This window comes from Enterobacter sp. EC_64, assembly GCF_019584165.1.
GTDB classification, from domain to species: Bacteria; Pseudomonadota; Gammaproteobacteria; order Enterobacterales; family Enterobacteriaceae; genus Enterobacter; species Enterobacter roggenkampii.
Genome location: NZ_VDAS01000005.1, coordinates 57,672 through 114,437 on the forward strand (window position 1 = coordinate 57,672; position 56,766 = coordinate 114,437).

General features: G+C 51.9%; 56 protein-coding genes, 2 tRNA genes and 1 other annotated feature (2 of these 59 running past the window's edge). Of the genes, 43 read left to right on the forward strand and 15 right to left on the reverse strand.

The window, feature by feature from the left end:
* The 32 genes from wcaA to ugd all read left to right on the forward strand — a co-directional run.
* Window positions 1–261 carry the 3' portion of a colanic acid biosynthesis glycosyltransferase WcaA gene (gene wcaA / locus FHC52_RS05390; protein WP_021241458.1) on the forward strand. The gene continues 582 nt to the left of window position 1, outside the view, so 261 of the gene's 843 nt are visible here — the last part of the coding sequence; the start codon falls outside the window, past its left edge; the stop codon is at window positions 259–261.
* Window positions 261–752 (forward strand): colanic acid biosynthesis acetyltransferase WcaB, encoded by a 492-nt coding sequence (wcaB, locus tag FHC52_RS05395; protein WP_008499417.1) that lies wholly within the window; start codon window positions 261–263, stop codon window positions 750–752. The genes wcaA and wcaB overlap by 1 nt, the downstream gene beginning before the upstream one ends.
* Window positions 749–1,966: a colanic acid biosynthesis glycosyltransferase WcaC gene (gene wcaC / locus FHC52_RS05400; RefSeq protein ID WP_008499418.1), complete on the forward strand. Its 1,218-nt coding sequence runs from the start codon at window positions 749–751 to the stop codon at window positions 1,964–1,966. The genes wcaB and wcaC overlap by 4 nt, the downstream gene beginning before the upstream one ends.
* Window positions 1,941–3,161, forward strand: coding sequence for a colanic acid polymerase WcaD (gene wcaD, locus FHC52_RS05405; RefSeq protein WP_008499419.1), 1,221 nt, complete (start codon window positions 1,941–1,943; stop codon window positions 3,159–3,161). Before wcaC ends, wcaD begins: the two co-directional genes overlap by 26 nt.
* A gap of 16 nt (window positions 3,162–3,177) precedes the next feature.
* Entirely contained in the window at window positions 3,178–3,924 is a 747-nt protein-coding gene (gene wcaE / locus FHC52_RS05410; protein WP_008499420.1) for a colanic acid biosynthesis glycosyltransferase WcaE, read from the forward strand.
* 15 nt (window positions 3,925–3,939) lie between these two features.
* Window positions 3,940–4,488: a colanic acid biosynthesis acetyltransferase WcaF gene (gene wcaF, locus FHC52_RS05415; protein WP_008499422.1), complete on the forward strand. Its 549-nt coding sequence runs from the start codon at window positions 3,940–3,942 to the stop codon at window positions 4,486–4,488.
* A gap of 24 nt (window positions 4,489–4,512) precedes the next feature.
* Window positions 4,513–5,634: a GDP-mannose 4,6-dehydratase gene (gene gmd / locus FHC52_RS05420; protein ID WP_003863514.1), complete on the forward strand. Its 1,122-nt coding sequence runs from the start codon at window positions 4,513–4,515 to the stop codon at window positions 5,632–5,634.
* 2 nt (window positions 5,635–5,636) lie between these two features.
* The gene (locus tag FHC52_RS05425; RefSeq protein WP_013097874.1) at window positions 5,637–6,602 is read left to right on the forward strand and encodes a GDP-L-fucose synthase; all 966 of its coding nucleotides are present in this window, start codon (window positions 5,637–5,639) and stop codon (window positions 6,600–6,602) included.
* Window positions 6,603–6,604: 2 nt separating this feature from the next.
* Window positions 6,605–7,084: a GDP-mannose mannosyl hydrolase gene (locus FHC52_RS05430; RefSeq protein ID WP_008499425.1), complete on the forward strand. Its 480-nt coding sequence runs from the start codon at window positions 6,605–6,607 to the stop codon at window positions 7,082–7,084.
* Window positions 7,081–8,304, forward strand: a complete 1,224-nt coding sequence (gene wcaI / locus FHC52_RS05435; protein WP_220419957.1) for a colanic acid biosynthesis glycosyltransferase WcaI — start codon at window positions 7,081–7,083, stop codon at window positions 8,302–8,304. The genes FHC52_RS05430 and wcaI overlap by 4 nt, the downstream gene beginning before the upstream one ends.
* A 3-nt stretch (window positions 8,305–8,307) precedes the next feature.
* Window positions 8,308–9,744: a mannose-1-phosphate guanyltransferase gene (gene cpsB, locus FHC52_RS05440; protein WP_021241455.1), complete on the forward strand. Its 1,437-nt coding sequence runs from the start codon at window positions 8,308–8,310 to the stop codon at window positions 9,742–9,744.
* Between the two features lie 111 nt (window positions 9,745–9,855).
* Window positions 9,856–11,226: a phosphomannomutase/phosphoglucomutase gene (gene cpsG / locus FHC52_RS05445; protein ID WP_220419958.1), complete on the forward strand. Its 1,371-nt coding sequence runs from the start codon at window positions 9,856–9,858 to the stop codon at window positions 11,224–11,226.
* Between the two features lie 46 nt (window positions 11,227–11,272).
* Window positions 11,273–12,667: an undecaprenyl-phosphate glucose phosphotransferase gene (gene wcaJ / locus FHC52_RS05450; protein WP_008499429.1), complete on the forward strand. Its 1,395-nt coding sequence runs from the start codon at window positions 11,273–11,275 to the stop codon at window positions 12,665–12,667.
* A 1-nt stretch (window position 12,668) separates the two neighbouring features.
* Window positions 12,669–14,147, forward strand: a complete 1,479-nt coding sequence (wzxC, locus tag FHC52_RS05455) for a colanic acid undecaprenyl disphosphate flippase WzxC (protein ID WP_039025004.1) — start codon at window positions 12,669–12,671, stop codon at window positions 14,145–14,147.
* 17 nt (window positions 14,148–14,164) lie between these two features.
* Entirely contained in the window at window positions 14,165–15,445 is a 1,281-nt protein-coding gene (gene wcaK, locus FHC52_RS05460) for a colanic acid biosynthesis pyruvyl transferase WcaK (protein WP_220419959.1), read from the forward strand.
* Window positions 15,442–16,662 carry a colanic acid biosynthesis glycosyltransferase WcaL gene (gene wcaL / locus FHC52_RS05465; protein ID WP_008499432.1) on the forward strand — a complete coding sequence of 407 codons (1,221 nt, stop codon included), beginning with the start codon at window positions 15,442–15,444 and terminating at the stop codon, window positions 16,660–16,662. Before wcaK ends, wcaL begins: the two co-directional genes overlap by 4 nt.
* A gap of 12 nt (window positions 16,663–16,674) precedes the next feature.
* Window positions 16,675–18,066 (forward strand): colanic acid biosynthesis protein WcaM, encoded by a 1,392-nt coding sequence (gene wcaM / locus FHC52_RS05470; RefSeq protein ID WP_044596700.1) that lies wholly within the window; start codon window positions 16,675–16,677, stop codon window positions 18,064–18,066.
* 176 nt (window positions 18,067–18,242) lie between these two features.
* Window positions 18,243–19,139: a GalU regulator GalF gene (galF, locus tag FHC52_RS05475; RefSeq protein WP_220419960.1), complete on the forward strand. Its 897-nt coding sequence runs from the start codon at window positions 18,243–18,245 to the stop codon at window positions 19,137–19,139.
* A 354-nt stretch (window positions 19,140–19,493) separates the two neighbouring features.
* Window positions 19,494–20,579 carry a dTDP-glucose 4,6-dehydratase gene (gene rfbB / locus FHC52_RS05480; RefSeq protein ID WP_220419961.1) on the forward strand — a complete coding sequence of 362 codons (1,086 nt, stop codon included), beginning with the start codon at window positions 19,494–19,496 and terminating at the stop codon, window positions 20,577–20,579.
* A complete protein-coding gene (rfbD, locus tag FHC52_RS05485; protein WP_063922181.1) occupies window positions 20,579–21,478 on the forward strand; it encodes a dTDP-4-dehydrorhamnose reductase in 900 nt (299 codons plus the stop codon). The genes rfbB and rfbD overlap by 1 nt, the downstream gene beginning before the upstream one ends.
* A gap of 49 nt (window positions 21,479–21,527) precedes the next feature.
* The gene (gene rfbA, locus FHC52_RS05490; RefSeq protein WP_024908090.1) at window positions 21,528–22,406 is read left to right on the forward strand and encodes a glucose-1-phosphate thymidylyltransferase RfbA; all 879 of its coding nucleotides are present in this window, start codon (window positions 21,528–21,530) and stop codon (window positions 22,404–22,406) included.
* Between the two features lie 3 nt (window positions 22,407–22,409).
* Window positions 22,410–22,952, forward strand: coding sequence for a dTDP-4-dehydrorhamnose 3,5-epimerase (gene rfbC / locus FHC52_RS05495; RefSeq protein WP_063922182.1), 543 nt, complete (start codon window positions 22,410–22,412; stop codon window positions 22,950–22,952).
* Between the two features lie 8 nt (window positions 22,953–22,960).
* A complete protein-coding gene (locus FHC52_RS05500; protein WP_024908089.1) occupies window positions 22,961–23,356 on the forward strand; it encodes an FdtA/QdtA family cupin domain-containing protein in 396 nt (131 codons plus the stop codon).
* A gap of 60 nt (window positions 23,357–23,416) precedes the next feature.
* Entirely contained in the window at window positions 23,417–24,526 is a 1,110-nt protein-coding gene (locus FHC52_RS05505; RefSeq protein WP_032645285.1) for a DegT/DnrJ/EryC1/StrS aminotransferase family protein, read from the forward strand.
* The gene (locus FHC52_RS05510; protein WP_024908087.1) at window positions 24,523–25,785 is read left to right on the forward strand and encodes an O-antigen translocase; all 1,263 of its coding nucleotides are present in this window, start codon (window positions 24,523–24,525) and stop codon (window positions 25,783–25,785) included. The genes FHC52_RS05505 and FHC52_RS05510 overlap by 4 nt, the downstream gene beginning before the upstream one ends.
* Window positions 25,782–26,873, forward strand: a complete 1,092-nt coding sequence (locus tag FHC52_RS05515; protein WP_063922183.1) for a glycosyltransferase — start codon at window positions 25,782–25,784, stop codon at window positions 26,871–26,873. Before FHC52_RS05510 ends, FHC52_RS05515 begins: the two co-directional genes overlap by 4 nt.
* The gene (locus FHC52_RS05520; RefSeq protein ID WP_074168274.1) at window positions 26,858–27,904 is read left to right on the forward strand and encodes an EpsG family protein; all 1,047 of its coding nucleotides are present in this window, start codon (window positions 26,858–26,860) and stop codon (window positions 27,902–27,904) included. The genes FHC52_RS05515 and FHC52_RS05520 overlap by 16 nt, the downstream gene beginning before the upstream one ends.
* Window positions 27,894–28,706, forward strand: coding sequence for a glycosyltransferase (locus tag FHC52_RS05525; protein WP_074168275.1), 813 nt, complete (start codon window positions 27,894–27,896; stop codon window positions 28,704–28,706). The genes FHC52_RS05520 and FHC52_RS05525 overlap by 11 nt, the downstream gene beginning before the upstream one ends.
* Window positions 28,707–28,711: 5 nt before the next feature.
* On the forward strand, window positions 28,712–29,617 hold the full coding sequence (locus tag FHC52_RS05530; protein ID WP_063922185.1) for a glycosyltransferase: 906 nt from the start codon (window positions 28,712–28,714) through the stop codon (window positions 29,615–29,617).
* Between the two features lie 69 nt (window positions 29,618–29,686).
* Window positions 29,687–30,145: an acyltransferase gene (locus FHC52_RS05535; protein WP_071994486.1), complete on the forward strand. Its 459-nt coding sequence runs from the start codon at window positions 29,687–29,689 to the stop codon at window positions 30,143–30,145.
* 161 nt (window positions 30,146–30,306) lie between these two features.
* Window positions 30,307–31,713 carry an NADP-dependent phosphogluconate dehydrogenase gene (gene gndA, locus FHC52_RS05540; RefSeq protein WP_063922186.1) on the forward strand — a complete coding sequence of 469 codons (1,407 nt, stop codon included), beginning with the start codon at window positions 30,307–30,309 and terminating at the stop codon, window positions 31,711–31,713.
* A 226-nt stretch (window positions 31,714–31,939) separates the two neighbouring features.
* Entirely contained in the window at window positions 31,940–33,106 is a 1,167-nt protein-coding gene (gene ugd / locus FHC52_RS05545) for a UDP-glucose 6-dehydrogenase (protein ID WP_044596690.1), read from the forward strand.
* Between the two features lie 52 nt (window positions 33,107–33,158).
* Here ugd and FHC52_RS05550 read toward each other — a convergent pair whose 3' ends face one another.
* On the reverse strand, window positions 33,159–34,163 hold the full coding sequence (locus FHC52_RS05550; RefSeq protein WP_063922187.1) for an NAD-dependent epimerase: 1,005 nt from the start codon (window positions 34,161–34,163) through the stop codon (window positions 33,159–33,161).
* Window positions 34,164–34,354: 191 nt separating this feature from the next.
* Between FHC52_RS05550 and wzzB the strand changes: the two genes are divergently transcribed.
* On the forward strand, window positions 34,355–35,335 hold the full coding sequence (gene wzzB, locus FHC52_RS05555; RefSeq protein ID WP_063922188.1) for an LPS O-antigen chain length determinant protein WzzB: 981 nt from the start codon (window positions 34,355–34,357) through the stop codon (window positions 35,333–35,335).
* A 40-nt stretch (window positions 35,336–35,375) separates the two neighbouring features.
* Here wzzB and hisIE read toward each other — a convergent pair whose 3' ends face one another.
* From hisIE to hisL, 9 genes are all read right to left on the reverse strand, one after another.
* Window positions 35,376–35,987 carry a bifunctional phosphoribosyl-AMP cyclohydrolase/phosphoribosyl-ATP diphosphatase HisIE gene (gene hisIE / locus FHC52_RS05560; RefSeq protein WP_220419962.1) on the reverse strand — a complete coding sequence of 204 codons (612 nt, stop codon included), beginning with the start codon at window positions 35,985–35,987 and terminating at the stop codon, window positions 35,376–35,378.
* Window positions 35,981–36,757, reverse strand: a complete 777-nt coding sequence (gene hisF, locus FHC52_RS05565) for an imidazole glycerol phosphate synthase subunit HisF (protein WP_021241435.1) — start codon at window positions 36,755–36,757, stop codon at window positions 35,981–35,983. Before hisF ends, hisIE begins: the two co-directional genes overlap by 7 nt.
* Window positions 36,739–37,476: a 1-(5-phosphoribosyl)-5-[(5-phosphoribosylamino)methylideneamino]imidazole-4-carboxamide isomerase gene (hisA, locus tag FHC52_RS05570; protein ID WP_032652636.1), complete on the reverse strand. Its 738-nt coding sequence runs from the start codon at window positions 37,474–37,476 to the stop codon at window positions 36,739–36,741. Before hisA ends, hisF begins: the two co-directional genes overlap by 19 nt.
* Window positions 37,476–38,066 (reverse strand): imidazole glycerol phosphate synthase subunit HisH, encoded by a 591-nt coding sequence (gene hisH, locus FHC52_RS05575; protein ID WP_021241433.1) that lies wholly within the window; start codon window positions 38,064–38,066, stop codon window positions 37,476–37,478. The genes hisA and hisH overlap by 1 nt, the downstream gene beginning before the upstream one ends.
* Window positions 38,066–39,133 carry a bifunctional histidinol-phosphatase/imidazoleglycerol-phosphate dehydratase HisB gene (gene hisB, locus FHC52_RS05580; RefSeq protein WP_021241432.1) on the reverse strand — a complete coding sequence of 356 codons (1,068 nt, stop codon included), beginning with the start codon at window positions 39,131–39,133 and terminating at the stop codon, window positions 38,066–38,068. Before hisB ends, hisH begins: the two co-directional genes overlap by 1 nt.
* On the reverse strand, window positions 39,130–40,191 hold the full coding sequence (gene hisC, locus FHC52_RS05585; RefSeq protein WP_021241431.1) for a histidinol-phosphate transaminase: 1,062 nt from the start codon (window positions 40,189–40,191) through the stop codon (window positions 39,130–39,132). Before hisC ends, hisB begins: the two co-directional genes overlap by 4 nt.
* On the reverse strand, window positions 40,188–41,492 hold the full coding sequence (gene hisD, locus FHC52_RS05590; RefSeq protein WP_220419963.1) for a histidinol dehydrogenase: 1,305 nt from the start codon (window positions 41,490–41,492) through the stop codon (window positions 40,188–40,190). Before hisD ends, hisC begins: the two co-directional genes overlap by 4 nt.
* Before the next feature lie 5 nt (window positions 41,493–41,497).
* Entirely contained in the window at window positions 41,498–42,397 is a 900-nt protein-coding gene (gene hisG, locus FHC52_RS05595; protein WP_000886595.1) for an ATP phosphoribosyltransferase, read from the reverse strand.
* A gap of 45 nt (window positions 42,398–42,442) precedes the next feature.
* Window positions 42,443–42,566 (reverse strand) — a sequence feature (His leader region).
* Window positions 42,542–42,592 (reverse strand): his operon leader peptide, encoded by a 51-nt coding sequence (hisL, locus tag FHC52_RS05600; RefSeq protein WP_001364200.1) that lies wholly within the window; start codon window positions 42,590–42,592, stop codon window positions 42,542–42,544. Its footprint overlaps the feature before it by 25 nt.
* Window positions 42,593–42,767: 175 nt before the next feature.
* On the opposite strand from hisL, the gene FHC52_RS05605 reads away from it, so the two are divergent.
* The 4 genes from FHC52_RS05605 (at window position 42,768) to plaP (ending at window position 46,193) form a co-directional block, all read left to right on the forward strand.
* Window positions 42,768–43,592 carry an SDR family oxidoreductase gene (locus FHC52_RS05605; RefSeq protein ID WP_023344481.1) on the forward strand — a complete coding sequence of 275 codons (825 nt, stop codon included), beginning with the start codon at window positions 42,768–42,770 and terminating at the stop codon, window positions 43,590–43,592.
* Between the two features lie 41 nt (window positions 43,593–43,633).
* Window positions 43,634–44,563, forward strand: coding sequence for a LysR substrate-binding domain-containing protein (locus FHC52_RS05610; RefSeq protein ID WP_021241428.1), 930 nt, complete (start codon window positions 43,634–43,636; stop codon window positions 44,561–44,563).
* A gap of 219 nt (window positions 44,564–44,782) precedes the next feature.
* On the forward strand, window positions 44,783–44,845 hold the full coding sequence (yoeI, locus tag FHC52_RS05615; protein WP_099458931.1) for a membrane protein YoeI: 63 nt from the start codon (window positions 44,783–44,785) through the stop codon (window positions 44,843–44,845).
* Window positions 44,835–46,193 carry a putrescine/proton symporter PlaP gene (gene plaP / locus FHC52_RS05620; RefSeq protein WP_008499462.1) on the forward strand — a complete coding sequence of 453 codons (1,359 nt, stop codon included), beginning with the start codon at window positions 44,835–44,837 and terminating at the stop codon, window positions 46,191–46,193. The genes yoeI and plaP overlap by 11 nt, the downstream gene beginning before the upstream one ends.
* A gap of 122 nt (window positions 46,194–46,315) precedes the next feature.
* On the opposite strand, the gene sbcB is transcribed toward plaP, so the two are convergent.
* Window positions 46,316–47,752 (reverse strand): exodeoxyribonuclease I, encoded by a 1,437-nt coding sequence (gene sbcB, locus FHC52_RS05625; protein ID WP_370989653.1) that lies wholly within the window; start codon window positions 47,750–47,752, stop codon window positions 46,316–46,318.
* Between the two features lie 198 nt (window positions 47,753–47,950).
* On the opposite strand from sbcB, the gene dacD reads away from it, so the two are divergent.
* The 4 genes from dacD (at window position 47,951) to FHC52_RS05645 (ending at window position 51,355) form a co-directional block, all read left to right on the forward strand.
* Entirely contained in the window at window positions 47,951–49,117 is a 1,167-nt protein-coding gene (gene dacD / locus FHC52_RS05630) for a serine-type D-Ala-D-Ala carboxypeptidase DacD (protein WP_008499464.1), read from the forward strand.
* A 119-nt stretch (window positions 49,118–49,236) separates the two neighbouring features.
* The gene (gene sbmC / locus FHC52_RS05635; RefSeq protein ID WP_023293783.1) at window positions 49,237–49,710 is read left to right on the forward strand and encodes a DNA gyrase inhibitor SbmC; all 474 of its coding nucleotides are present in this window, start codon (window positions 49,237–49,239) and stop codon (window positions 49,708–49,710) included.
* 92 nt (window positions 49,711–49,802) lie between these two features.
* Window positions 49,803–50,861, forward strand: coding sequence for an FUSC family protein (locus FHC52_RS05640; protein WP_008499466.1), 1,059 nt, complete (start codon window positions 49,803–49,805; stop codon window positions 50,859–50,861).
* A 158-nt stretch (window positions 50,862–51,019) separates the two neighbouring features.
* A complete protein-coding gene (locus FHC52_RS05645) occupies window positions 51,020–51,355 on the forward strand; it encodes a DUF496 family protein (RefSeq protein ID WP_008499467.1) in 336 nt (111 codons plus the stop codon).
* Between the two features lie 47 nt (window positions 51,356–51,402).
* Here the strand turns inward: FHC52_RS05645 and FHC52_RS05650 are convergent, their stop codons facing one another.
* Both FHC52_RS05650 and FHC52_RS05655 read right to left on the reverse strand, forming a co-directional pair.
* Window positions 51,403–51,738: a gamma-glutamylcyclotransferase family protein gene (locus tag FHC52_RS05650; protein ID WP_025913311.1), complete on the reverse strand. Its 336-nt coding sequence runs from the start codon at window positions 51,736–51,738 to the stop codon at window positions 51,403–51,405.
* A gap of 53 nt (window positions 51,739–51,791) precedes the next feature.
* Window positions 51,792–51,867 (reverse strand) — tRNA-Asn (locus FHC52_RS05655).
* Between the two features lie 162 nt (window positions 51,868–52,029).
* Between FHC52_RS05655 and emmdR the strand changes: the two genes are divergently transcribed.
* Together emmdR and FHC52_RS05665 are read left to right on the forward strand one after the other, a co-directional pair.
* Window positions 52,030–53,484 (forward strand): multidrug efflux MATE transporter EmmdR, encoded by a 1,455-nt coding sequence (emmdR, locus tag FHC52_RS05660; RefSeq protein WP_021241423.1) that lies wholly within the window; start codon window positions 52,030–52,032, stop codon window positions 53,482–53,484.
* 103 nt (window positions 53,485–53,587) lie between these two features.
* Window positions 53,588–53,663 (forward strand) — tRNA-Asn (locus FHC52_RS05665).
* A 145-nt stretch (window positions 53,664–53,808) separates the two neighbouring features.
* Here FHC52_RS05665 and FHC52_RS05670 read toward each other — a convergent pair.
* Together FHC52_RS05670 and FHC52_RS05675 are read right to left on the reverse strand one after the other, a co-directional pair.
* Window positions 53,809–55,581, reverse strand: coding sequence for an aminopeptidase P family protein (locus FHC52_RS05670; RefSeq protein WP_126289744.1), 1,773 nt, complete (start codon window positions 55,579–55,581; stop codon window positions 53,809–53,811).
* Between the two features lie 18 nt (window positions 55,582–55,599).
* Window positions 55,600–56,766, reverse strand: partial view of an AMP nucleosidase gene (locus tag FHC52_RS05675; RefSeq protein WP_044596678.1) — the 3' portion only. 288 nt of this gene lie beyond the right edge of the window; only the last 1,167 of its 1,455 coding nucleotides appear in the window; the start codon falls outside the window, past its right edge; its stop codon occupies window positions 55,600–55,602.

Genomic DNA, 56,766 nt, shown 5'->3' on the forward strand with positions numbered 1-56,766 from the left:
GAGCCGTGGAAAGTGGAAGAGGCCACGCAGATCCTGCACATCAACCACGGGGAGATGCAGATCACCTCGTCGCCGAAGAAGTTCTCGGGCTACTTCCATTTTTACCGCAAGCACAAGGACAAGTTTGACCGTGCCAGCCGTAAATATCAGCTCTTTACCCTCTATCAGATCCGCAATAAGCGCATGAACTGGCGCACGCTGCTGACGCTGTTGTCCATACGTAACGGCAAGCGCCTGGCTGATGGACTTCGGGGGAAATAATGTTTCTGGAAGATTGCCGCGCTAACAGCTGGAGCCTGCGTCCTTGCTGCATGGTTCTGGCGTACCGCATCGCGCATTTTTGCTCGGTGTGGCGTAAGAAAAATATCCTGAACAACATCTGGGCGGCCCCCGTGCTGGTGCTGTACCGCATCATTACCGAATGCTTTTTTGGCTATGAAATTCAGGCCGCTGCCACCATTGGCCGTCGCTTTACCATCCATCACGGCTATGCGGTGGTGATCAACAAGTTCGTGGTCGCCGGGGATGATTTCACCATCCGCCATGGGGTGACCATTGGCAACCGTGGGCCAGACAGCCTGGCCTGCCCGGTCATTGGCAATAACGTCGAGCTGGGCGCGAACGTGGTGATCATTGGCGACATTACGATTGGTAACAACGTCACGATTGGTGCGGGCAGCGTGGTGCTGGACACCATTCCGGATAACGCGCTGGTGGTGGGAGAAAAAGCCCGCGTGAAGGTGATTAAATGAATATTCTGCAATTTAACGTACGCCTCGCAGAAGGCGGAGCGGCAGGGGTGGCGCTGGATCTGCACCAGCGCGCGCTGCAAAAAGGACTTCAGTCTCGATTTATTTATGGCTATGGCAAGGGCGGCAAGAAAAGCGTCAGTCACGATAACTTCCCGCAGGTGCATAAGCACACGCCGCGCCTGACCTCGATTGCCAACATTGCGTTGTTCCGTCTGTTTAACCGCGATCTGTTTGGCAACCTGAATACGCTTTATCGCACGGTGACCCGCACCACCGGCCCGGTTGTGCTGCATTTTCACGTGCTGCACAGCTACTGGCTGAATCTGGAAGAGGTGGTGGCGTTTTGTCAGAAGGTGCAGGCCCACAAGCCCGACACCCGCTTCGTCTGGACGCTGCACGATCACTGGAGCGTAACCGGCCGTTGCGCGTTTACCGACGGCTGCGAAGGCTGGAAAAACAACTGCCAGAAATGCCCGACGCTGAGCAACTATCCGCCGGTGAAGGTGGATCGCGCGCACAAGCTGGTGGCCGGAAAGCGTCAGCTTTTCCGCGACATGCTCTCGCTCGGGTGTACGTTTATCTCCCCGAGCCAGCACGTGGCAGATGCCTTCAACAGTCTGTACGGGGCAGGGCGCTGCCAGATTATTAACAACGGCATCGACGTGGCGACGGAAGCCATTCTCGCCGACCTGACGCCGGTGGCGCAAACCACGGGCAAACCGAAAATCGCTATCGTTGCGCATGACCTGCGTTACGACGGGAAAACCAACCAGCAGCTGGTGCGCGACATGATGGCGCTGGGTGACAAAATTGAGCTTCACACCTTCGGCAAATTTTCACCGTTTGAAGGGACTAACGTGGTCAACCACGGGTTTGAAACCGATAAGCGCAAGCTGATGAGCGCGCTGAATGAAATGGATGCGCTGGTGTTCAGCTCCCGCGTGGATAACTACCCGCTGATCCTCTGTGAAGCGCTCTCCATCGGCGTGCCGGTGATTGCCACCCACAGCGATGCGGCACGTGAGGTGCTGGAAAAATCCGGCGGGAAAACTTTTGCGGAGCAGGAGGTTCTGCCGCTGGTGCAATTGCCGAAGGCGCAGATCGCTCAGGCCGTTTTTGGCACCGACCTGGAATCGTTCCGCAACCGCAGCCGCAAGGCCTACAGTGGACAACAGATGCTGGAGGAGTATGTCTCGTTCTATCAGAATCTGTAGTTATCTGCTGCTGCCGCTGATTTACCTGCTGGTCAACGTTAAGATTGCCCAGCTCGGCGAAAGCTTCCCGATAACCATCGTCACCTTCTTGCCCGTTCTGCTTCTGCTGTATGTCGATAAAATCAACCTGAAGAAGCTGATGATTGCCTTAGGGTTGGGTACGGGCCTGACGCTTTTTAACTATATCTTCGGCCAGTCGCTGGATGCCAGTAAATACGTCACCTCGACCATGCTGTTTGTTTATATTGTCATTATTATCGGCATGGTCTGGAGTATTCGCTTTAAAACGATTTCTCCGCACAATTATCGGAAAATCCTCAGGTTCTTTTATATTGCTGTTGCGTTAATTGTTATGCTTGCTGCTATGGAGATGGCGCAAATTATCCTCACCGGCGGCAGCAGCCTGATGGAGATAATTTCGAAATATCTCATTTACAGCAACAGCTATGTATTGAACTTCATCAAGTTCGGCGGGAAGCGTACCACGGCCCTCTATTTTGAACCGGCGTTTTTCGCTTTGGCGTTAATCTCAATTTGGCTCAGCATCAAACAGTTTGGTATCAAAACGCCTAAGACCGATGCTATGATTCTTGCAGGAATCGTTCTGTCTGGATCGTTCTCAGGGGTAATGACATTTATCCTGTTTTACCTGCTGGAATGGGCGTTTCAGTACCTGAACAAAGATGCGATTAAGAAAAAACTGCCGCTGGCGATTATCTCCCTGACGGTATTTATGGTGGGCGTGATATTTGCCTTCCCCTACATCTCAGAACGTCTGGGTGATTTGGGAACGGAAGGGTCCTCGTCCTATTATCGCATCATTGGACCACTGGTGATGGTGGGTTATTCCTTAACCCATATTGATGGTGTAGTAAGATTCGGCTCACTTTACGAATATGTTGCATCATTCGGAATCTTTAACGGTGCGGATGTCGGTAAAACCATAGACAATGGTCTGTATCTGTTAATTATTTATTTTTCGTGGTTCGCCGTACTGTTGACGCTGTGGTATCTGTTTAAAGTTTTCAAAATGATGATTAACGCGTTTGGTGATAACCAGAACTTTCGCGTGCAACTTTATCTGTTTACGCCGGTGTCGCTGTTTTTTACCGGGTCAATATTTAGCCCGGAATATGCTTTCTTGATTGTCTGTCCGTTTATTCTGCGCAAAGCGCTTAATATTACGCACGTATGACGAAATGAGGTGATTTATGTTTCTTAGCGTCATTACTGTCGCTTTTCGTAATTACGAAGGGGTGGTAAAAACCTGGCGCTCGCTGCGCAACCTGGCGCGCGATCCAAGCCTCACCTTTGAGTGGATTGTGGTCGACGGCGGCTCGAACGATGGCACGGCAGAGTTTCTGGAAAAACTCAACGGTGAGTTCAACTTACGCTACATCAGCGAGAAAGATAAAGGCATCTACGATGCAATGAACAAGGGCATTAACATGGCGCAAGGCCGTTATGCCATCTTCCTGAATTCGGGTGATATCTTCCATGACGACGTGGCGCTGTTTGCCCGTCAGCTGGCGCGGCAGAAAGAGGACGCCATGTATATTGGCGATGCGCTGCTTGATTTTGGCGACGGACATAAAGTGTGCCGCAGCGCGAAGCCGGGCTGGTATATCTACCACAGCTTACCGGCCAGCCATCAGGCCATTTTCTTCCCGGTAAAAGGTCTGAAAAAACAGCCTTACGATTTGCAGTATAAAGTGTCTTCCGATTATGCGCTGGCCGCCAGTCTGTATAAGTCAGGTTACCCGTTCCGCCGAATTAAAGGGCTGGTATCTGAGTTTTCAATGGGGGGTGTGTCAACCTCGAATAATCTGGAGTTGTGCCAGGATGCCAAAAACGTGCAGCGTAAAATATTACGCGTGCCGGGGTTCTGGGCGGAATTATCTTATTTTTTACGCGTGCGCACCACGAGTAAAACGAAAGCCTTATATAACAAAGCCTGAATATAAGGAAACGTAATGCAGGATCTGAACGGTTTCTCCGTACCGAAAGGTTTTCGGGGGGCGGGCGGTATTAAAGTGCAGCTATGGTGGGCCGTTCAGGCCACCTTATTTGCCTGGTCACCACAAATACTGTACCGCTGGCGAGCATTTTTATTGCGTCTGTTTGGCGCAAAAATAGGAAAAAACGTAGTCATTCGGCCTTCGGTGAAAATTACCTACCCCTGGAAATTAACGCTTGGGGATTACGCCTGGGTAGGGGATGACGCGGTGTTATATACCCTGGGCGAGATTACGATTGGCGCAAATTCGGTGGTTTCACAGAAATGTTATTTGTGCACCGGCAGCCACGACTTTATGAGTCAGCATTTTGATATTACCGCTTCGCCTATTGTGATTGGCGAAAAATGCTGGCTGGCAACGGATGTTTTTGTTGCACCGGGTGTTTCTGTTGGCGATGGCACGGTAGTCGGTGCCCGCAGCAGCGTTTTTAAATCGCTACCGGCAAATAAAATTTGTCGTGGCAACCCCGCAGTGGTGATACGCGAACGCGTTGAAACTGATTAAATTCATAAGTAGAGGAATATAAACATGTCTAAAGTCGCTCTCATCACCGGCGTTACCGGGCAGGATGGTTCTTACCTGGCAGAGTTACTGCTGGAAAAAGGTTATGAAGTACACGGTATTAAACGTCGTGCGTCTTCATTTAACACCGAACGTGTCGATCATATTTATCAGGATCCTCACGCGGCGAACCCGAAATTCCATCTGCACTACGGCGACCTGACCGATACCTCCAACCTGACCCGTATCCTGCAGGAAGTACAGCCGGATGAAGTGTACAACCTGGGGGCGATGAGCCACGTAGCGGTCTCCTTCGAGTCCCCGGAATACACCGCTGACGTGGACGCCATGGGTACCCTGCGTCTGCTGGAAGCGATTCGCTTCCTGGGTCTTGAGAAGAAAACCCGTTTCTACCAGGCATCCACCTCTGAGCTGTACGGCCTGGTGCAGGAAATCCCACAGAAAGAGACCACGCCGTTCTACCCACGTTCTCCGTATGCGGTAGCGAAACTGTACGCCTACTGGATCACCGTGAACTACCGTGAATCCTACGGCATGTACGCCTGTAACGGCATTCTGTTCAACCACGAATCTCCACGTCGCGGCGAAACCTTCGTGACCCGCAAAATCACCCGCGCTATCGCCAACATTGCGCAGGGTCTGGAATCGTGCCTGCACCTTGGCAACATGGATTCCCTGCGTGACTGGGGCCATGCCAAAGACTACGTGAAAATGCAGTGGATGATGCTGCAGCAGGAACAGCCAGAAGACTTCGTGATTGCGACCGGCGTGCAGTACTCCGTTCGTCAGTTCGTTGAAATGGCTGCCGCTCAATTGGGCATCAAGCTGCGCTTCGAAGGCACCGGCGTAGAAGAGAAGGGCATCGTGGTTTCCGTGACCGGCCATGACGCACCGGGCGTGAAGCCAGGCGACGTGATTGTGCAGGTTGACCCACGCTACTTCCGTCCTGCTGAAGTGGAAACCCTGCTGGGCGACCCAACCAAAGCGCACGAGAAGCTGGGCTGGAAACCAGAAACCACTCTGCAGGAGATGGTTTCCGAGATGGTAGCCAAAGATCTTGAAGCAGCGAAAAAACACTCCCTGCTCAAATCTCATGGCTACGAGGTTGCCATCGCGCTGGAGTCCTGAGAATGACAAAACAACGTATTTTTGTCGCCGGTCATCGCGGGATGGTGGGGTCCGCGATTGTTCGCCAGCTCGAACAGCGCGGTGACGTCGAAGTGGTTGTCCGCACGCGCGACGAGCTGAACCTGCTCGACAGCCGTGCGGTACAGGACTTCTTTGCGAACGAACGTATTGACCAGGTGTATCTGGCGGCGGCGAAGGTGGGCGGCATTGTTGCCAACAACACCTACCCGGCGGATTTCATCTACGAAAACATGATGATTGAGAGCAACATCATTCACGCGGCGCATCTGCACAACGTGAACAAGCTGCTGTTCCTCGGCTCATCCTGTATTTACCCGAAAATGGCAAAACAGCCGATCGCTGAAAGCGAGCTGCTGCAGGGCACGCTTGAAGCCACCAACGAGCCGTACGCGATTGCCAAAATTGCCGGGATCAAGCTGTGCGAGTCCTACAACCGTCAGTACAACCGAGACTATCGCTCGGTGATGCCGACCAACCTGTACGGACCGCACGACAACTTCCACCCGAGCAATTCGCACGTGATCCCGGCGCTGCTGCGCCGCTTCCACGAGGCGACCGCCGAGAACGCGCCGGATGTGGTGGTGTGGGGCAGCGGTACGCCGATGCGCGAATTCCTGCACGTGGACGACATGGCTGCGGCCAGCATTCACGTGATGGAGCTGGATCGCGAGGTGTGGCAGGAGAACACCGAGCCGATGCTGTCGCACATCAACGTGGGCACCGGCGTGGACTGCACCATTCGCGAGCTGGCGCAGACCATCGCGCAGGTGGTGGGCTACAAAGGCCGCGTGGTGTTTGACGCCACGAAACCGGACGGCACGCCGCGCAAACTGCTGGACGTGACCCGTCTGCATCAGCTGGGCTGGTATCACGAGGTGTCACTGGAGCAGGGGCTGGCCAGCACCTATCAGTGGTTCCTGGAAAACCAGCACCGCTTCCGGGGGTAACGATGTTTTTAAGTCAGGAAGATTTTGCCACGGTAGTGCGTTCCACTCCGCTCATCTCAATTGATTTGATCGTGGAGAACGAACGCGGCGAGTTCTTGCTGGGGAAACGAACCAACCGTCCTGCACAGGGCTTCTGGTTCGTGCCCGGCGGGCGCGTGCAAAAGGATGAGACGCTGACCGATGCGTTTGAGCGTCTCACTCTGGCGGAACTGGGCCTGCAGTTGCCGATGGCAGCGGGCCAGTTTTACGGGGTCTGGCAGCACTTCTATGACGATAACTTTTCGGGTACCGGGTTCTCCACGCACTACATCGTGCTGGGGTTCCGCCTGAAGGTGAGTGAGGCAGACCTGCGTCTGCCTGATTCTCAGCATGACGACTACCGCTGGCAGACGCCAGAGGCGCTGCTGGCGAGCGACAATGTGCATGACAACAGCCGTGCCTATTTCCTCGCTGAACGTCAGTCCGGGGTGCCGGGCTTATGAAGATCCTCGTATACGGAATCAACTACTCGCCGGAATTAACCGGCATCGGGAAATACACCGGCGAGATGGTCGAGTGGATGGCGAGCCAGGGACATGACGTGCGGGTCATTACCGCGCCGCCGTACTACCCGGAGTGGAAAGTGGGGGAGCGCTACTCAAGCTGGCGCTACCGTCGCGAAGAGGGTGCAGCGACCGTCTGGCGCTGCCCGCTGTATGTGCCTAAGCAGCCCTCGACGCTGAAGCGCTTGATTCATCTCGGCAGCTTTGCCCTGAGCAGCTTCTTCCCGCTGATGGCGCAGCGTCGCTGGAAGCCGGATCGCATTATCGGCGTGGTGCCGACGCTGTTTTGCACGCCGGGCATGCGCCTGCTGGGCAAACTCTCCGGCGCGCGCACCCTGCTGCACATTCAGGATTATGAAGTGGACGCCATGCTGGGCCTGGGGATGGCAGGCAAAAGCAAAGGCGGCAAGGTGGCGAAGCTCGCCAGCGCGTTTGAGCGCAGTGGCCTACACAACGTGGACTACGTCTCAACGATCTCGCGCTCCATGATGAACAAAGCGCAGGAGAAAGGCGTCCCGGCGGAGAAGGTGATCTTCTTCCCGAACTGGTCCGAAGTGGCGCGTTTTCGCGACGTGACTGAGCAAGACGCTCAGGCGCTGCGCGCGCAGCTCGGTTTGCCTGAAGATCAAAAAATCATTCTTTACTCAGGCAATATCGGCGAAAAGCAGGGGCTGGAGAGCGTGATCGAGGCGGCTCAACTGCTGAACGAACATCCATGGATGTTTGTGATTGTCGGGCAGGGCGGTGGAAAAGCGCGGCTGGAAAAAATGGTAAGCGTTCGCGGCCTGACCAACGTGAAATTCTTCCCGCTTCAGCCTTACGAGGCATTGCCTGCGCTGCTGAAGATGGGCGACTGCCATCTGGTGGTGCAAAAGCGCGGCGCGGCGGACGCGGTGCTGCCGTCCAAGCTGACCAACATTCTGGCCGTGGGCGGTAACGCGGTGATTACGGCCGAAGCCGAAACTGAATTAGGCCAGCTGTGTGACAGCTATCCGGGGATTGCGGTGTGCGTAGAGCCGGAATCGGTTCCGGCGCTGGTCACCGGCATTGAACAGGCACTTGCCATGCCAAAAGTGAACACGGTGGCACGTGAATATGCCGAACGCACGCTCGAGAAAGAGAACGTGCTGAGCCAATTTATTGCAGATATACGGGGATAAATCATGAGTCAAACCACTTTGTATCCGGTTGTGATGGCTGGTGGCTCTGGTAGCCGGTTGTGGCCGCTGTCCCGCGTGCTCTATCCAAAACAGTTCCTCTGCCTGAAAGGGGATCTCACCATGCTGCAGACGACGGTAAACCGTCTCCACGGCGTGGAGTGTGAAAGCCCGGTGGTGATCTGTAACGAACAGCACCGCTTTATTGTTGCCGAGCAGCTGCGCCAGCTGAACAAACTCACAGAAAATATCATCCTGGAGCCTGCCGGACGCAATACCGCACCGGCTATCGCCCTGGCGGCGCTGGCGGCAAAACGCAGCAGCCCGGACTGTGACCCGCTGATGCTGGTGCTGGCGGCAGACCACGTGATCCAGCAGGAAGAGGCCTTCCGCGACGCGGTGCGTGCGGCCATTCCTTACGCTGAGAGCGGCAAGCTGGTGACCTTTGGCATCGTGCCGGATCTGCCGGAAACCGGCTACGGCTACATCCGTCGCGGCAACGTCACGCCGGGTGAAGGCGACAGCGTGGCGTTTGACGTGGCGCAGTTCGTTGAAAAACCGAATCTGGAAACCGCGCAGGCGTATGTCGCCAGCGGGGAATATTACTGGAACAGCGGGATGTTCCTGTTCCGCGCCGGACGCTATCTGGAAGAGCTGCGCAAATATCGCCCGGATATTCTGAGCGCCTGCGAGAAAGCGATGGCGGTGGTGGATCCGGATCTCGACTTCATCCGCGTGGATGAAGAGGCCTTCCTCGCCTGTCCGGAAGAGTCCATTGACTATGCGGTAATGGAACGCACGGCTGACGCCGTCGTGGTACCGATGGATGCGGGCTGGAGCGATGTTGGATCCTGGTCCTCCCTGTGGGAGATCAGCGCCCATACCCCGGAGGGTAACGTCCATCACGGCGATGTCATTAGCCACAAAACGGAAAACAGCTACGTCTACGCCGAGTCCGGCCTGGTCACCACGGTTGGGGTAAAAGATCTTGTTGTGGTCCAGACCAAAGACGCCGTGCTGATTGCCGACCGTAACGCCGTGCAGGACGTTAAAAAAGTGGTGGAGAAGATCAAGGCGGATGGTCGTCACGAGCACCATATTCATCGCGAAGTCTACCGTCCGTGGGGCAAATATGACTCCATTGACGCCGGTGACCGCTATCAGGTGAAACGCATCACCGTGAAGCCGGGCGAGGGGCTGTCGGTGCAGATGCACCATCACCGCGCCGAGCACTGGGTGGTGGTCGCGGGAACCGCCAAAGTCACCATTGACGGTGAAGTGAAACTGCTGGGCGAAAACGAGTCCATCTATATTCCGCTGGGGGCGACGCACTGTCTGGAGAACCCGGGGAAAATTCCTCTCGACTTAATTGAGGTGCGCTCCGGCTCGTATCTGGAAGAGGACGATATCGTGCGCTTCCAGGACCGCTACGGGCGAGTGTAGCTCTCTGCATCATGCCCGGTGGCGCTGCGCTTACCGGGCCTACGAATGACAAAAAAATTAATTCGGCCATTTAGTGGTCAGGACCGACTGTTGCCTGAAAAAGGGGTCATCATGGATAAATTAACCTGTTTTAAAGCCTACGACATTCGCGGCAAGCTGGGCGAAGAGCTGAATGAAGACATTGCGTGGCGCATTGGCCGCGCGTACGGCGAATACTTAAAACCGCAGACCATCGTGCTGGGCGGCGACGTGCGTCTGACCAGTGAATCCCTCAAGCTGGCGCTGGCGAAAGGGCTGCAGGACGCGGGCGTAGACGTGCTGGACATCGGTCTTTCCGGAACCGAAGAGATTTACTTTGCCACCTTCCACCTGGGCGTGGACGGCGGTATTGAAGTGACGGCCAGCCACAATCCGATGGATTACAACGGCATGAAGCTGGTGCGCAAGGGCGCCCGTCCTATCAGCGGCGACACCGGCCTGCGCGACGTGCAGCGTCTGGCGGAAGCCAACGATTTCCCGCCGGTGAACGAGGCGAAGCGCGGCAGCTACAAAAAAATCAACCTGCAGAAAGAGTACATCGACCACCTGCTGGGCTACATCAACGTGGCAAACCTGAAGCCGCTGAAGCTGGTGATTAACTCCGGCAACGGCGCGGCTGGCCCGGTTGTCGATGCCCTAGAAGTGCGCTTTAAAGCACTGAACGTGCCGGTGACCTTCGTCAAAGTGCACAACACCCCGGACGGCAACTTCCCGAACGGCATTCCTAACCCGCTGCTGCCGGAGTGCCGTGACGACACCCGCAACGCGGTGATTGAACACGGCGCGGACATGGGTATCGCCTTTGACGGCGATTTTGACCGCTGCTTCCTGTTCGACGAGAAAGGGCAGTTCATCGAGGGCTACTACATTGTCGGCCTGCTGGCGGAAGCGTTCCTCGAGAAAAACCCTGGCGCGAAGATCATTCATGACCCGCGCCTCTCCTGGAACACCGTCGACGTGGTTTCTGCCGCAGGCGGCACGCCGGTGATGTCCAAAACCGGTCACGCCTTCATCAAAGAGCGCATGCGCGAAGAAGACGCCATCTACGGCGGCGAGATGAGCGCCCATCACTACTTCCGTGACTTTGCCTACTGCGACAGCGGGATGATCCCGTGGCTGCTGGTGACTGAACTGCTGTGCCTGAAGGGGAAAACCCTGGGCGAGCTGGTGCGCGACCGTATGGCGGCGTTCCCGGCGAGCGGAGAGATCAACAGCAAGCTGGCACAGCCTGCCGAGGCGATTGCCCGCGTGGAGCAGCACTTTGCCATCCACGCGCTGGAAATTGACCGTACCGACGGCATCAGCATGGCGTTCCCGCAGTGGCGCTTTAACCTGCGCTCGTCCAATACCGAGCCGGTGGTGCGCCTGAACGTGGAGTCCCGCGCTGACACCGCGCTGATGGAAGCCCGAACGAAGGACATTCTGGCGCTGTTGAATCAGTAATAACTGCCCCTCCCGGTGGGAGGGGGAACCGAATACAGGAACAACGATGACGAATCTAAAAAAACGCGAACGAGCGAGAACGAATGCATCGTTAATCTCTATGGTGCAGCGTTTTTCTGATATCACCATCATGGTCGGTGGATTGTGGGCGGTGTGTCGGATCAGCGGGCTGCCGTTCTTATATATGCATCTGCTGATGGCCCTGATTGCGCTGGTCGTGTTTCAAATGATCGGCGGTATGACCGATTTCTACCGCTCGTGGCGCGGCGTCAAAATGACCACTGAACTGATGCTGCTGCTGCAGAACTGGACCCTGAGCCTGATCTTCAGCGCAGGCCTGGTGGCATTTAGCCATGATTTTGATAATCGCCTCGTGACCTATCTGAGCTGGTATCTGTTGACCAGCGTCGGCATGGTGGTGTGCCGTTCCCTGATCCGCTTTGGCGCGGGTTGGCTGCGCAACCGGGGCTATAACCGTCGCTTCGTGGCGGTGGCAGGCGATCTGCCGGTTGGGAAAGTGCTGCTCGACAGCTTCCGCAAAGAGCCGTGGTTAGGCTTTGAAGTGGTCGGGATTTATCACGACGCAAAGCCTGGCGGCGTGCCTGCCGACTGGGCGGGCAACTACGATCAGCTGATTGACGATGCCAAAGCCGGCAAAATTCACAACGTCTACATCGCCATGCAGATGAAAGACGAATCCCGCATTAAGCAGCTGATGCGCGAGCTGGCGGATACCACCTGTTCAGTGATCCTGATCCCGGATGTGTTTACCTTCAACATTCTTCACTCCCGTATTGAAGAGGTGAACGGGGTGCCGGTCGTACCGCTGTACGACACGCCGCTGTCCGGTATTAACCGCGTGCTGAAGCGTCTGGAAGATATCGTGCTCTCTTCGCTGATTTTGCTGCTCATCTCCCCGGTGCTGTGCTGCATTGCTCTCGCGGTGAAGCTGAGCTCGCCAGGACCGGTTATCTTCCGTCAGACCCGCTACGGCATGGACGGTAAGCCGATTATGGTGTGGAAATTCCGCTCCATGAAGGTGATGGAGAACGACAAGGTCGTGACCCAGGCCACGCAGAACGATCCGCGCGTCACCCGCGTGGGGAACTTCTTGCGCCGCACCTCGCTGGACGAGCTGCCGCAGTTTATCAACGTCTTTACCGGCGGGATGTCGATTGTTGGCCCGCGTCCGCACGCGGTGGCGCATAACGAGCAGTACCGCTCGCTGATTGAAGGCTACATGCTGCGCCATAAGGTGAAGCCGGGCATCACCGGCTGGGCGCAAATCAACGGCTGGCGCGGCGAAACCGACACGCTGGAAAAAATGGAAAAACGCATCGAGTTCGATCTGGAGTACATCCGCGAGTGGAGCCTCTGGTTCGATATCAAGATTGTTTTTCTGACCATTTTCAAAGGTTTCGTGAACAAAGCGGCGTACTAAGATGAGCTTACGTGAAAAAACCATCAGCGGCGCCAAGTGGTCAGCGATGGCGACCATCGTCATCATTGGCCTCGGCCTGGTGCAGATGACGGTGCTGGCGCGCATTATCGATAATCACCAGTTCGGCCTGCTGACCGTCTCGCTGGTGATCATTGCGCTGGCCGATACGCTGTCTGACTTTGGTATCGCCAACTCGATTATCCAGCGCAAAGAGATCAGCCATCTTGAGCTGACCACGCTCTACTGGCTGAACGTGGGGCTGGGGATTTTCGTGTTTGTGCTGGTGTTCCTGCTGAGCGATACCATCGCCAGCGTGCTGCACAACCCGGATCTCGCCCCGCTGATGCGTACGCTGTCGTTTGCGTTCGTGGTGATCCCCCACGGGCAACAGTTCCGCGCGCTGATGCAGAAAGAGCTGGAGTTCAACAAGATCGGCATGATCGAGACCAGCGCCGTGCTGGCGGGCTTTACCTTTACCGTCGTGAGCGCCCATTTCTGGCCGCTGGCGATGACCGCCATCCTCGGTTACCTGGTGAACTCTGCCGTGCGCACGCTGCTGTTTGGCTACTTTGGGCGTAAAATTTACCGCCCGGGACTGCATTTCTCTCTTGCGTCCGTCTCGTCCAACCTGCGCTTTGGCGCGTGGCTGACGGCGGACAGCATTATCAACTACGTGAACACCAACCTCTCGACGCTGGTGCTGGCACGTATTCTCGGCGCGAGCGTGGCGGGGGGCTACAACCTGGCCTACAACGTCGCGGTGGTGCCGCCGATGAAGCTGAACCCGATAATCACCCGCGTGCTGTTCCCGGCGTTTGCCAAGATTCAGGACGACACCGAAAAGCTGCGCATTAACTTTTACAAGCTGCTTTCGGTGGTGGGGATCATCAACTTCCCGGTGCTGCTGGGGTTGATGGTGGTGTCCAGCAACTTCGTGCCGCTGGTGTTTGGCGATAAGTGGAACGGCATCATCCCGATCCTGCAGCTGCTGTGCGTGGTGGGGCTGCTGCGCTCCGTGGGAAACCCGATTGGGTCCCTGCTGATGGCAAAAGCGCGCGTGGACATCAGCTTTAAGTTCAACGTATTCAAAACCTTCCTGTTTATTCCGGCAATTATCGTCGGCGGGCACATGGCGGGCGCTATTGGCGTGACGCTGGGCTTCCTGCTGGTGCAGATCGTCAATACCGTCCTGAGCTACTTCATCATGATTAAACCGGTGCTGGGCTCCAGCTACCGTCAGTACATCCTGAGCCTGTGGCTGCCGTTCTATCTCTCATTGCCGACCCTGGCGGTGAGCTACGGCCTGGGCATTATCCTCAGCGGGCATCTGCCGCTGGCCGCGCTGCTGGCGGTGCAGGTTGCCGCGGGGGCGCTGGCCTTCGTCGTGATGATCGTGCTGTCGCGCAATGCGCTGGTCGTTGAGATGAAGCGCCAGTTTTGCCGTAACGAAAAAATGAAAACGCTGCTTCGCGCAGGCTAGTTATTTAAGAGGCCATTATGAAATTATTAATTCTTGGCAACCATACCTGCGGCAACCGTGGCGACAGCGCCATCCTGCGCGGTTTACTGGATGCAATTAACACCCTTAAGCCTGAGACCGAAGTTGACGTGATGAGCCGTTATCCTGTCAGCTCATCCTGGTTACTGAACCGCCCGGTGATGGGCGATCCGCTTTACAGCCAGATGAAACAGCATAACAACGCCGCGGGCGTGATGGGCCGCGTGAAGAAAGTGCTGCGTCGTCGCTACCAGCATCAGGTGCTGCTTTCCCGCGTGACCGATACCGGCAAGCTGCGCAACATCGCCATCGCGCAGGGCTTTACCGACTTTGTTCGTCTGCTGTCCGGCTATGACGCCATTATTCAGGTCGGCGGTTCGTTCTTCGTCGATCTCTACGGAGTGCCGCAGTTTGAGCATGCGCTTTGTACGTTCATGGCGAAAAAGCCGCTGTTTATGATTGGCCACAGCGTGGGGCCTTTCCAGGATCCGCAGTTTAACCAGCTCGCAAACTATGTCTTCGGCCACTGCGACGCGCTGATCCTGCGCGAGTCGGTCAGCCTTGAGATGATGAAGCGCAGCGAGATTGACACGTCCAAAGTTGAGCACGGCGTGGATACCGCCTGGCTGGTGGATCACCAGGACGACAGCTTCCAGCCGAGCTACGCGGTGCAGCACTGGCTCGACGTTACGGCGAAACAGAAAACCGTCGCGATCACCCTGCGCGAGCTGGCGCCATTCGATAAACGTTTAGGCACGACGCAGGCGGCGTATGAGCAAGCGTTCGCCGACGTGGTGAACCGCGTGCTGGAGAGCGGGTACCAGGTGCTGGCGCTATCCACCTGTACCGGTATCGACAGCTACAACAAAGATGACCGCATGGTGGCTCTCAACCTGCGCAACCTGGTGAACGATCCGTCCCGCTATCACGTGGTGATGGACGAGCTGAACGACCTGGAGATGGGCAAACTGCTCTCCGCCTGCGACCTGACCGTGGGCACGCGCCTGCACTCGGCCATTATCTCCATGAACTTTGGCACGCCAGCCATCGCTATTAACTACGAGCACAAGTCCGCGGGCATTATGCAGCAGCTCGGTATGCCGGAAATGGCCGTTGATATTCGTCATCTGCTGGATGGGTCGCTGGGTGCGATGGTGGGCGACACGCTCGGCCAGCTGCCTGCGATCAATGAACGTCTGGCGGTGGCGGTGAAAGCCGAGCGCGAGAAGGGCATTGGGATGGTGAAATCGGTACTCGATCGCGTACGGGAGGGGAAATGAAGGTTGGTTTCTTCTTACTGAAATTTCCGCTGTCGTCTGAGACCTTTGTTCTGAATCAAATCACCGCGTTTATCGATATGGGATATGACGTGGAGATTATCGCCCTGCAAAAGGGCGATACCCAAAACACCCATGCGGCGTATACCCAGTATGGGCTGGAGGCAAAAACCCGCTGGCTGCAGGACGAGCCGTCCGGGAAGCTGAGCAAGCTGCGCCACCGCGCCAGCCAGACCTTACGTGGGATCCATCGCGCGTCGACGTGGCGGGCGTTGAATGTTTCCCGCTATGGGTCGGAATCACGCAATTTAATTCTCTCGGCCATCTGCGGGCAAACGGCGCAGCCGTATCGTGCTGACGTGTTTATCGCCCACTTTGGCCCGGCAGGCGTGACCGCCGCGAAGTTACGCGAACTGGGCGTGATTGACGGTAAAATTGCGACCATTTTCCACGGTATCGACATCTCCAGCCGTGAAGTGCTGAACCATTATACGCCGGAGTACCAGCAGCTTTTCCGCCGCGGCGACATGATGCTGCCCATTAGCGAACTGTGGGCCGGACGCCTGAAAAGCATGGGCTGCCCGGGAGAGAAAATTGCCGTGTCGCGCATGGGCGTGGATTTAACGCGCTTTACCCGCCGTCCGGTGAAGGTGCCGGGCAAGCCGCTGCAGATCATCTCCGTCGCGCGTCTGACCGAGAAGAAAGGCCTGCATGTGGCGATTGAAGCCTGCCGCCAGCTGAAAGCGCGCGGGGTGGATTTCCACTACCGCATTCTCGGGATTGGGCCGTGGGAGCGTCGTCTGCGCACGCTGATCGAACAGTATCAGCTGGAAGATGTCGTAGAGATGCCGGGCTTCAAGCCGAGCCACGAGGTCAAGGCGATGCTCGATGAGGCAGATGTGTTCCTGCTGCCTTCCGTAACGGGAGCCGATGGCGATATGGAGGGCATTCCGGTGGCGCTGATGGAGGCGATGGCCGTCGGGATACCTGTGGTCTCGACCATTCACAGCGGGATCCCGGAGCTGATTAAGTCTGACCATTCCGGCTGGCTGGTGCCGGAGAATAACGCCATGGCGCTCGCCGATCGCTTAGCTGCCTTCAGCGATATCGACCAGCAGGCGCTGGAGCCCGTGCTCCATAATGCCCGACAAAAAGTTGAAGCCGATTTTAACCAGCAGGTGATTAACCGTCAGTTAGCCAGCCTGCTGCAAACGTTGTAACGCCGAGGATGTATGCTGAAAAAGATTACCCGACGCACCTTTGTCTCGTCTCTGTCCGTTCTGGCGGCTACGCCGCTGCTGTCGTCCCGCATTGCGCGGGCGGCGAGTGGAAGAACGGTCTCTGTTAATCAGTACAATAACAACGACTGGATCGCGGCCTTTAAGCAGGCGTTTAATGACGGGGACACGGTCGTTGTCCCTGCCGGGCTGACCTGTGAAAACATCAACACGGGTATTTTCATTCCCGACGGTAAAACGCTGCTGATTCGCGGGGCGTTAACCGGCAATGGCCGCGGCCGCTTTGTTCTGCAGGAAGGCAGCAAGGTGGTAGGCGAAGGCGCTGGCCGCACGGAGAACATTACGCTCGACGTTCGCGGCTCTAACTGCGTCATCAAAGGGCTGGCCATGAGCGGTTTTGGCCCTGTGACGCAAATCTACATCGGCGGTAAGAAACCGAGCGTGATGCGCAATCTGGTGATTGATAATATCAGCGTGAGTCAGGCCAACTACGCCATCCTGCGCCAGGGTTTCCACAACCAGGTGGACGGCGCCCGCATCACCAACAGCAAATTTAGCCATCTGCAGGGCGATGCGATCGAATGGAACGTCGCCATCAACGATCGCAATATCCTGATCTCCGATCATGTCATCGACAACATCAACTGCACCAACGGCAAGATCAACTGGGGCATCGGCATTGGCCTTGCCGGGAGCACCTACGACAACGACTACCCGGAAAAGCAAACCGTTAAGAACTTCGTGGTGGCCAACATCACCGGCAGCAACTGTCGTCAGCTGGTGCATGTGGAAAACGGGAAGCACTTTGTTATCCGCAATATTAAGGCCAAAAATATCACCCCAGACTTCAGTAAAAAGGCGGGAATAGACAACGCCACGGTGGCGATTTATGGCTGTGATAATTTCATTATTGATAATGTCGACATGGTCAACAGCGCGGGAATGTTAATCGGCTATGGGGTCATAAAAGGCGATTATTTGTCCATCCCGCAGAACTTCAAGCTCAATAATATTCATCTCGATAACCGCCAGCTCGCCTATAAATTGCGCGGAATACAGATTTCATCCGGTAATGCGACGTCGTTTGTGGCGATTACCAATGTGGAAATGCAGCGCGCAACGCTGGAACTGCACAACAAGCCGCAGCATCTTTTCTTACGTAATATCAATGTGATGCAGGAAGCCGCCGTGGGTCCTGCCCTGAAGATCAACTTCGATCTGCGCAAAGATGTACGAGGTAAATTTATGGCGAAAGACGAGACGCTGCTTTCGCTGGCGAACATCAAAGCTGTGAACGAGAAGGGGCAAAGCTCGGTGGATATTGACCGGGTCGACCAGCAGGTGGTGAATGTGGAAAGACTGAACTTTGCGCTGCCGCACAGATAATCGACAATAATCTGTTTTAAGACGATTCCTGGCATATAAGCGCGATCGAATCAGATTACAACTACAGAAATATGTGATGCTAAGGCGTAACATTGCTTCAGGATTACGGCAAATCATGCTGGCGAAAACAGGTTTAAGAGCTATAATTCGTCAACCATTTTAAGGTGGAAGAAATAATGATTAATTTGAAAGCAGTCATTCCGGTAGCAGGCCTGGGCATGCATATGCTGCCCGCCACAAAAGCCATTCCTAAAGAGATGCTGCCGATCGTCGACAAGCCAATGATTCAGTACATTGTCGACGAGATTGTTGCTGCAGGGATCAAAGAAATCGTCCTGGTTACGCACTCATCCAAGAATGCGGTAGAAAACCACTTCGACACCTCTTACGAACTCGAAGCGTTGCTTGAGCAGCGCGTTAAGCGTCAGCTGCTGGCGGAAGTGCAGTCTATTTGTCCGCCGGGCGTGACCATCATGAACGTGCGTCAGGCGCAGCCGCTGGGTCTGGGGCACTCGATCCTTTGTGCCCGTCCGGTTGTGGGTGACAATCCCTTCATCGTTGTGCTGCCGGATATCATCATTGATAACGCGTCTGCCGATCCGCTGCGTTACAACCTGGCGGCAATGGTGGCACGTTTCAACGAAACGGGCCGTAGCCAGGTGCTGGCGAAGCGCATGAAAGGCGATCTCTCCGAGTACTCCGTAATTCAGACCAAAGAAGCGCTGGAAACGGAAGGGCAGGTGAGCCGCATCGTTGAGTTCATCGAAAAACCGGATCAGCCGCAGACGCTGGACTCGGACCTGATGGCGGTTGGTCGCTATGTTCTGAACGCCGACATCTGGGCGGAACTGGAAAAAACCGAGCCAGGCGCCTGGGACCGTATTCAGTTGACCGACGCGATTGCCGAACTGGCGAAAAAACAGTCTGTTGACGCGATGCTGATGACCGGCGACAGCTATGACTGCGGTAAGAAAATGGGCTATATGCAGGCGTTCGTGAACTATGGGCTGCGCAACCTGAAGGAAGGGGCGAAGTTCAGAAGCCGGATTGAGAAATTGCTGGCTAACGACTGATATTTCAGCCTCGATCTGAACAAACGGCAGTCATTATTTTGGTGTGTTGATCTCTAACCAAAATGATGACTGCCGTTTTTTGTTATAAATTAAAGCATTACATAGACTTATCTGATTTAAATCTGGACCGCTTTGTAGCGATTTGTGCTTGTTTCTGAGGTCGTTTAGGACGACAATTAACGCCAGTTTTTTGTCTGTATCCAGACAAGAAAAATCATTTAATCAAACATCGCTCAGTGCACTGGTAGCTGTTAAGCCAGGGGCGGTAGCGTGCTCAATTTCTGAAACTGGTTATAAATTCTCAGTTTTCAGAGCGCCAGTATCCAGACATATACACTAGACGGAACAGATAACGTGAAAATTCTTGTGACGGGCGGGGCCGGCTTTATCGGCTCCGCGGTTGTACGACATATTATTAAAAATACCCAGGACGACGTCGTCAACGTGGACAAGCTGACCTATGCCGGCAACCTTGAGTCGCTTAGTGAAGTCAGCGACAGCGACCGCTATGTTTTTGAACATGCCGATATTTGCGACAAAGACGCTATGGATCGCATTTTCGCAAAGCATAAGCCTGACGCAGTGATGCACCTGGCCGCTGAAAGTCACGTCGATCGTTCCATTACTGGCCCGGCAGCGTTTATCGAAACGAATATCGTCGGCACTTACGTGCTTCTGGAATCTGCTCGTGCATACTGGTCAACGTTGGATGAGCAGGCGAAGAAAGCGTTTCGTTTCCATCACATCTCTACCGACGAAGTGTATGGTGATTTACCGCATCCGGATGAGCATCCGGCATCAACTGAGCTGCCACTCTTCACTGAAACTACCGCGTATGCACCAAGCAGCCCGTATTCAGCGTCGAAAGCCTCCAGTGACCATCTCGTGCGTGCCTGGCTGCGTACCTACGGTTTCCCGACTATTGTCACCAACTGTTCGAATAACTACGGCCCGTACCATTTCCCGGAAAAACTGATCCCATTGGTTATCCTGAATGCGCTGGACGGTAAAGCACTGCCTATTTATGGGAATGGTGACCAGATTCGTGACTGGCTGTATGTAGAAGATCATGCGCGTGCACTCTACACCGTTGTCACTCAAGGGAAACCTGGGGAAACGTACAATATTGGCGGCCATAACGAGAAGCAGAACCTGGACGTAGTGCATACGATTTGCGATCTGCTTGATGAGATAGTGCCTAAAGAGGGGTCATATCGCGATCAGATTACGTATGTTGCTGACCGTCCGGGTCATGACCGTCGTTACGCGATTGATGCGCATAAAATTGGCGTTGAGCTGGGCTGGAAGCCTGAGGAGACGTTCGAAAGCGGAATTCGCAAGACGGTGGAATGGTATCTGAGCAATCAGAATTGGGTTAACAACGTGAAAAGCGGTGCTTATAAAAGTTGGATCGAACAGAACTACGGGGAACGTTCATAATGAATATTCTTCTGTTCGGTAAAACAGGGCAGGTGGGGTGGGAACTCCAGCGTGCGCTTGCCCCACTAGGAAACTTAATAGCGGTCGATGTGCATTCTAAAGAGTATTGCGGAGACTTTAGCAATCCTAAAGGAATTGCGGAAACTGTTCGTACAATTAGACCTGACGTTATCGTTAATGCCGCAGCGCATACGGCCGTAGATAAGGCTGAGTCTGAGCCGGATTTTGCCAGACTCCTCAACGCAACAAGCGTTGAAGCGATAGCCAAAGAAGCCGCAAAAATAGACGCATGGGTTATTCACTACTCTACCGACTATGTATTCCCCGGAGACGGTGAAAAGCCATGGTATGAAACGGATTTGACTGCTCCACTGAATGTGTACGGTGAGACAAAGCTTGAAGGTGAAAAGGCATTACAGGCGCATTGTCCTAAGCATCTTATTTTCCGTACCAGTTGGGTATATGCGGGGAAGGGCAACAATTTCGCTAAAACGATGTTGCGGCTCGCAAAAGAGCGTCAAGAACTCTCCGTAATCAATGATCAAGTTGGTGCCCCAACGGGGGCTGAGTTGTTAGCCGACTGTTCAGCGCATGCTATTCGTGTCGCAATGAGGAAGCCTGAAGTTGCAGGCCTCTACCATCTTGTCGCGTCAAATACGACAACCTGGTATGACTATGCAGCACTGGTGTTTGATGAGGCCAGAAAAGCAGGTATTGAGTTGGCCATTGAAAAGCTAAATGCGGTTCCAACATCGGCTTACCCGACTCCTGCACGTCGACCGCATAACTCACGCTTGAACACAGAGAAGTTTCAGGCGAACTTTGGTCTTGTACTCCCTTCCTGGGATATTGGCGTAAAGCGGATGCTTACCGAGCTTTTTACAACACAATCAATTTAATGAGATAAATGCCCTTATATGGGCATTTGGTTTTTATAGAGAAAAAATGATGGCTACGCGTAAAGGTATTATTCTGGCCGGTGGTTCTGGCACCCGTCTGTACCCTGTGACCATGGCGGTGAGTAAACAACTACTGCCAATTTATGACAAACCAATGATCTACTATCCGCTGTCAACACTCATGCTGGCAGGGATAAAAGATATTCTTATTATCAGCACTCCACAAGATACACCACGTTTTGAACAATTGCTGGGTGATGGCAGCCAGTGGGGACTGAATCTGCAATATAAAGTACAGCCAAGTCCAGATGGCCTTGCACAGGCATTTATCATCGGTGAAGAGTTTATCGGTGATGATAGCTGTGCTTTGGTATTGGGTGACAACATTTTCTACGGGCATGACCTACCGAAGCAACTTGAAGCCGCAGTAGATAAAGCTGATGGTGCCACCGTATTTGCCTATCATGTTAATGACCCTGAGCGCTATGGTGTGGTGGAGTTTGATAAGAGCGGCACCGCAATTAGTTTGGAAGAGAAGCCGTTAGAACCGAAGAGCAATTACGCCGTTACAGGGCTGTATTTCTATGATAATGACGTGGTTGAAATGGCAAAAAATCTGAAGCCGTCTGCACGTGGTGAGTTAGAAATTACAGATATTAACCGTATTTATCTTGAGCAGGGACGCCTGTCTGTTGCAATGATGGGGCGTGGGTACGCGTGGCTGGATACGGGGACCCATCAGAGTCTGATAGAAGCAAGTAATTTTATTGCGACAATTGAAGAGCGCCAGGGATTGAAGGTTTCCTGTCCTGAAGAGATTGCATTTCGTAAAGGTTTTATTGATGCGGAGCAGGTTAAAAAGCTTTCTATTCCCCTTTCAAAAAATGCCTATGGGCAATATCTTTTAAAGATGATTAAAGGCTATTAAGGCATGAATATAATTAAGACTAAAATTTCTGATGTGCTACTGATTGAGCCTGAAATTTTTTGTGATGAACGAGGTTATTTCTATGAAAGTTTTAATCTAAAAAAATTTGAAGAAATAATAAATCGTAAGATAGAATTTGTGCAGGATAATCACTCTAAATCAACAAAAGGAGTACTTAGAGGGTTGCATTATCAAACCAAACCTTTTGCACAAGGTAAGCTTGTTAGATGCGTTCATGGCGAAGTTTATGATGTCGCAGTTGATTTAAGACAGTCTTCATCAACTTTTGGACAATGGGTAGGTTATATACTTTCTTCTGAAAATAAACGTCAATTATGGATACCAGAAGGTTTTGCTCATGGGTTCGTATGTTTGAGCAATGAAGCAGAGTTTTTATATAAAACTACAAATTATTACTCTAAAAACCACGAAAGAACAATTGCCTGGAATGATCCAGATTTAAATATTGACTGGAAAGGCATAGATTTTATTCTTTCCTCAAAAGATGCTGCTGGTCAGGCCTTTAACGAAGCTGAATTATTTTAAGAGATTTTATGAATATTGTAAAAATTCCCTTACAGATGCACGGTGATGAGCGAGGGTTATTGGTTGCTATTGAAGAAAATAGGCATATACCTTTTAATATAAAGCGTGTTTATTATATGTATGATACTCAAACAAAGGTACGAAGAGGCTATCATGCTCATAAAAAAACAACCCAAGTTGCGATAGTTCTAAAAGGTTCATGTAAATTCCTCTTCGATGATGGCTATACTAAGCAAGATATTACCTTAGACAATCCTGCTGTTGGATTATTGATCGAACCACTTGTGTGGCATGAAATGTATGATTTTTCTGATGACTGCATATTAATGGTATTGGCCGATGATTTTTATGATGAGAGCGATTATATTAGAAATTACGATGATTTTGTAAAGTCAGTTTGCTAATTAATTATAGTCGTCTTTATTGTAACTATCATGGCTGTTTAAATTTGATATGGGAAAAAAATGTCAAAAATAGATTTTTTAAATTTAAAGAGAATTAATAAACAATATCGTTCTGAGTTGATAAATGCTTGTGAAAAAGTAATCGATTCAGGTTGGTATATTATGGGGAGTGAGCTGGATAAGTTTGAAAATAGTTTTGCTAATTATTGTGGTGCAAAATATTGCATAGGTGTTGCAAATGGACTTGATGCACTTACCCTTACTCTAAGGGCATGGAAAGAATTAGGTAAGCTCGCAGATGGTGATGAAGTATTGGTTCCCGCTAACACTTATATTGCTTCAATATTAGCAATTACGGAAAATAAACTATGTCCGGTTCTGGTGGAGCCTGATTCAAAGTCTTTCAATATAAGCCCTGAAAAACTTCGAGAACAAATCACCCCAAAAACTAAAGTAATCCTGCCTGTTCATCTTTACGGGCAAATATCAGAAATGAATGAGTTGTCAAAAATTGCAAAAGAAAATGACCTGTTAATTCTTGAGGATTGTGCACAAGCCCATGGAGCTAAGCTAGAGGGAAAACTAGCTGGAAATTGGGGCGATGCAGGTGCTTTTAGTTTCTATCCAGGAAAAAATCTGGGGGCTCTAGGAGATGCTGGGGCAATCGTTACAAATGATCCTGAACTAGCAGATACATTAAAAGCGCTTAGAAATTATGGTTCTAAAGTAAAATATGTAAATGATTTCCAGGGAGTTAATAGTCGATTAGATGAGTTACAAGCAGCTTTTCTAAATGTCAAGCTTAAATATTTAGATAATGAAACTAAAATACGACAAGAAATAGCACAGTATTATATCAAAAATATAAATAACCCATTGATTTCGCTGCCTAAATATAATGCCGTTGAAAATCATGTATGGCACCTATTTGTAATTATGACACCTGAACGTGAAAAATTGCAGGCATATCTTTTAGAGAATAACGTCAGCACATTAATACACTATCCACTTCCACCTCATAAACAAAAAGCTTATAGCTCGTTAAATCAGGTGTCTTTACCTGTCACTGAAAAAATTCATAAAGAAGTCCTTTCTCTTCCACTAGATCCAACAATGGAATACAGTGACTTAGATAAAATAATAAATCTTATTAACACGTTTTCTGTATGAAAAAAATACTAAAAATAACAAGCATGTCTGCATTCTTAACGTTGTTTAAAATGCTGATAGGTTTTGTTATTTCAAAAGCTGCTGCAGTTTATGCCGGTCCTGCTGGTGTTGTGGTTTTAGGGCAAATGCAGAGTTTGATTGGTAGTGTAATGGGAATACTTAACGCGCCTGTTAGTACAGGCGTTATAAAATATACATCTGAAAATGGAGATAAAAATAGCTTTTGGTGGTGGCGTGCGAGTTTTATTATTCTCTGTTCTATTTCTATTCCTGTTATTTTTTGTATGATAATTTATTCTGGGTTTATATCTTATCATGTATTGGGTTCCAGTGAGTATAAATGGCTGATTATAATAACATCATTAACTCTACCTGTGGCTGCAATAGGAACATTAATTACTTCAATATTTAATGGGTTAGAACTTTACCGAAAATATTTGATAAGCGGAGCGTTATCAACAGTAATAACTTTTTTTATAATGATTTTTCTTATTCTTAAATATAATATCAATGGTGTTTTAATTGCTGCAGGGATACAAGGTGGGCTTACAGGTATAGTATTAGTTGTTCTTGCTATTAATTCACATTGGTGTAAGTTGTCAAACTTTATTGGCAAGGTAAATAAGAAGCAATTAAAAAATATATCCAAGTTTTTCGTAATGACTGCAATTAGCGCAATGCTTTTCCCTGCTACGATACTTATCGTCAGAAGTATAATTTCAAATGCTGTTGGCTTACAAAGTGCTGGTAACTGGCAGGCAGTATGGCGGATTTCGGAAGCTTATCTTGCCGTAATTACGATGGCACTTAGCACTTATTACCTTCCAAAATTAGCGAAAACCAATGGATATTATAATATTAAGGCTGAAATACATTATGTCTTAAAGTTTATATTACCAACTATTGTTTTAATGGCTACATTTGTTTTCTTTTGTAGAGATTTATTAATATCCATTCTATTTACCAAAGAATTTTCACTTGCTAGAGAGTTATTTGCAGTACAGTTAATTGGCGATGTTATAAAAATCATAAGTTGGTTATATGCATATCCTGTTCTGGCTCATGGTAAGGCTAAAGTATATATTATAACGGAATTATCGTTCTCGTTCTTATTAGTCGGTCTGACATATCTTTTTGTGCATCGATTTGGAGTGCATGGTGCAAATTATGCATTTGCGCTGAATTATTTTTTATATTTAGTATTAATGAGAATTATTCTAAAGAGAATCACTTTCGATGAGGGAGAAGGTAAGTTATGAGAGTTCTTTTGCTAGGTGATTATAGTAGTGTGCATTATAACCTTTGGCGAATACTTAATGATAAAGGTATAGACTGTACTTTACTCTCTGATGGTGATGGATATAAAAATATCCCGACTAATTTAAAATGGTTCCCAGCACCCGCTGAGTCAAAAGCTAAAATTTATGCTAATGTACACGGACGAGAGTTTTGGGAGGAAAACTATGAGTTTATTAAAGGTATCAAAGGGTTCGATGTTGTCCAAATTATTAATCCTGTTATTTGCGAGCAACTTAACTCTAATCTAAATAAATTGCTTTTTGACATATTAACTGAAAATAATAAGAAAGTTTTTATGTATGCTGTTGGTGACGACACTGCTTGGGTTTCATATCATATAAAAAATAAAACAAAAAGCATGTTTAATAATAAAAAAATTTTTCTGAGTAAGGAGATTTATCATTGTGGTAGATACTTATTCTATCCAGGATATCGAAATTTATCAGAGTATGTTGCATCTAAAGTTAATGCTATTATTCCTGGTTCTGTTGATTACTTGCAGCCTTATGAGAAAAAAACAAATTGTACAAAAGTTGTACCTTTCCCAATTGATGTAAAAAAATTCGAGCTTTGTGAAAGCGACAATAAGCGTGTTAAAATCTTCCACGGTATTCAAAATGGGAAAAACTATAGAAAAGGAGATTATGTCTTTAATAAAGCAAAATCCTTAATTTCAAATGCTGAATTCATAGACATTCGATCTGTACCATTCTCACAATATATTGAGTTAATGAAAAATTCTGACATCATTTTCGATCAGACGTTTTCTTATGATCAAGGTATGAATGCCATAATGGGAATGGCATATGGGAAAGTAGTTTTTTCAGGCTTTGAAGATGAATTCCTAAAGTATTACAATTTGAATAATGATGAGATAGGAATAAACGCAACTTCGGATTTTCTTCATATCGCTGATAAAACTAACGAGTTAATTACATCATCTAAATTAAGAAAAAAAATCAGTGAAAGTGCAAGAGAGTTTATAATAAAAAATCATTCTGATAATATTGTTTGCGATGAGTTTATAAAAATATGGGAATCATATTAGTAGCGCTATATGTTTTTGCTTTTTTAATTGCGATAAAAACTAAAATTTCATCCTCATATAATCAGAAATTATTTTATCTCTACTTGTTTGTATGTTACGCTGTTGCAGCTCTAAGAGATAGTTCTTTTCCAGATTATGAAGAATATGCAAATATTTATAAAAGCTTATCCAATTTAAGCTTTTGGGAAGCAATTACATCACTAGAGATTCATGGTGAAATTGGATTTAAAGCCATTAACTGGTTATTGTCTTGTTTTTCAGATGATGTAACCATATTGATGATAATATTCTCTAGTTTGTCATTTTTTTTGTTTTATAAGATTTGTTATCAATACTCTATAAATCCTGTATATGCATGGTTAGTATATTTTCCTTATTCATTTATGTTGAAGGATTTGGCGCAAATTAGAAATGCTGTGGCATCGTTATTAGTTGTCTATGCTTTACTTTCGCTTACTAAAGTAAGATCATTTTTAATTCTTATCATTGCATCTCTTTTCTTTCAAAAATATACAATAACATCTATTATAGCCACATATAAGCCTAAGATAATATATGCGAATTATTTCTGGATTTTTATAGTTTTGATGTTTCTTATACCATCTGTGAGTATAGAACAATTGCATGGCTTACCTGTAATTGGGTTTGATTTATCAAGGTACATTAATTCTGAGTATGTGGTAGGAAACTCCATTTTTCAGAAAGTCAAAATGTTGGCATTAGCATTGTTTATTTCTACTTGTTTTATTCGAGTAATTTACAATGACGCTCGATTAAAATCATTATACGTTGCTTTCATTGGTGCATATTTTTATTACTGCCTGTTTTTTAATATACCAATAATCTCGCAGCGTTTAGGTGGTTATCTTTCATCGGTAGAACCGTTTCTTTTTGCGTTGCTCCTAGAAAAGGTTTCTAAGAGAAATAGCATTCTATTCTTTATCTTTATTTTGTTATTAAGTTTATTCTACTTTATGTTTAATATATTTAGTAGGGATTTTTTAAAAGGGCTTTTTGTTTATGGAACATAATAAGGATTCTTTAGTTTCTATTATTTTACCGTGTTCGAGAGTTGATTCATTTTTAGAAGAGTCAATAAATAGTATTCTCTCTCAAACCTACCGAAATTTTGAACTTATTATTATTGCAAATGGTGTTAGCGAGAAAGAACTATTATATCTAGAGAATTTATCAAAAACTGATGACAGAATTAGATTATTGCATACACTAATCAAAGGACTTACTTTTGCTCTGAATCTAGCTATTCATGAGGCAAAAGGAGTCTTTGTTGCACGGATGGATGCTGACGATATTTCTCATAAAGAAAGAATAGAAAGACAAGTTGAATTTTTAGACGCTAACCCAGACTATTCTGTAGTTGGGTGCAAAGTTGATTTGGTTGATGAAAACAATCAAGTTTTATCAAAAAAATTCCCTTTCTATGAGCATCATCAAGAAATTTCAAAAATCATTTGCCTTCGAAATGTCATGTGCCATCCTGCGTTAATGTTCAGAAAAGAAAGTCTTTTGGCCGTAGGAGCATATAAATTTGGTTTCATGTCGGAAGATCATGAACTATTTATCCGCATGATTTGTCAAAATATGAAGTTTTATAATTTACCACTTCATCTTTTCTCATATAGAAGACACTCTGCGCAGATTACAAATATAAGTCATGCCTGGAAACATTTCTTCGAAATTAGTTCATTCTTATATATGCATGCTTTTGTTGATCGAAAATTCAAATGCCTGTTAGGGGCTGTGATCGTTTTTCCACCTGTAAGGGTATTACATACCTTCTTGCGGCGTATATATTTTAAGAAGGGGCGCTAGAACTAATGACGCATGTAAATGTTGCAGTGCTATTGGCTGCATACAATGGTAGTAAATGGATTAAAGAACAAATTGACAGTATTTTAAATCAGTCTCATGTAAACGTTCATATATATATTAGTGTAGATAAATCTGATGATGATACATTTGAACTATGTAATGCTTATGCTGAGCAAGATCATCGATTGTCAGTATTAAATTATGGTGAACGATTTGGTGGCGCAGGGCCAAATTTTTATAGATTAATTCGAGATGTGGATTTTTCGAAATATGACTATGTATCGTTTTCAGATCAGGATGACATTTGGTTTGAAAGCAAACTATATACTTCCATATGTAATATGACTTCAAGCAATGCTCATGGATATTCAAGCAATATCATCGCATTCTGGGAGGATGGCCGAAAATGTTTGATTGACAAGGCTCAAGAGCAAGTAAAGTATGACTATTTATTTGAAGCGGCTGGACCCGGTTGTACTTATGTTTTGACGAATGAGTTGTGCAAAAGCTTTAAAGAATTTTATTTAGCACATCCAAATGAAGTGGGAAAAGTCACGCTTCATGACTGGATGATTTATGCTTACGCAAGAAATCGTGGTTTCAAATGGATTATTGATAAACAACCTTCTATGTTGTATCGGCAACACGCGAACAATCAAGTTGGTGCTAATAATAGTATCCGAAGTGCTGCTAAGCGATCAAAGAAAGTTTTTGACCGATGGTATGCCGGAGAGATCATAAAAATCATATTACTATTAGAGATGGATAAGAGCTCGATTGGGAAGCATCTTATAAATGGTGGTTTTTTTGATAGTATAATTCTTTCTTTTCAAGTGAACAAACTCCGCAGACGTTTTCGTGATAGATTTGCTCTTTTTATTTTTTGTCTTGCTGGTTTGATTAGAAGGTGATGATTTGTTTTTTAGTTTGATTTACCAACACGTTTTATCAATAATGGCTTATTGAACGAGTATAGGTATATGTTTATTCATGAAATTAGTGATGTACAAAGTGAAAATATTGGAGAAGGTACAAGAATATGGCAATATGTTGTAATCCTTAATGGCGCAAAAATAGGTGTTGATTGCAATATATGTGCACATACATTGATAGAAAATGATGTAATTTTAGGTGATAGGGTCACTGTAAAATCTGGTGTCTATTTGTGGAATGGGCTTAGAATCGAAGATGATGTTTTTATAGGACCCAATGTCACATTTTCAAATGATCTCTATCCTAAGTCCAAAATCTATCCTGAATCATTTTTAATGACAGTTGTAAAGAAAGGAGCATCTATTGGAGCGAACGCAACTATTCTTCCAGGTATAACTTTGGGGCAGAATTGCTTAGTTGGTGCCGGTAGTGTAGTTACTAGAAATGTTCCAGATAATGCTGTTGTTGCTGGAAATCCAGCAAGAATCCTAAGATATATTGAATAGGACTTATGTTAATTAGGTTTAATTAAAAATTAATATACAAACATTACGCATTTTATGTGAAATATTTTCTTTTTACTTCCCCTTTTAGTAGGTTATCATATTTAATAATCTATAAGCTGCGGACAAAAAACCGCGGCGACCACACCTGACAGGAGTATGTAATGTCCAAGCAACAGATCGGCGTCGTCGGTATGGCAGTGATGGGGCGCAACCTGGCGCTCAACATCGAAAGCCGTGGTTATACCGTCTCCGTTTTCAACCGCTCCCGTGATAAGACCGAAGAAGTGATTGCCGAGAATCCAGGCAAGAAACTGGTTCCTTTCTATACGGTTAAAGAATTCGTTGAGTCTCTGGAAACGCCTCGTCGTATCCTGTTAATGGTGAAAGCGGGCGCAGGTACCGATGCAGCGATTGACTCCCTGAAGCCTTACCTCGAAAAAGGTGACATCATCATTGATGGCGGTAATACCTTCTTCCAGGACACCATTCGTCGTAACCGTGAACTGTCCGCTGAAGGTTTCAACTTCATCGGTACCGGTGTATCCGGTGGCGAAGAGGGCGCGCTGAAAGGCCCATCCATCATGCCTGGCGGCCAGAAAGAAGCATACGAACTGGTTGCGCCTATTCTGACTAAAATCGCCGCTGTTGCAGAAGATGGCGAGCCGTGTGTGACTTATATCGGTCCTGACGGTGCCGGTCACTATGTGAAAATGGTGCATAATGGCATCGAATACGGCGACATGCAGCTGATTGCTGAAGCTTATTCCTTGCTGAAAGGCGGTCTGAACCTTTCTAACGAAGAGCTCGCTGTAACCTTTACCGAGTGGAACAAAGGCGAGCTTAACAGCTACCTGATTGACATCACCAAAGATATCTTCACGAAAAAAGATGAAGAGGGTAAATACCTGGTTGATGTGATTTTGGATGAAGCAGCGAACAAAGGTACCGGTAAATGGACCAGCCAGAGCTCTCTGGATCTGGGCGAACCGCTGTCTCTGATCACTGAGTCTGTTTTCGCGCGTTACATCTCTTCTCTGAAAGAGCAGCGCGTCGCGGCATCTAAAGTACTGTCTGGCCCACAGGCTAAACCAGCGGGTGATAAAGCCGAATTCGTTGAAAAAGTGCGTCGTGCACTGTATCTGGGTAAAATCGTTTCTTACGCGCAGGGCTTCTCTCAGCTGCGTGCGGCATCAGACGAGAACAACTGGGATCTGAACTACGGTGAGATCGCGAAGATCTTCCGCGCGGGCTGTATCATTCGTGCGCAGTTCCTGCAGAAAATCACCGATGCCTATGCTGAAAACGCCGGTATCGCCAACCTTCTGCTGGCACCGTACTTCAAAAAGATTGCGGACGAATACCAGCAGGCTCTGCGTGATGTAGTTGCCTATGCTGTTCAGAACGGCATCCCGGTTCCGACCTTCTCTGCGGCAGTAGCCTACTACGACAGTTACCGTGCGGCAGTTCTTCCTGCAAACCTGATTCAGGCACAGCGTGACTACTTCGGTGCGCATACCTACAAGCGTACCGATAAAGAAGGCGTATTCCATACCGAATGGATGGAATAAGTTAACTGACTCGCTGTCATCAAAACCCGGAGCCTGTCTCCGGGTTTTTTTATGCAAAAACTGCCGCCTGTTACTCGAAGTAGTCTGAATCTCATCCTCCTCGCGGTGATTACTCCTGGTTTGCCTTGACAGCTCAGTTTGCCTGGAGGTACAAAGCCCAACAGTTATGTTTATCGCGATGGTCTGGCGACCATCAGTACAGTTAACTCACAGAAGTCATTAGCGAATGAAAATAACAATTTCCGGAACAGGGTATGTCGGTCTCTCTAACGGCATTCTGATTGCTCAGAATCATGAAGTGGTTGCGCTGGATATCGTGCAGGCCAAAGTGGATATGCTCAATCAGAAGAAATCGCCGATTGTCGACAAAGAAATCCAGGACTATCTCAGCAATAAACCGCTGAATTTCCGCGCCACGACAGATAAAGAAGATGCATACCGCGATGCGGATTACGTCATCATTGCGACGCCTACTGACTACGATCCTAAAACCAACTATTTCAACACCTCAACGGTAGAAGCGGTAATCAAAGACGTTATCGCGATCAACCCTAATGCGGTGATGGTGATTAAATCGACCATCCCTGTCGGTTTTACCAAATCCATTAAAGAAAAATTCGGTATTGATAATATCTTCTTCTCGCCGGAATTCCTGCGTGAGGGGAGAGCGCTTTACGATAACCTGCATCCTTCGCGTATCGTTATTGGCGAACGTTCTGAGCGCGCTGAACGTTTTGCTGCGTTGCTACAGGAGGGGGCCCTGAAGAAAGATATTCAGGTGCTATTTACCGACTCCACTGAAGCTGAGGCGATCAAGCTCTTCGCGAATACCTATCTGGCGATGCGAGTGGCTTATTTTAATGAGCTCGACAGCTACGCAGAAAGCCTTGGACTGAATACTCGCCAGATTATTGAAGGGGTGTGCCTCGACCCGCGCATTGGCAATCACTACAACAACCCTTCATTTGGCTACGGTGGCTATTGCCTGCCAAAAGATACGAAGCAGCTGCTGGCAAACTATCAGGCAGTGCCGAATAACCTCATCTCGGCGATTGTTGATGCCAACCGTACGCGTAAAGACTTCATCTCCGATTCTATCCTTGCACGTCAGCCGAAAGTGGTCGGTGTGTATCGTCTGATCATGAAGAGTGGTTCCGATAACTTCCGAGCCTCTTCCATTCAGGGGATCATGAAGCGTATCAAGGCGAAAGGCGTTGAGGTTATTATCTATGAACCTGCTATGTCGGACGATCAGTTCTTCAATTCACGGGTGATCCGCGATCTGGACGCCTTTAAGAAAGAAGCCGATGTCATCATTTCAAACCGCATGGCGGAAGAGCTGGCTGACGTGGCGGATAAGGTTTATACCCGCGATCTGTTTGGTAGTGACTGATTCTCTGCTCTATATTGTAAAAAACCCGGCTGAGTTGCCGGGTTTTTTATTTTTAGACTTTGTAGAAATCGCGGTACCAGTCAACGAAATTCTTCACCCCATCCTTAACCGAGGTTTGCGGTTTAAATCCGATCGCGTCATAAAGTGGCTGGGTATCGGCGCTGGTTTCCAGAACATCTCCTGGCTGAAGAGGCAGCATATTCTTCTCGGCTTTTTTACCCAGCGCGTCTTCCAGCGCAGTGATGTAATCCATCAGTTCTACTGGCGAACTGTTACCGATGTTATAAACCCGGTAAGGTGCTGAGCTGGTTGCCGGAGAGCCGGTCTCAACGGTCCAGTTTGGATCTGCCTGAGGAATAATATCCTGCAGACGAATAATGGCTTCAGCGATGTCATCAATATACGTAAAGTCGCGCTTCATCTTACCGTAGTTATAGACATCAATGCTTTTTCCTTCAATCATCGCCTTGGTAAACTTAAACAGCGCCATGTCCGGGCGTCCCCACGGACCGTATACGGTAAAGAAGCGCAGCCCAGTTGTCGGCAGGTTGTAGAGATGCGAATAGGTGTGCGACATCAGCTCATTGGCTTTTTTGGTCGCGGCATAAAGCGAAACCGGGTGATCCACGGAATCGTCAGTTGAGAAGGGCATCTTGCGGTTGAGGCCATATACGGAGCTGGATGAGGCATACAACAGATGCTGAACGTTGTTATGGCGGCAGCCTTCCAGCACGTTGAGGTGGCCGATAAGGTTGGCGTCCGCGTACGCATGGGGGTTTTCCAGGGAGTAGCGAACACCCGCCTGCGCGGCCAGATGAATCACACGATCAAACTTCTCACCAGCGAAAAGCGCAGCCATGCCTTCACGGTCTGCTAACTCCAGCTTGTGAAAAGTAAAACGCTCTGATTTCAACAGTTCCAGGCGCGCCAGCTTCAGGCTTACATCGTAGTAGTCATTGAGGTTATCGATACCAACAACCTGATGCCCGGCCTCAAGGAGGCGTTTACTGACATTTGCACCGATAAAACCCGCTGCGCCCGTGACTAAAAATTTCATAGCTTTCCTCATAACCCTATTCTTACAGATGTCATAATGCATCGCATGGGGTCTATGATAGCGCGAAGGATGTAAGTTACATAACCCATCTTTCCGATATTACTCATCGGATTCTTATAGAAAAATTGCCAGCAATAGATAAACTATGCAAACAACATTATGTTCGCCCGTTTTCATCTGTTAGGGATTGTATGACACAAAATAACAATAGCCAGGTCAGTCGAAGCAATGATCCTGAGCAAATCGATTTACTTGATTTAGTGCTGCAGCTGTGGCGTGGGAAGTGGATGATAGCAACTTTTGTTGTCGTTTTTATCGTCCTGGCAATTGGATATCTCTCTGTCGCAAAGGAAAAATGGACCTCAAGTGCGATAATTGCACAACCTGATGCAGCTCAGATAGCAACCTATTCCAACGCATTGAACATCCTCTACGGCAGCGCTGCACCGTCGATGCTTGACATTCAAACTCGCGCGATTGGCCGTTTTAACTCTTCATTCTCGGCATTATCTCAGGCGCTTGAGAACCAGCAGGAGCCAGAGAAACTGACTATAGCGCCGACTGTGACCGGACAGCCGCTCCCGCTCAGTGTTTCCTATACCAGTACCTCTGCAGAAGCCGCTCAGAGACAGCTGGCACAATACATCCAGCAGGTCGATGAGCAAACGGCGAAAGAACTTGCCGTTGACCTTAAGGACAACATCAAGGAACAGATAAAAACCCTGAATGACTCCCTGCAAAACCAGGAGAAGGTCGCTCAGGAGCAAAAAGATCTGCGTATCAAACAGATTGCTGAGGCACTCAAGAACGCTGAAGCAGCGAAAATAACCTCGCCGCAGGTCCAGCAAACCCAAGAGGTGACTCAGGAAACGTTGTTCCTGCTGGGTAGCGAGGGGCTGAAATCGATGATTGACAATGAGGCTTCTCGTCCGCTGGTCTTCCCAACGGCCTATTACCAGACCAAGCGAAACCTGTTGGACATCCAGAATCTGAATGTAAACCCTGACACGATCCACGTTTACCGGTATGTCATGAAGCCGGAACTCCCAGTACATCGTGACAGTCCGAAAAAAGCGGTTGTTCTGATTCTTGCCGTGCTGCTGGGTGGTATTATCGGTTCAGGTTTCGTGATTGGCCGTAACGCCTTACGAAACTACAAACCAAAAGCCTGATTTGCAGATTAAAAAAAACCGGGGATATACCCCGGTTTTTTTATTTGTGACGTTTGCGAAGGTTTTCTATCACCGCCGTCAAATCCAGCGCCTGATCTTGCAGCAGCACCAGCAGGTGATACATCAAGTCAGAGGCTTCGTTCGTCAGCTCCTCACGGTCATGCACGGTCGCGGCCAGCGCTGTCTCAACGCCTTCTTCACCCACCTTCTGTGCAATACGCTTGGTTCCGCTGGCGTACAGCTTCGCGGTATAAGAACTCTCCGGATCCGCCGTTTTACGCTCCGCCAGCAGCTGCTCCAGTTGGTACAGGAACAGCCACTGGTGACTCGCCTCTCCAAAGCAGCTGCTGGTGCCCTTATGGCAGGTCGGACCGATGGGGTTTGCCAGTACCAGCAGGGTGTCGTTATCGCAGTCCGGCGTAATGCTTACTACATTCAGGAAATGGCCCGAGGTTTCGCCTTTGGTCCACAGGCGCTCTTTCGTGCGGGAGTAAAACGTCACTTTGCCGCTGTCGATCGTTTTCGCCAGCGCGTCCTGGTTCATATATCCCAGCATCAGCACTTCGCCTGAGACGGCATGCTGGACAACCACCGGCAGTAATCCGTCCGTTTTTTTCCAGTCCAGCAGCGCCTGTTGTTGCTCTGTTAACATACCCTGATCTCCACGCCCTGGTCGGCCAGGTACGTTTTTAACTCACCAATATTAATAATCTGTTTGTGGAACACGGAAGCGGCCAGCGCGCCGTCCACGTTCGCATCGCGGAAGGCTTCGAGGAAGTGTTCCATGGTGCCCGCGCCGCCAGAGGCAATCAGCGGAACGTGGCAGACCTCACGGACTTTTTTCAGCTGTTCGAGGTCATACCCGTTACGCACGCCGTCCTGGTTCATCATGTTGAGGACAATCTCGCCAGCGCCACGCTTCTGCACTTCCTGCACCCAGTCGAGCGTTTCCCACTGCGTCACGCGCGTGCGGCTTTCATCCCCCGTGTACTGGTTGACGTGATACTTGCCCGTTGCGGCGTCATACCAGGTGTCGATCCCAACCACAATACACTGCACGCCAAAACGATCGGCGAGGCGGGTAATGAGCTCCGGGTCGGCCAGGGCAGGGGAGTTGATGGAAATCTTGTCGGCACCAAACGAGAGAATTTTGGCGGCGTCGTCGGCGGATTTAATCCCGCCCGCCACGCAGAACGGAATATCGATTACTTCCGCCACGCGAGCGACCCAGCTTTTGTCAACTACGCGGCCATCGCTGGACGCGGTAATATCGTAGAACACCAGCTCGTCTGCGCCTTCATCGGCATAGCGTTTTGCCAGCGGAACGATGTCGCCAATGATCTCGTGGTTGCGGAACTGCACGCCTTTCACGACCTGGCCGTCACGTACGTCCAGGCAAGGGATTATCCGTTTTGCCAGCATTGTATCGCCTCCGTCACCGTAAATTTACCTTCCAGCAGGGCCCGGCCCACAATCACGCCCTGTACGCCCGTTCCGCGCAGCGCGGCAATATCGTTTAAATCACCAATTCCGCCCGAAGACTGGAACGCTACCTGCGGATAACGCGCGCAGATCTCTTCATACAGCGAGACGTTGGAGCCCGCCAGCGTGCCGTCACGGGAGATGTCCGTGCACAGCACGTGCTTAAGGCCAACGGGCAGATACATCTCGACCAGCGCCTCCAGCGTCACGCCGGAGTTTTCCTGCCAGCCGCTGACCGCCACCTGCTTATTACCCTGTTCGTCAATGCGCACGTCCAGCGCCAGCACCAGCGCGTCGGCGCCAAAGCGGCGGAACCACCCCTTCACCGTCTCAGGCTCTTTCACCGCGGTTGAACCGACCACCACGCGCGCCACGCCCGCGTCCAGCAGCGCGGCAACGTCATCTTCCGTACGCACGCCGCCGCCAACCTGTACCGGCACATCAACACCGGCGACCAGATTTTTAAGCAGCGGGATCTGTCGCTTCGCCGGATCTTTCGCGCCCGTCAAATCCACCAGATGCAGCACCTGTGCCCCCTGGGCGGCATAATCCTGCAGACGCGGCAGCGGGTCGTTTCCGTAGTCTCGCTGCTGCCCGTAATCACCCTGATGAAGACGGACAACCGTGCCGTCAATTAAATCTAACGCGGGAATAATCATCACATCTCCAGGAAGTTTTTCAGCAGCTGCGCGCCCGCGGCGCCCGAGCGCTCCGGGTGAAACTGCACGCCGAAGAAATTGTCTTTCTGCACCGCCGCGGTAAACGCCTCGCCGTAAGTGCACTGGGCGATGGTATTGACGTTCACCGGCATGGCGTAGCTGTGCACAAAGTAAAAGTACGCGCCGTCTTCAATGCCGCGAAATAGCCGGTCGCCCGCTTTGGCGTACACGCGGTTCCAGCCCATATGCGGCAGAGGCAGACCGTGGTCGGTCATCTTCGGCACGTCTTCGTCGATAATGCCCAGCAGGTCAACGCCGTTGCTCTCTTCGCTGCGACGGCCCAGGATCTGCATACCCAGGCAAATGCCCAGCACCGGCTGGGTACAGGCTTTGATCAGATCGACCAGCTCGCGCTCGCGAATCTGATCCATCGCGGCCTGCGCAGTGCCCACGCCCGGCAGAAATAACTTGTCGGCACGCAGCACCACGTCAGGGTCACGGCTGACCACCGGTTCGTAGCCGTGGCGGGTGATGGCCGACTTTACGGAGTTGAGGTTGGCGCATCCGGTATCCAGAATCACCACGTTCATTACAGCACTCCTTTTGATGAGGGCAGGGCGTCGCCTTCCACGCGAATTGCCTGGCGCAGCGTGCGGCCAAAGGCCTTGAAGAGACTCTCCACGCGGTGGTGGTCGTTCTTGCCTTTGGTTTTCAGGTGCAGCGTCAGGCCCATGGTGTAGGACAATGAACGGAAGAAGTGCTCCACCATTTCGGTGCTCAGATCGCCCACGCGCTGGTAATTGAAGTCTGCTTTGTATTCCAGGTGCGGACGACCGGAGATATCCATCGCGCAGCGCGCCAGACACTCGTCCATCGGCAGGACAAAGCCAAAACGGTTAATGCCGCGCTTGTCGCCGAGCGCCAGCTTCAGGGCTTCACCCAGCGCCAGGCCGGTATCTTCCACGGTGTGGTGATCGTCAATATAGAGGTCGCCTTTTACCGCGATCTCCATGCGGAAACCGCCGTGGGTGGCAATCTGGTCCAGCATGTGGTCGAAGAAACCGACGCCGGTGTGGATCTTGCTGCCGCCTTCACGGTCCAGCCAGACCTTCACATCAATCTGTGTCTCTTTGGTGTTGCGTTCAACGTGCGAGTAGCGGTCACGTTTTGTCAGCTGCTCGCCAATCATCGCCCAGTTAAGGTTGTTGCGGTCATAGCGCAGCCCCGCGATGCCCATGTTCTCCGCCAGCGTAATATCGGTGATGCGATCGCCGATGACATAGCTGTTAGTCTTATCCAGCACATCCTCCGCCAGATAGTGCTCGACCAGCTTCACCTTTGGCTTACGGCAGTCGCACTCGTCGGCTGGCATGTGCGGGCAAATCAGCACTTCATCGAACACCACGCCCTGCGAGGTCAGCACCTGCATCATCAGATTATGCGGGCCGTCAAAGTCTGCCTGCGGGAAGCTGTCGGTACCCAGACCGTCCTGGTTGGTGATCATCACCAGCTTGTACCCGGCTTTTTGCAGCTTAAGCAGCACCGGGATCACGTCAGGTTCAAACGCCAGCTTGTCGAATCGGTCGACCTGAAAATCAGCTGGGGGCTCCGAAATAAGGGTGCCGTCACGATCGATGAAAAGGATCTTCTGGGTCATACTTTCTCCGCTTTCAGGGCGTCAATCACGCGCTGGCTCTCTGCACGGGTGCCGACGGTAATGCGCAGGCATCCGCTCAGAGAAGGTTGTTTATTCTGGTCTCGTAAGATAATGCCCTGATCCCATAAAGATTTAAATACGGCACTGGAAGCGGTAAAGCGCACCAGGATGTAGTTGGTTTCCGAGTCGAACACCTGCTCCACGCACGGGATATCCTTCAGGGCGGTCACCAGGTACTGACGTTCCTCCAGGATTTGCGCCACGCGCTCGCGCATCGCGTTAATCCCCTGAGGCGTCAGCGCCTGTGCCGCAATATCGGCAACCGGCGTCGAGAGGGGGTACGGGGCGATCACCTTCAGCAGCAGGTCGATGACCTCTTTATTTGCCAGCGTGAATCCGCAGCGCAGACCCGCGAGAGCAAAGGCTTTTGACAGCGTACGCAGTACCACCAGGTGCGGGTACTCTTCCAGCCAGCCAGCCAGCGTCGCCTGCGGGCAGAACTCGATGTAGGCTTCGTCCGCGACCACCAGGGCTTTACCGCGCGTCATCTCCAGCAGGGTACGGATATCCTGCGGGTTAATAATCTGCCCGGTCGGGTTGTTTGGGCTACAGACAAACACCACTTTTACGCCGTCAAGATTGTCGGCAATCCCCTGCAGATCCAGCTGCCAGTTCTCCAGTGAGAGCACGTTGCGGCACGCCACCCCGAAGGTCTCCGCGCTGACGCTGTACATGCCGTAGGTAGGCTGGCAGTACATTACCGCGTCTTTGCCCGGCTCGCAGAAGGCGCGGATCAGCAGTTCAATGCCCTCATCCGCGCCGCGACTGACCAGCACCTGCTCTGGCTTCACGCCAGCGTACTGCGCGTAGTTCTCAATAACCGCCTTCGGCTGACACTCCGGATAGCGGTTCAGCGTTTGCTGCGACAGCTCAAACTGCACCGCCGTGGGATATTCGTTGGCGTTCAGCCAGACATCCCCTTTACCGCCCAGACGACGCGCAGACTGGTAAGGCGTCAGGCGACGGACATTTTCGCGGGCTAATTCTTCAATGTTCATGCTTGCTCCTTCAGGGCTGCAACGCGCAGCGTAACGGCGTTTTTGTGAGCGGTCAGGCGCTCGGCGGCGGCCAGGGTTTCAATGGTGGACGCCAGCGAGGCAAACCCTTCGCGGGAGAGCTCCTGCACGGTCATGCGTTTCTGGAAATCCGCCAGCCCCAGGCTGGAACAGGTTGAGGTATAGCCATACGTTGGCAGCACGTGGTTGGTGCCGGAGGCGTAATCGCCCGCGGATTCAGGTGACCAGTCGCCGAGGAACACCGAGCCCGCGCTGGTAATGCTGTCGACCAGATCGCGCGCATTTCGGGTCTGAATAATCAGGTGCTCCGGACCGTACTGGTTAGAAATGGCAATGCACTGCGCCAGATCGCGCGCCACAATCAGACGGCTGGCCGCTAACGCCTGGCGTGCCGTGTCGGCGCGGGGCAGGTCGGCAAGCTGACGCTCCACGGCTTCGCCCACGCGTTTTGCCATATCGGCATCCGGCGTCAGCAGGATAACCTGCGAGTCCGGGCCGTGTTCCGCCTGGGAAAGCAGGTCAGACGCGACGAAATCTGGCGTTGCGCCGCTGTCGGCAATCACCAGCACTTCAGACGGGCCGGCAGGCATATCGATGGCCGCGCCGTCCAGACGCTGGCTGACCTGACGCTTAGCTTCAGTCACATACGCATTGCCAGGGCCAAAGATTTTGTCGACCTTGGGAATGGATTCCGTGCCGAACGCCAGGGCGGATATCGCCTGCGCGCCGCCCACTTTATAGACCGCCTGCACGCCGCACAGCTTCGCCGCGTACAGGATCTCGTCGGCAATCGGTGGCGGCGAGCACAGCACCACTTTCTGACACCCGGCAATGCGTGCGGGAGTCGCCAGCATTAGCACGGTGGAGAAAAGCGGGGCAGAGCCGCCGGGAATATAGAGGCCGACGGACGCAACCGGGCGCGTCACCTGCTGGCAGCGCACGCCGGGCAGGGTTTCGACATCCACGGTCTGCAGCTTTTGCGCGGTGTGGAAGGTATCAATGTTTTTCACCGCAACGGCCATCGCCTGCTTGATGTCATCCCCCAGGCGATTCATGGCATCAATGATTTCCTGCTCGGTAACCTGTAATGCGCCGACGGCCGTCTTATCAAACTTCGCGCTGTATTCACGCAACGCGTCATCGCCGCGGGCTTTGACGTTATCCAGGATCTCCGCCACGGTGCGCGAGATGCTTTCAGAGGCGGAAATCGCCGGGCGCATCAGCAACTCGCGCTGCTGTGCGTCGCTACAGGTATTCCAGTCGATGATAGTGTTAAAGCTCATGGCCATTACTCCATCATCTTCTCAATTGGCAGCACCAGGATGGAGCTTGCGCCCAGCGCCTTCAGTTTTTCCATGGTTTCCCAGAACAGGGTTTCGCTGCTCACCATGTGCATCGCCACGCGCTGCTGATCGCCTGCCAGCGGCAGGATGGTTGGACGCTCGGCGCCCGGCAGCAGGGCAATCACTTCATCCAGACGCTCGGTTGGGGCGTGCATCATGATGTATTTGGATTCACGCGCCTGAATCACGCCCTGAATACGGGTCAGCAGTTTGTCGATCAGCTGCTGCTTAGCGTCGGCCATCTCGCCGTCACGCTGGATCAGGCACGCTTTGGAGCGGTAGATCACCTCCACTTCGCGCAGACCGTTCGCTTCCAGCGTCGCGCCGGTAGAGACCAGGTCACAGATGGCGTCCGCCAGACCCGCACGCGGCGCCACTTCAACAGAACCGTTCAGCAGACAGGATTTAAACTGCACGCCTTTCTGATCCAGATAGCGCTTTAACAGGTGAGGGTAGGAGGTGGCGATACGTTTGCCGTTCAGCGCGGCCGGGCCGTCCCAGGCTTCATCAACCGGCGTCGCCAGCGACAGGCGGCAGCCGCCGAAGTCCAGACGACGCAGGGTGAAGTAACGCGGGTCTTCGCCCTGCGCGCGGCGGGTCAGCAGCTCTTCTTCCAGCACGTTTTCACCGATGATGCCGAGGTCAACGACGCCATCCATGACCAGGCCGGGAATATCGTCATCACGCACGCGGAGAATGTCGATGGGCATGTTTTCAGCCAGAGCAATCAGGCGCTGGGTGTGCAGGTTGATTTTAATCCCGCAGCGGGCCAGCAGTTCGCGTGAATCGTCACTTAAACGGCCTGATTTTTGAATAGCTATGCGTAAACGTGAGTTATCTAACATTCTTTATTCCTCGTTAACCTGTTTTAACCTGTCTGAATTCGGTCCAAAAAAAAGCCCCCGGAAGAAGATCTTCCGGGGGCTTTTTCATGCGTTCATGCACCACTGGAAGATCCAAACGTCTTCCAGCACACATCGCCTGAAAGACTAGTCAGGATGATGGTGATGATGGTGGTGTTTAAATTGAACGCGTGTCATATAAATTCTCGATGAATGCTTATTCATTTGATGTCTTTTAACCTAAACCAGTTGTGCGACATATTGCAAGGGCTTTTTTTGATCATTAATTCATTTCATATTGATGCTATGAATTGTGTGTTCTGCCGGGCTGGCGTAGCCTTATGAAAGACGAGTGAGAGTCAGGAGAATTCGCATGAAAAAGGTCGCGATTGTCGGTTTAGGATGGCTGGGAATGCCGCTGGCGATGTCATTAGCCGCGAAAGGCTGGCAGGTGACCGGGAGCAAGACCACCCGAGATGGGGTCGAAGCGGCGCGCATGTGCGGTATTGAGGGCGTTGAACTGCGTCTGGAGCCGGAACTGGTGTGTGATGCGGACGATCTGGACACGCTGATGAACGTCGATGCGCTGGTGATTACGCTACCCGCGCGGCGCAGCGGCCCGGGTGAATCATTTTATCTGCAGGCGATGCAGGAGATAGTCGACAGCGCGCTGGCGCATCACGTACCGCGCATTGTTTTCACCAGCTCGACGTCGGTCTATGGCGATGCTGAAGGCGTAGTGAAAGAGACCTCCGAGCGCCGTCCCGTTACCGCGAGCGGTCAGGTCCTGAAAGAGCTGGAAGACTGGCTACACAATCTTCCCGGCACGCAGGTCGATATCGTTCGTCTGGCGGGGCTGGTGGGCCCTGGCCGCCATCCGGGACGCTTCTTTGCCGGAAAGACTGCGCCAGACGGCCAGCATGGCGTGAATCTTGTCCATCTTGAGGATGTTATTGGCGCAATTGAGCTACTCTTACAGGCTCCGAAAGGCGGACACATCTATAATATATGTGCACCGACTCATCCGGCGCGCAGCACCTTTTACCCGCTGATGGCACGTCAGCTGGGCCTGGCTCCGCCGGTCTTTGGTGAGGCAAAAGATGGCAGTAAAGGCAAAATTGTTGATGGCAATCGCATTTGTCATGAGCTGGGGTTTGAGTATCAGTATCCCGATCCGCTGGTGATGCCCATGGAATAAGTTCCGCAGCGGAGACGATCGCACACCAGAAGGGGGCGAGCATGAAACCGCTGCTGGATGTTCTTATTATTCTGGATGCACTGGAAAAAGAGGGGAGCTTTGCCGCTGCGTCGGCAAAGCTCTACAAAACCCCTTCGGCCCTGAGCTATACCGTCCAAAAACTGGAAAGCGACCTCAATATCCAGATCCTCGATCGCTCCGGGCATCGCGCACGCTTTACCCGCACCGGACAGATGCTGCTGGAAAAAGGCCGTGAAGTCCTCCACACCGTTCGTGAACTCGAAAAACAGGCCGTCAAACTGCATCAGGGATGGGAAAACGAGCTGGTGATTGGGGTGGATGACACCTTTCCGTTTTCTCTCCTGACGCCGCTGATTGAAATGTTTTACCAACATCACAGCGTCACCCGGCTTATTTTCATCAACGGCGTGCTGGGCGGTTCCTGGGATGCCTTAACCCAGGGCAGGGCGGACATTTTTGTCGGTGCATTGCATGAGCCTCCCCAACTCAGTGAATTTGGTTTTGCCCGCCTTGGCGTGCTGGAGCAGGTATTTGCCGTGGCGCCTCATCATCCGCTGGCTCAGGAGCCCGAGCCGCTTAACCGCCGCGTGATTAAAGGCTACCGCGCGATTGTAGTGGGTGACAGCTCTCGCCCGGAATGTGCGGTCTCCTCGCAGCTGCTTGATGAGCAGGAAGCGATTACCGTTTTCGACTTTAAAACCAAGCTTGAGCTGCAAATTAGCGGTCTGGGCTGCGGCTATTTACCCCGCTATCTGGCGCAGCGCTTTATTGACAGCGGTGCGCTTGTTGAAAAACAGGTACTTGCTCAAAACAGCCATGAATCGGTGTGGGTGGGCTGGAATGAACAGACCGCCGGGCTGGCGAGTGCCTGGTGGCGGGACGAAATTTTAGCAAATAGTGCTATCGCTGCTGTATATGCTCAGGGCAGCGTCGAGAAATCAGCCAGTTAGCAAAAAGAAAATTACCCGGTGCGTTGCAAAGTATTGCCTTTTGTATCCGATGTGGGGCAAAATGCCGCCGCTGCAACCAAATGAATAATCGACGATATAAAAGGCGTCGGTTATTTTTTTTTGCATGTACGAAACGAAACTAAAAACCAAGAGGCCGGGCTTCGTACCGGATAGATATTTACTAAAATCCGACAGTTGTTGTCGCTGAGGAAGAAAGAAATGGGGCAATTTTTCGCTTACGTGGCGGTTATCACCGTAAAGGAGAATAACTATGTCGCATAACGCAACTCCAAACACCTCTCGCGTGGAATTACGTAAAACGCTTACGTTGATTCCGGTTGTTATGATGGGCCTGGCCTATATGCAACCGATGACGCTGTTTGATACATTCGGTATCGTATCAGGCCTCACAGACGGTCATGTGCCAACGGCATATGGCTTCGCGCTGATTGCGATCCTCTTTACCGCGCTGAGCTACGGTAAACTGGTGCGTCGCTATCCGTCTGCGGGTTCCGCTTACACCTATGCCCAGAAATCCATCAGCCCGACGGTTGGCTTTATGGTGGGCTGGTCTTCGCTGCTCGACTATCTGTTCGCGCCGATGATCAACATTCTGCTGGCAAAAATCTATTTTGAAGCGCTGGTGCCGTCGATTCCATCCTGGATGTTCGTTGTGGCGCTGGTGGCCTTTATGACGGCCTTTAACCTGCGCAGCATCAAGTCTGTCGCCAACTTTAACTCCGTTATCGTTGTGCTTCAGGTTGTCCTGATTGCGGTTATTCTTGGCATGGTGATTTACGGCGTATTCCACGGCGAAGGCGCGGGCACCCTGGCGAGCAGCAAGCCGTTCTGGTCTGGTGATGCGCATGTGATCCCGATGATTACCGGGGCAACCATTCTGTGCTTCTCCTTTACCGGTTTTGACGGGATCAGCAACCTGTCTGAAGAAACCAAAGATGCAGAGCGCGTAATTCCTCGTGCCATCTTCCTGACGGCGCTGATTGGCGGTCTGATCTTTATTTTCTCGACCTATTTCCTGCAGCTGTATTTCCCGGATATCTCTCGCTTCAAGGATCCGGATGCGTCTCAGCCGGAAATTATGCTGTACGTGGCGGGTAAAGCGTTCCAGGTCGGCGCGCTGATCTTCTCCACCATCACTGTACTGGCGTCCGGTATGGCCGCGCATGCAGGCGTTGCGCGTCTGATGTACGTAATGGGCCGCGATGGCGTATTCCCGAAAAGCTTCTTCGGCTACGTGCATCCAACCTGGCGTACCCCGGCAATGAACATTATCCTGGTCGGTGCGATCGCGCTTCTGGCGATTAACTTTGACCTGGTGATGGCAACGGCGCTGATTAACTTCGGTGCGCTGGTGGCGTTCACCTTTGTTAACCTGTCGGTGATCTCTCAGTTCTGGATCCGTGAAAAGCGTAACAAGACGCTGAAAGATCACTTCCAGTATCTGTTCCTGCCGATGTGCGGTGCCCTGACCGTGGGCGCGCTGTGGGTTAACCTGGAAGAGAGCTCGATGGTGCTTGGCCTGATTTGGGCGGGTATCGGTCTGGTTTACCTGGCCTGCGTCACGAAGAGCTTCCGTAACCCGGTTCCGCAGTACGAAGACGTCGCGTAAGACTGTGTCGGGTGGCGGCTATGCCTTACCCGACCTCCATACCCCGTAGGCCCGCGTAAGCGCCGCCCCACCGGGCAAAAAAAAGCCGGAGACTTCGCCTCCGGCTTTTTTATACCTATCGATCAAACTATCTCTTGTGCGTACTGGAACAGGGATTTCAGCAGCGCCTGTTTTTCAGCATTCCCTTCATACTGGCCGTAGAGCATCTCCAGCTCCTGTGCATAGCTGTGCAGGTACTCTGGCGTAAACACGTTGCGACGATGCTGCAGCCAGCGTTCCTGCTCGGCTTCATCCAGCGTGCCGGGGTAATTACGCGCGCGGTAATTAAACATCAGCTTTTCGATGCGCTTATCGGCGAAGGTGATATCCAGCGCCGGTAAGTTACGCGGCTCTGTTTGCAGAACGATATTCATGGCCGCGCGATCGGCATCGCTGAAGAAACCGTTATAGAGTTGGGCGTCCACGTTTTCAGACGGCACGAACGGCTCGGCTTCAGCAAAAATGGCCACGACTTTCTCGCGCACCTGCGGATTTTCACGCAGCACTTTGAGATTATCGAGGCAGTGCTGGCGGTTAATGCCCAGCCTGTCAGCATCTTCCGGGCGCAGCGTGTTCGCCTGAGCGAGTACCGGACATTTATTTATGTGCACCAGTTTGACCGGCACCGCGGGCAGATCGCCGAGTTCATTTTTTGGCGTGTACAAACGTTCGCGCAGGATATCGCTGTCGAGTTCGAGCAGCGGTGAAATATCGCCCGCCAGGTCCACCATGATAACCGCATTACGGTTATCCGGGTGCCACGCCAGCGGCGCAACCCAGCTGGTATTGCCGCGCCAGGCGCCAAACATGCCGGAAATATGCACCAGAGGTTTCATCTGCGGTACGTCGATAAGGGTCATAAGCTTCTGCTTGCTGCGATGGCTCAGCAGATACTCAAACAGCCGGGGCTGTGCGCTTTTCACCAGCTTTGCCATGGCAATGGTGGCATATACGTCCGCCATCGCGTCGTGGGCATTGCTGTGCTCGATACCGTTGGCGCGCGTCAGGTGTTCCAGCCGGAAGCTTGTCAGACCTTCCTCATTTTCCGGCCAGTGAATGCCCTCAGGACGCAGGGCGTAGCAGGCGCGCATGATGTCGAGTAAATCCCAGCGTGAATTGCGGTTCTGCCAGCTCCAGGCATAGGGATCGTAGAAGTTGCGATAGAAGATGTTGCGCGTCACTTCGTCATCGAAGCGGATGTTGTTGTAACCGACCACGCAGGTATTGGGAACGGTAAACAGGTCGTGGATGCGGCGGGCGAATTCTGCCTCGTTAACGCCTTTTTCCCGCGCTTCCTGCGGGGTGATCCCGGTGACCATCACCGCGCCGGGCTGCGGCAGGTAATCATCCGCTGGCTTGCAGTAAAAGACCTCAGGCTCGCCGATGATGTTGAATTCGTCGTCGGTACGGATGGCGGCAAACTGCGCCGGTCGGTCCAGCGCCGGATGCGTGCCAAAGGTTTCGTAGTCGTGGAACAAAAAAGTCGGGCGAGCGGCAGAGTCAGACACCAGTAATACCATCCTGTTAAAAAATGACGTCACTATGGTAAACGATCGTGCGGGTCAGACCGAATAAAAAGCACCGCCGCGTCGCAAATTTGCGCGCCAGCTTCAGAGAAAAATCTGCGTTCTGTCACATTTTTTTGCAATTAAGCCAGGTAACGACATCAGAACTCCCGTAAAAAGGTCATCGATTTTTAATGACCTGAGGATATACCGTTGAAACGCCGTCTGTTTATTGCTGTTTCTTTACTCGCTTCGAGTGTCTCATCTGCTTTTGCGGCCGAACCACTGGATTTTTCGCCGCAGCCTCCGGCCATTCAGGCTGGCTCCTGGGTGCTGATGGATTACACGACTGGTCAGATTTTAACGGCGGGCAACGAACATCAACAACGTAATCCGGCGAGCCTGACCAAGCTGATGACGGGTTATGTAGTGGATCGGGCCATTGATAGCCACCGCATTACCCCGGATGACATCGTCACCGTAGGGCGTGATGCCTGGGCAAAAGGGAACCCGGTGTTTGACGGTTCATCGCTGATGTTCCTGAAGGAGGGCGATCGCGTCACCGTGCGCGATCTGAGCCGCGGCCTGATTGTCGATTCCGGCAACGACGCCTGCGTGGCGCTGGCCGATCACGTGGCGGGCGGGCAGCCGCAGTTCGTGAAGATGATGAACGACTATGTGCAGAAGCTGAACCTGCGTGATACCCACTTCGAAACCGTCCACGGGCTGGACGCGCCGGGCCAGCATAGCTCGGCGTATGACCTGGCCGTTCTCTCCCGGGCCATTATCCACGGTGAGCCCGAGTTTTATCATATGTACAGCGAAAAGAGCCTGACCTGGAACGGGATCACCCAGCAGAACCGTAACGGCCTGCTGTGGGATAAGACCATGAACGTAGACGGGCTGAAAACGGGGCATACCTCGGGGGCCGGCTTTAACCTGATTGCGTCTGCTGTTGACGGTCAGCGTCGTTTGATTGCCGTTGTAATGGGAGCGGACAGCCCGAAAGGGCGTGAGGACCAGGCCCGAAAACTGCTGCACTGGGGGCAGCAGAATTTCGATACGGTGCAGATCCTGCATAACGGAAAAAAAGTGGGAACGGAGCGCATCTGGTACGGCGACAAGGAGCAGGTAAAACTGGGCACCGACCAGGACTTCTGGCTGGCCTTGCCGAAAGCGGAGGTGCCCAACATCAAAGCCAAATACGTGCTGGATAAAAAAGAGCTGGAAGCGCCGATTGCCGCGCATCAGCGTGTCGGGGAGATCCAGCTTTACGATCGCGACAAGGTGGTAGCCCACTGGCCGCTGGTCACGCTGGAAGCCGTTGATAAAGGCGGCCTGTTCTCTCGTCTGAGCGATTATCTGCATCACACGCTTTAACCGCCGATGAGCAGACTGGCAGGGTTGCGAGTCTGCTCACATAATAAACACTCCTTGTTTGCTGATAATGATAATCCAGTTTTATAGTGTATAAATATACAGTGATAAGCGGAGGCAGCATGGACTACAGCATTACGCAGCAACAGAAACGTAAGATTGCCGGTTTTCATTTGGTCGGTCCTTGGGAACACACGGTAAAACAGGGCTTTGAACAGCTGGTCATGTGGGTCGATGGGCGTCACATTGAGCCGCTGGAGTGGGTGGCGGTCTACTACGATAACCCGGATGAGGTCCCGGCCGAAAAACTGCGCTGCGATACGGCCGTTACCGTACCGGACGATTTTGTTATCCCGGAAAACAGCGAAGGCGTCATGATGACGGAAATCGCGGGAGGGGATTATGCCGTAGCGACGGCGCGTGTGGAAAACTACGACTTTGCCACGCCGTGGTATCAGTTCTTCAATTCCCTGCTGCAGGACAATACGTATCAGATGGCGCTCAAACCCTGCTTCGAGCGCTACCTGAATGACGGCAACGCGGACGGCTACTGGGATATTGAAATGTATATCGCGGTAGAGCACAAACCGGTTTAGGCCTGCTGAATAAAGGGTTTTTCAGCCGGGACCGTTCCGCCCGGCTGAAAACACAGTACAATTGTGATTTGCCGTGTAGCTGGAGAGCGGGTGTGCGTCCCGACAAATCATTAACCCCTTTTGAAATTCGGTTGTATAAACACTACCGCGTGGTGCACGGGTGTCGCATCGCGTTGGCATTCGTATTGACGTTTGTACTGGTGCGTTTGCTGGAGGTTCCGGAAGGGACGTGGCCGCTGATCACGCTGGTGGTGGTGATGGGGCCCATCTCGTTTTGGGGCAACGTTGTCCCGCGCGCCTTCGAGCGTATTGGCGGGACCGTGTTAGGTTCGGCCCTGGGGCTAATCGCCCTGAAGCTGGAGCTTATCTCGTTCCCGGTCATGCTGATATGGTGCGGTGCCGCCATGTTCTTGTGCGGCTGGCTGGCGTTGGGTAAGCGTCCTTATCAGGCGCTGCTGATTGGTATCACGCTTGCGGTGGTGGTCGGCGCACCCGCCGGAGATATGACCACGGCGCTGTGGCGAAGCGGGGATGTCATTCTGGGTTCACTGCTCGCCATGCTGTTTACCGGCATCTGGCCGCAGCGGGCTTTTCTGCACTGGCGTATCCAGATGGCCAACTATGTCACCGCGTTTAACCGCGTCTATCAGGCCGGTTTTTCCCCTAATCTGGTTGAACGCCCCCGGCTGGAAAAGCATCTGCAAACCATCCTCAACGACGTGGTCAAAATGCGCGGCCTGATCACGCCCGCCAGCAAAGAGACCCATATTCAGAAAGCGATTTTCGAAGCCATCCAGACGGTAAGCCGCAACCTGGTGTGCATGCTTGAACTGCAAATCAACGCGCACTGGGCCTCTCGCCCGAGCCATCTGTTGATGCTTAACGCGCAGACCCTCAAAGAGACCCAGCAGATGACGCAGCAAACGCTGTTGACCATCGCTCATGCGCTCTACGAAGGTAACCCGCAGCCGATACTGGCAAACAGCGAGCGGCTGAATGAGATCGTTGCGGAGCTGAAGCAGTTAATCAATGAGCGGCAGGGCGATAACGTGGCGGAAACGCCCATTCATGGCTATGTCTGGCTGAGTATGGAACTGGCGCGACAGCTTGAGCTGCTATCGCATCTGATTTGTCGGGCGCTGCGCAAATAAAACGCGGATGTGACGCCTGCTGCTTCGATTCAGCAGCAATTGGGGTTATGATAGGTTTAAACGATATACTCATTGTCATTCGCAGCCGCTGTCAGTAAGGTTATTGTTACAACGGTTGCTTTAACGAATCCGAATCTCACATTATCAGGGGTGTAAAAATGGAAACTACCAAGCCTTCGTTCCAGGATGTTCTGGAATTCGTCCGCCTGTTCCGCCGCAAAAACAAGCTGCAGCGTGAAATCCAGGACGTTGAGAAGAAGATCCGTGACAACCAGAAACGTGTTCTGCTGCTCGACAACCTGAGCGACTATATCAAGCCAGGCATGAGCGTTGAAGCTATTCAGGGCATCATCGCCAGCATGAAGAGCGACTATGAAGACCGTGTTGATGATTACATCATCAAAAACGCTGAACTGTCCAAAGAGCGTCGCGACATCTCTAAGAAGCTGAAAGTGATGGGCGAAATCAAAAACGGCGAAGCAAAAAGCGAGTAATCGCAGCGAATCGTGAAAAAGGCTCTCTGGTGACAGAGAGCCTTTTTTTATGACTCAGAACGTGGCTGTAGCTGATAAATCCAGGCTTGAACCTGCTTACCTTCAGTGGTGGTCACCGTGACCTCAACCCGGTCATAGCCGTCTTCAAACTCATCCAGCATTTGCCAGTGTGCGGAAAGGTTATCAGAGATAAACAGATAGCCTTCGACGCGCGGTCCATCGGAGTGGAGGACAATCCCGGGAAAGTCTGCCGCCGCACCCCAGCCGCGTTCGTAGAACGTACCGGAGACGAAACCGGCCAGCCATTCACCGCCGATGTTTTCAAGGATATGCGCATTAGAATGGCCCGGACGCAGCGTGCCGTAGACAAACAGAGCGTTCATTTTCCCTCATCCGCAAAGCAAAAAGCCTGCTTTAAAAGCAGGCTTTTTAAATTTGGCTCCTCTGACTGGACTCGAACCAGTGACATACGGATTAACAGTCCGCCGTTCTACCGACTGAACTACAGAGGAATCGTTGTGGAGGCTTATCTTAGCGGCGAAAAAACTTTTGTCAAACCTGATCTTAGGGAAAATCGACTGATTGCTGATTCTGTCGTCAGTTTGTTGTAATTCCACACATCTTTTTTCAGGAAAATACTTTGCAGGATTAGCATTTGTCCCCCATCATTTGAAATGGAGTTTCAACTTTTCTCGCTAAGGTCCATTTTGAACGTCACTGCCTCCTTACGCCAGGCGATCGCGCGCACGCCATGGTATGCAAAACGTAAAAGCTATCGTGTCCTGTTCTGGCGTGAAATCACCCCTCTTGCTGTGCCTATCTTTCTGGAAAATACCTGCGTTCTGCTGATGGGGGTACTGAGCACCTTCCTGGTGAGCTGGCTGGGGAAAGAGGCGATGGCGGGGGTCGGGCTGGCGGACAGCTTTAACATGGTGGTGATGTCATTTTTTGCTGCCATCGATCTCGGGACGACGGTGGTGGTGGCTTTTAGCCTCGGCAAGCTCGATCCCAAACGTGCGCGCGAGGCAGCCCGCCAGTCGCTGATGATCATGACTGTCTTTTCGATTGTTCTGGCGGCGGTGATTCACTATTTCGGTAAAGAGATTATCGATTTTGTCGCCGGGGAAGCCACGAACGAGGTCAAAGACCTGGCGCTGACCTATCTGGAGATGACCGTCATCAGCTATCCGGCGGCGGCTATCGCGTTGATTGGCAGCGGCGCGCTGCGCGGGGCAGGTAACACCAAAATTCCGCTCCTGATCAACGGCGGAATGAATATCCTGAATATCATCATCAGCAGCGTGCTGATCTACGGCGTGTTCTCGTGGGACGGGCTGGGGTTCGTCGGCGCCGGACTGGGGCTAACCATTTCACGCTATATCGGTGCGGCGGCGATTATCGGGGTGCTGATGGCGGGGATCACCCCCTCGCTGCGCCTCACGCTGAAGAGCTATTTCCGCCCCTTTAACTTCGCCATTATCTGGGAAGTGATGGGGATCGGCATTCCCGCCAGTATTGAGTCGGTGCTGTTTAACGGCGGGAAGCTGCTGACGCAGATGTTTGTCGCCGGGATGGGCACCGACGTTATCGCCGGTAACTTCATCGCCTTTTCTATCGCCTCGCTGATTAACCTGCCGGGTAACGCGCTGGGTTCGGCCTCGACTATCATTACCGGGAAACGGCTCGGGAAAGGGCAGATCGGCCAGGCTGAGCGGCAGCTGCGCCACGTTTTCTGGCTGTCGACCATTGGACTGACCGTGATTGCCTGGGGAACCGCGCCGTTTGCCGGGCTGATGGCCTCGTTCTATACCCACGAAGAGGACGTTAAAGAGGTCGTTAAAATCCTCATCTGGCTCAATGCGGCCTTTATGCCCATCTGGGCGGCCTCATGGGTACTGCCAGCCGGGCTGAAGGGCGCGCGTGACGCCCGCTTTGCGATGTGGGTGTCGATGCTCGGCATGTGGGGATGTCGCGTTGTGGCGGGGTATACGCTCGGGGTGATGCTCGGATGGGGCGTAGTCGGCGTCTGGCTGGGTATGTTCCTGGACTGGGCCGTACGGGGCGCGCTGTTCTACTGGCGCATGGTCAGCGGGCGCTGGCTGTGGAAATACCCGCGGAAAAATGCCTGACAATTGTGCGAAGTGGAGAATAAATCGGCAAACGATCGGAAATATGCATTCTGCCTTTGACATCATGGGGGAGCATCGATAATATGCGCCCCGTTCACACGATTCCTCTGTAGTTCAGTCGGTAGAACGGCGGACTGTTAATCCGTATGTCACTGGTTCGAGTCCAGTCAGAGGAGCCAAATTTGAAAAGCCTGCTTTTAAAGCAGGCTTTTTGCTTTTCTGCGTCGGGTAAAATTGTCGGGTGGCGGCTTCGCCTTACCCGACCTACAAAAACCTCGAATCGTAGGCCGGGTAAGGCGAAGCCGCCACCCGGCAAAAGCCGCACTATCCGTTCACACGAACCGGTGCCGTCGCCTCTTCCAGCCACGAACGCGCATCGCTGTTCACCCGTGGTGACAGGGCCTCACGCACCTGCTGGTGATACGCATCCAGCCACGCTTTTTCCTGTTCGCTCAACAGATCCAGCTCGACCTGGCTTAAATCAATCGGGATCAGCGTCAGCGAGGCAAATTTACAGAATCCCGGACGGCTCTCCACAATCTCCACCTGGTTTTCAATGCGAATCCCGTGGCTATCGCCCAGATAGTAGCCAGGTTCAATCGTCATGATATTGCCCGCCACCAGCGGCCACGGGTTGACCTTTTTGGCGATGCGATGCGGATTCTCATGGATCAGAAGCTGATGCCCCACGCCATGCCCTGTGCCGTGATCGTAATCCAGCCCCATCTCCCACAGCGGACGACGCGCGAAGGCATCCAGCTGATGCCCCTGAGTGCCAGAGGGGAACTGCAGGGTAATGAGCGACAGAAAGCCTCTCAGCACGGCGGTGTAGTGCAGGCGCTGCTGCGGGTCGACCTTACCCCATGCCAGCGTGCGCGTGGCGTCGGTGGTGCCATTAACGTACTGACCGCCGGAATCGTTCAGGTAAAAATGATCATGGCCGATGGGCTTGTTGCTGGCCTCGCTCGAATGATAGTGGCACATCGCCGCATTGCTCGAAGAGGCGGAGATGGTCGCAAAGCTTTGCTCGATAAACCCGGGCTGCTGTTTACGGAACGCGAGCTGCTGCGCCTGCACTTCCAGCTCGGTGAGCGGATTTCCTGCCGCCTCGCGCAGCGGCACTTCGCGGCTCAGCCAGGCCAGGAAGTTGACCCAGGCGGCACCGTCCTGGTGATGGCACGCGCGATACCCAGCCAGCTCGATCGGGTTTTTGGTGGCCTTCATCAGGGTGATGGGATCGGTTCGCCAGACAATCTCTCCCCGTGGTTCAATGGCAAAGCGCAGGGCGACCGGAGCGGAATCGGCATCAACCATCACCCGTTTGCCTGCAGCAATCTGCTGACCGCGTTCGATGAAGGCGTCCTGCGGCGCAATCGTAAACGCATTGCGCACCTCTTCAGGCAGGGCGCCGAGCTTGTTGTCGTTTACAAACCACTCAACGTGGCCGTCACGACTCAGCAGGGCAAATGAGAGCGGTACCGGACTGGTTGGGATATCTGAGCCCCTTACGTTGAGCAGCCATGCAATGTTATCCGGCAGCGTAACGGCCAGATAATCAGCATTGTTCGCGGCCAGCACGGCGGCAACGCGCTGACGTTTGTCCTCGCTGCTTTCACCGCTTACTTCAACCGGCATTTCACGAATAAGCCCCGCCGGTGCGGCAGGGCGATCGGTCCATAAGGCGTCAAACGGCGAAGCCTTCAGCGGTACCAGCTTGCACGGCGTGGCGGACAGTTGCTCAAACTCCGTATTGGTCATCAGCAGTGCGTCAAAACCGATGCGCGTGCCTGCCTCCACGTTTTCTGCCAGCCATTCAGCCAGCGGCTCGTTGTGCAGGTGGTGAATTTCAATCTCGTCCAGATTCACCTGAACGCGGGCCTGCACCTGATAGCGCCCGTCGACGAACAGCAGCGCTTTATCCTTCAGTACCAGCGCGACGCCGGCAGAACCGTCAAAGCCCGTCAGCCAGGCCAGCTTTTCGTCGTAGGGCGCGCAGTATTCGCTCTGCCACGCATCCGCACGCGGGACGATCATCCCGTCGAGATGGCTGGCCTCAAGCCAGTGGCGCAGGGCAGAGAGCGGAGATGTGCTGGACATGGTTATTCCTTATCGTTATTAGCGGAACGGCGGCTCGTTGAAGGTGCGCAGCTTGCGGGAATGCAGTCTGTCACCTTCCGCCCGAAGCAGGTCGATGGCGCGAATGCCAATTTGCAGATGCTCTGAGATGGCCCCTTCATAGAAACGGTTGGCCTGGCCCGGTAGCTTAATTTCGCCGTGCAGCGGCTTATCGGAGACGCACAGCAGCGTGCCGTACGGGACGCGGAAGCGATAGCCCTGTGCGGCGATGGTGGCGCTCTCCATATCAATGGCCACCGCGCGGCTCAGGTTGAACCGCAGCGCGGAGGCTGAGTAACGCAGCTCCCAGTTGCGGTCATCCGTCGTGACGACCGTACCGGTGCGCAGGCGCTGCTTAACTTCTTCGCCCGGCATGCCGCTGACCGCTTTGGTGGCGTCATACAGCGCACGCTGTACTTCGGCGATGCTCGGGATCGGGATATCCGGCGGCAGCACCGCATCAAGCACATGGTCATCGCGCAGATAGGCGTGGGCGAGCACGTAATCGCCAATCAGCTGGCTTTCACGCAGGCCGCCGCAGTGGCCAATCATCAGCCACACGTCCGGGCGCAGCACCGCCAGATGGTCACAGATGGTTTTGGCGTTCGAGGGGCCGACGCCAATGTTAATCAACGTAATGCCCTGACCGTCGGCGGTGATCAGGTGCCAGGCCGGCATCTGATGCTTTTTCCATGCCAGATCGGAGATGGCCTGCTCGGGGGCTTCGGTCTCTGCGGTGATCCAGATCCCGCCCGCGCAGGAGAGCGCAATATACGGGCTTTCCGGGTCGAGGATCTGGCTGCAGCCCCAGCGGACAAACTCGTCGACGTAGCGGGTGTAGTTGGTAAAGAGCACGAACGGCTGAAAATGTTCAGCGGGCGTACCGGTGTAGTGGCGCAGTCGCGCCAGGGAGAAATCGACCCGGCGGGCGTCAAAGTGCGACAGAGGAGAAAATTCTGCCGGGTGATAAATCCCGTCGGCGGTCTCATCGCCAATCTGCGACAGTTCCGTCGTCGGGAAGTGGCGGGTCAGCCCCGCGCTCATGGAACGGTCAAGGGTTAACGCCGAACCGTCAATTACGTACGGATAGGGGATCTCATGCTGCGAGGGCTCAACGGCAATGTGCGCGCCGTAATCCTGGTACAACAGCGTAAGTTGTTCTTCAAG

What these genes read in the sequence shown, in the direction of transcription:
- wzxC (WP_039025004.1), top strand. Translation starts at nt 12,669, where the DNA reads ATGAGCTTACGTGAAAAAACCATCAGCGGCGCCAAGTGGTCAGCGATG.
- hisIE (WP_220419962.1), bottom strand. Translation starts at nt 35,987, where the DNA reads ATGTTAACAGAGCAACAACAGGCGCTGCTGGACTGGAAAAAAACGGAC.
- wcaC (WP_008499418.1), top strand. Translation starts at nt 749, where the DNA reads ATGAATATTCTGCAATTTAACGTACGCCTCGCAGAAGGCGGAGCGGCA.
- cpsG (WP_220419958.1), top strand. Translation starts at nt 9,856, where the DNA reads ATGGATAAATTAACCTGTTTTAAAGCCTACGACATTCGCGGCAAGCTG.
- wcaF (WP_008499422.1), top strand. Translation starts at nt 3,940, where the DNA reads ATGCAGGATCTGAACGGTTTCTCCGTACCGAAAGGTTTTCGGGGGGCG.
- FHC52_RS05500 (WP_024908089.1), top strand. Translation starts at nt 22,961, where the DNA reads ATGAATATTGTAAAAATTCCCTTACAGATGCACGGTGATGAGCGAGGG.
- hisA (WP_032652636.1), bottom strand. Translation starts at nt 37,476, where the DNA reads ATGATTATTCCCGCGTTAGATTTAATTGACGGCACGGTTGTCCGTCTT.
- FHC52_RS05505 (WP_032645285.1), top strand. Translation starts at nt 23,417, where the DNA reads ATGTCAAAAATAGATTTTTTAAATTTAAAGAGAATTAATAAACAATAT.
- wzzB (WP_063922188.1), top strand. Translation starts at nt 34,355, where the DNA reads ATGACACAAAATAACAATAGCCAGGTCAGTCGAAGCAATGATCCTGAG.
- FHC52_RS05525 (WP_074168275.1), top strand. Translation starts at nt 27,894, where the DNA reads ATGGAACATAATAAGGATTCTTTAGTTTCTATTATTTTACCGTGTTCG.
- plaP (WP_008499462.1), top strand. Translation starts at nt 44,835, where the DNA reads ATGTCGCATAACGCAACTCCAAACACCTCTCGCGTGGAATTACGTAAA.
- rfbC (WP_063922182.1), top strand. Translation starts at nt 22,410, where the DNA reads ATGAATATAATTAAGACTAAAATTTCTGATGTGCTACTGATTGAGCCT.
- gndA (WP_063922186.1), top strand. Translation starts at nt 30,307, where the DNA reads ATGTCCAAGCAACAGATCGGCGTCGTCGGTATGGCAGTGATGGGGCGC.
- FHC52_RS05670 (WP_126289744.1), bottom strand. Translation starts at nt 55,581, where the DNA reads ATGTCCAGCACATCTCCGCTCTCTGCCCTGCGCCACTGGCTTGAGGCC.
- wcaJ (WP_008499429.1), top strand. Translation starts at nt 11,273, where the DNA reads ATGACGAATCTAAAAAAACGCGAACGAGCGAGAACGAATGCATCGTTA.
- gmd (WP_003863514.1), top strand. Translation starts at nt 4,513, where the DNA reads ATGTCTAAAGTCGCTCTCATCACCGGCGTTACCGGGCAGGATGGTTCT.
- FHC52_RS05510 (WP_024908087.1), top strand. Translation starts at nt 24,523, where the DNA reads ATGAAAAAAATACTAAAAATAACAAGCATGTCTGCATTCTTAACGTTG.
- FHC52_RS05650 (WP_025913311.1), bottom strand. Translation starts at nt 51,738, where the DNA reads ATGAACGCTCTGTTTGTCTACGGCACGCTGCGTCCGGGCCATTCTAAT.
- hisG (WP_000886595.1), bottom strand. Translation starts at nt 42,397, where the DNA reads ATGTTAGATAACTCACGTTTACGCATAGCTATTCAAAAATCAGGCCGT.
- cpsB (WP_021241455.1), top strand. Translation starts at nt 8,308, where the DNA reads ATGAGTCAAACCACTTTGTATCCGGTTGTGATGGCTGGTGGCTCTGGT.
- FHC52_RS05610 (WP_021241428.1), top strand. Translation starts at nt 43,634, where the DNA reads ATGAAACCGCTGCTGGATGTTCTTATTATTCTGGATGCACTGGAAAAA.
- FHC52_RS05645 (WP_008499467.1), top strand. Translation starts at nt 51,020, where the DNA reads ATGGAAACTACCAAGCCTTCGTTCCAGGATGTTCTGGAATTCGTCCGC.
- hisC (WP_021241431.1), bottom strand. Translation starts at nt 40,191, where the DNA reads ATGAACATTGAAGAATTAGCCCGCGAAAATGTCCGTCGCCTGACGCCT.
- ugd (WP_044596690.1), top strand. Translation starts at nt 31,940, where the DNA reads ATGAAAATAACAATTTCCGGAACAGGGTATGTCGGTCTCTCTAACGGC.
- hisD (WP_220419963.1), bottom strand. Translation starts at nt 41,492, where the DNA reads ATGAGCTTTAACACTATCATCGACTGGAATACCTGTAGCGACGCACAG.
- hisH (WP_021241433.1), bottom strand. Translation starts at nt 38,066, where the DNA reads ATGAACGTGGTGATTCTGGATACCGGATGCGCCAACCTCAACTCCGTA.
- wcaE (WP_008499420.1), top strand. Translation starts at nt 3,178, where the DNA reads ATGTTTCTTAGCGTCATTACTGTCGCTTTTCGTAATTACGAAGGGGTG.
- wcaL (WP_008499432.1), top strand. Translation starts at nt 15,442, where the DNA reads ATGAAGGTTGGTTTCTTCTTACTGAAATTTCCGCTGTCGTCTGAGACC.
- wcaI (WP_220419957.1), top strand. Translation starts at nt 7,081, where the DNA reads ATGAAGATCCTCGTATACGGAATCAACTACTCGCCGGAATTAACCGGC.
- FHC52_RS05605 (WP_023344481.1), top strand. Translation starts at nt 42,768, where the DNA reads ATGAAAAAGGTCGCGATTGTCGGTTTAGGATGGCTGGGAATGCCGCTG.
- FHC52_RS05550 (WP_063922187.1), bottom strand. Translation starts at nt 34,163, where the DNA reads ATGAAATTTTTAGTCACGGGCGCAGCGGGTTTTATCGGTGCAAATGTC.
- sbmC (WP_023293783.1), top strand. Translation starts at nt 49,237, where the DNA reads ATGGACTACAGCATTACGCAGCAACAGAAACGTAAGATTGCCGGTTTT.
- wcaD (WP_008499419.1), top strand. Translation starts at nt 1,941, where the DNA reads ATGTCTCGTTCTATCAGAATCTGTAGTTATCTGCTGCTGCCGCTGATT.
- rfbA (WP_024908090.1), top strand. Translation starts at nt 21,528, where the DNA reads ATGGCTACGCGTAAAGGTATTATTCTGGCCGGTGGTTCTGGCACCCGT.
- wcaM (WP_044596700.1), top strand. Translation starts at nt 16,675, where the DNA reads ATGCTGAAAAAGATTACCCGACGCACCTTTGTCTCGTCTCTGTCCGTT.
- hisB (WP_021241432.1), bottom strand. Translation starts at nt 39,133, where the DNA reads ATGACCCAGAAGATCCTTTTCATCGATCGTGACGGCACCCTTATTTCG.
- FHC52_RS05430 (WP_008499425.1), top strand. Translation starts at nt 6,605, where the DNA reads ATGTTTTTAAGTCAGGAAGATTTTGCCACGGTAGTGCGTTCCACTCCG.
- wcaB (WP_008499417.1), top strand. Translation starts at nt 261, where the DNA reads ATGTTTCTGGAAGATTGCCGCGCTAACAGCTGGAGCCTGCGTCCTTGC.
- sbcB (WP_370989653.1), bottom strand. Translation starts at nt 47,752, where the DNA reads ATGGTATTACTGGTGTCTGACTCTGCCGCTCGCCCGACTTTTTTGTTC.
- FHC52_RS05530 (WP_063922185.1), top strand. Translation starts at nt 28,712, where the DNA reads ATGACGCATGTAAATGTTGCAGTGCTATTGGCTGCATACAATGGTAGT.
- rfbD (WP_063922181.1), top strand. Translation starts at nt 20,579, where the DNA reads ATGAATATTCTTCTGTTCGGTAAAACAGGGCAGGTGGGGTGGGAACTC.
- galF (WP_220419960.1), top strand. Translation starts at nt 18,243, where the DNA reads ATGATTAATTTGAAAGCAGTCATTCCGGTAGCAGGCCTGGGCATGCAT.
- FHC52_RS05535 (WP_071994486.1), top strand. Translation starts at nt 29,687, where the DNA reads ATGTTTATTCATGAAATTAGTGATGTACAAAGTGAAAATATTGGAGAA.
- hisF (WP_021241435.1), bottom strand. Translation starts at nt 36,757, where the DNA reads ATGCTGGCAAAACGGATAATCCCTTGCCTGGACGTACGTGACGGCCAG.
- wcaK (WP_220419959.1), top strand. Translation starts at nt 14,165, where the DNA reads ATGAAATTATTAATTCTTGGCAACCATACCTGCGGCAACCGTGGCGAC.
- FHC52_RS05515 (WP_063922183.1), top strand. Translation starts at nt 25,782, where the DNA reads ATGAGAGTTCTTTTGCTAGGTGATTATAGTAGTGTGCATTATAACCTT.
- FHC52_RS05520 (WP_074168274.1), top strand. Translation starts at nt 26,858, where the DNA reads ATGGGAATCATATTAGTAGCGCTATATGTTTTTGCTTTTTTAATTGCG.
- FHC52_RS05425 (WP_013097874.1), top strand. Translation starts at nt 5,637, where the DNA reads ATGACAAAACAACGTATTTTTGTCGCCGGTCATCGCGGGATGGTGGGG.
- emmdR (WP_021241423.1), top strand. Translation starts at nt 52,030, where the DNA reads ATGGAGTTTCAACTTTTCTCGCTAAGGTCCATTTTGAACGTCACTGCC.